The sequence below is a fragment of the Aquimonas voraii genome, assembly GCF_900101825.1.
Classification (GTDB): domain Bacteria; phylum Pseudomonadota; class Gammaproteobacteria; order Xanthomonadales; family Xanthomonadaceae; genus Aquimonas; species Aquimonas voraii.
On sequence record NZ_FNAG01000001.1, the window covers coordinates 796294 to 853271 of the forward strand.

The 56978-nt window shown below is 68.4% G+C and carries 49 protein-coding genes and 1 tRNA gene (2 of these 50 only partly in view); 21 read left to right on the forward strand and 29 right to left on the reverse strand.

What is annotated here, in order from left to right; genetic code table 11:
- From BLP83_RS03365 to BLP83_RS03375, 3 genes are all read right to left on the reverse strand, one after another.
- A protein-coding gene (locus tag BLP83_RS03365) for an efflux RND transporter permease subunit (RefSeq protein WP_091238804.1) crosses the window boundary here: on the reverse strand, positions 1–3048 show its 5' portion. It extends 78 nt beyond the left edge of the window; 3048 of the gene's 3126 nt are visible here — the first part of the coding sequence; the start codon lies at positions 3046–3048; its stop codon lies beyond the left edge, outside the window.
- On the reverse strand, positions 3045–4100 hold the full coding sequence (locus BLP83_RS03370; RefSeq protein ID WP_091238807.1) for an efflux RND transporter periplasmic adaptor subunit: 1056 nt from the start codon (positions 4098–4100) through the stop codon (positions 3045–3047). Before BLP83_RS03370 ends, BLP83_RS03365 begins: the two co-directional genes overlap by 4 nt.
- Before the next feature lie 199 nt (positions 4101–4299).
- Positions 4300–5736 carry an aldehyde dehydrogenase family protein gene (locus BLP83_RS03375; RefSeq protein WP_091239453.1) on the reverse strand — a complete coding sequence of 479 codons (1437 nt, stop codon included), beginning with the start codon at positions 5734–5736 and terminating at the stop codon, positions 4300–4302.
- Between the two features lie 371 nt (positions 5737–6107).
- Here BLP83_RS03375 and BLP83_RS03380 point away from each other — a divergent pair, with 371 nt between their 5' ends.
- Complete coding sequence (locus BLP83_RS03380) at positions 6108–7001, forward strand: lysophospholipid acyltransferase family protein (protein WP_091238810.1); 894 nt, start codon at positions 6108–6110, stop codon at positions 6999–7001.
- Positions 7002–7019: 18 nt separating this feature from the next.
- On the opposite strand, the gene lnt is transcribed toward BLP83_RS03380, so the two are convergent.
- The 3 genes from lnt to BLP83_RS03395 form a co-directional block, all read right to left on the reverse strand.
- Positions 7020–9560: an apolipoprotein N-acyltransferase gene (gene lnt, locus BLP83_RS03385; protein ID WP_091238812.1), complete on the reverse strand. Its 2541-nt coding sequence runs from the start codon at positions 9558–9560 to the stop codon at positions 7020–7022.
- A gap of 132 nt (positions 9561–9692) precedes the next feature.
- On the reverse strand, positions 9693–10415 hold the full coding sequence (locus tag BLP83_RS03390; RefSeq protein WP_091238815.1) for a hypothetical protein: 723 nt from the start codon (positions 10413–10415) through the stop codon (positions 9693–9695).
- Between the two features lie 26 nt (positions 10416–10441).
- Positions 10442–11530: an SGNH/GDSL hydrolase family protein gene (locus BLP83_RS03395; protein WP_091238818.1), complete on the reverse strand. Its 1089-nt coding sequence runs from the start codon at positions 11528–11530 to the stop codon at positions 10442–10444.
- Between the two features lie 417 nt (positions 11531–11947).
- On the opposite strand from BLP83_RS03395, the gene BLP83_RS03400 reads away from it, so the two are divergent.
- Positions 11948–12403, forward strand: coding sequence for a GNAT family N-acetyltransferase (locus BLP83_RS03400; RefSeq protein WP_176763991.1), 456 nt, complete (start codon positions 11948–11950; stop codon positions 12401–12403).
- A 289-nt stretch (positions 12404–12692) separates the two neighbouring features.
- Here BLP83_RS03400 and BLP83_RS03405 read toward each other — a convergent pair whose 3' ends face one another.
- From BLP83_RS03405 to rpsB, 14 genes are all read right to left on the reverse strand, one after another.
- Complete coding sequence (locus tag BLP83_RS03405) at positions 12693–13286, reverse strand: LOG family protein (RefSeq protein ID WP_091238824.1); 594 nt, start codon at positions 13284–13286, stop codon at positions 12693–12695.
- A 508-nt stretch (positions 13287–13794) separates the two neighbouring features.
- Positions 13795–15228, reverse strand: a complete 1434-nt coding sequence (gene lpdA / locus BLP83_RS03410; protein ID WP_091238826.1) for a dihydrolipoyl dehydrogenase — start codon at positions 15226–15228, stop codon at positions 13795–13797.
- Between the two features lie 169 nt (positions 15229–15397).
- On the reverse strand, positions 15398–16588 hold the full coding sequence (gene sucB / locus BLP83_RS03415; RefSeq protein WP_091238829.1) for a dihydrolipoyllysine-residue succinyltransferase: 1191 nt from the start codon (positions 16586–16588) through the stop codon (positions 15398–15400).
- A 66-nt stretch (positions 16589–16654) separates the two neighbouring features.
- Positions 16655–19489: a 2-oxoglutarate dehydrogenase E1 component gene (locus tag BLP83_RS03420; RefSeq protein ID WP_091238832.1), complete on the reverse strand. Its 2835-nt coding sequence runs from the start codon at positions 19487–19489 to the stop codon at positions 16655–16657.
- Between the two features lie 186 nt (positions 19490–19675).
- Positions 19676–20473 carry an enoyl-CoA hydratase-related protein gene (locus BLP83_RS03425; protein ID WP_091238835.1) on the reverse strand — a complete coding sequence of 266 codons (798 nt, stop codon included), beginning with the start codon at positions 20471–20473 and terminating at the stop codon, positions 19676–19678.
- 45 nt (positions 20474–20518) lie between these two features.
- Positions 20519–22126 (reverse strand): carboxyl transferase domain-containing protein, encoded by a 1608-nt coding sequence (locus BLP83_RS03430; RefSeq protein WP_091238839.1) that lies wholly within the window; start codon positions 22124–22126, stop codon positions 20519–20521.
- Between the two features lie 115 nt (positions 22127–22241).
- Positions 22242–23420: an acetyl-CoA C-acyltransferase gene (locus tag BLP83_RS03435; RefSeq protein WP_091238842.1), complete on the reverse strand. Its 1179-nt coding sequence runs from the start codon at positions 23418–23420 to the stop codon at positions 22242–22244.
- A gap of 122 nt (positions 23421–23542) precedes the next feature.
- Entirely contained in the window at positions 23543–24037 is a 495-nt protein-coding gene (locus BLP83_RS03440) for a hypothetical protein (protein WP_091239454.1), read from the reverse strand.
- Between the two features lie 13 nt (positions 24038–24050).
- Positions 24051–24323 (reverse strand): cell division topological specificity factor MinE, encoded by a 273-nt coding sequence (gene minE / locus BLP83_RS03445; RefSeq protein WP_091238845.1) that lies wholly within the window; start codon positions 24321–24323, stop codon positions 24051–24053.
- An 8-nt stretch (positions 24324–24331) separates the two neighbouring features.
- On the reverse strand, positions 24332–25141 hold the full coding sequence (minD, locus tag BLP83_RS03450; RefSeq protein WP_091238848.1) for a septum site-determining protein MinD: 810 nt from the start codon (positions 25139–25141) through the stop codon (positions 24332–24334).
- Between the two features lie 55 nt (positions 25142–25196).
- On the reverse strand, positions 25197–25982 hold the full coding sequence (minC, locus tag BLP83_RS03455; protein ID WP_091238851.1) for a septum site-determining protein MinC: 786 nt from the start codon (positions 25980–25982) through the stop codon (positions 25197–25199).
- Positions 25983–25988: 6 nt separating this feature from the next.
- The gene (locus BLP83_RS03460; protein ID WP_091238853.1) at positions 25989–26591 is read right to left on the reverse strand and encodes a GNAT family N-acetyltransferase; all 603 of its coding nucleotides are present in this window, start codon (positions 26589–26591) and stop codon (positions 25989–25991) included.
- Between the two features lie 156 nt (positions 26592–26747).
- Positions 26748–27626 carry a translation elongation factor Ts gene (gene tsf / locus BLP83_RS03465; protein WP_091238856.1) on the reverse strand — a complete coding sequence of 293 codons (879 nt, stop codon included), beginning with the start codon at positions 27624–27626 and terminating at the stop codon, positions 26748–26750.
- 142 nt (positions 27627–27768) lie between these two features.
- Positions 27769–28596 (reverse strand): 30S ribosomal protein S2, encoded by an 828-nt coding sequence (rpsB, locus tag BLP83_RS03470; protein WP_091238858.1) that lies wholly within the window; start codon positions 28594–28596, stop codon positions 27769–27771.
- Positions 28597–28926: 330 nt separating this feature from the next.
- On the opposite strand from rpsB, the gene map reads away from it, so the two are divergent.
- From map to dapE, 5 genes are all read left to right on the forward strand, one after another.
- The gene (gene map / locus BLP83_RS03475; protein WP_091238862.1) at positions 28927–29703 is read left to right on the forward strand and encodes a type I methionyl aminopeptidase; all 777 of its coding nucleotides are present in this window, start codon (positions 28927–28929) and stop codon (positions 29701–29703) included.
- Complete coding sequence (gene glnD, locus BLP83_RS03480; protein ID WP_091238865.1) at positions 29700–32381, forward strand: [protein-PII] uridylyltransferase; 2682 nt, start codon at positions 29700–29702, stop codon at positions 32379–32381. The genes map and glnD overlap by 4 nt, the downstream gene beginning before the upstream one ends.
- Positions 32347–33222, forward strand: coding sequence for a 2,3,4,5-tetrahydropyridine-2,6-dicarboxylate N-succinyltransferase (gene dapD, locus BLP83_RS03485; RefSeq protein WP_342670432.1), 876 nt, complete (start codon positions 32347–32349; stop codon positions 33220–33222). The genes glnD and dapD overlap by 35 nt, the downstream gene beginning before the upstream one ends.
- A 177-nt stretch (positions 33223–33399) precedes the next feature.
- The gene (locus BLP83_RS03490) at positions 33400–33747 is read left to right on the forward strand and encodes a Spx/MgsR family RNA polymerase-binding regulatory protein (RefSeq protein ID WP_091238867.1); all 348 of its coding nucleotides are present in this window, start codon (positions 33400–33402) and stop codon (positions 33745–33747) included.
- A 9-nt stretch (positions 33748–33756) separates the two neighbouring features.
- Positions 33757–34887, forward strand: a complete 1131-nt coding sequence (dapE, locus tag BLP83_RS03495; RefSeq protein WP_091238870.1) for a succinyl-diaminopimelate desuccinylase — start codon at positions 33757–33759, stop codon at positions 34885–34887.
- Between the two features lie 75 nt (positions 34888–34962).
- Here dapE and BLP83_RS03500 read toward each other — a convergent pair whose 3' ends face one another.
- Together BLP83_RS03500 and BLP83_RS03505 are read right to left on the reverse strand one after the other, a co-directional pair.
- Positions 34963–35391 (reverse strand): hypothetical protein, encoded by a 429-nt coding sequence (locus BLP83_RS03500; protein ID WP_091238873.1) that lies wholly within the window; start codon positions 35389–35391, stop codon positions 34963–34965.
- 176 nt (positions 35392–35567) lie between these two features.
- Positions 35568–38003 carry a penicillin acylase family protein gene (locus BLP83_RS03505; RefSeq protein ID WP_091238875.1) on the reverse strand — a complete coding sequence of 812 codons (2436 nt, stop codon included), beginning with the start codon at positions 38001–38003 and terminating at the stop codon, positions 35568–35570.
- 313 nt (positions 38004–38316) lie between these two features.
- Here BLP83_RS03505 and BLP83_RS03510 point away from each other — a divergent pair, with 313 nt between their 5' ends.
- From BLP83_RS03510 to hisIE, 9 genes are all read left to right on the forward strand, one after another.
- Positions 38317–38634, forward strand: a complete 318-nt coding sequence (locus BLP83_RS03510; RefSeq protein ID WP_091238877.1) for a YerC/YecD family TrpR-related protein — start codon at positions 38317–38319, stop codon at positions 38632–38634.
- Between the two features lie 39 nt (positions 38635–38673).
- Entirely contained in the window at positions 38674–39573 is a 900-nt protein-coding gene (hisG, locus tag BLP83_RS03515) for an ATP phosphoribosyltransferase (protein ID WP_091238879.1), read from the forward strand.
- Positions 39574–39644: 71 nt separating this feature from the next.
- Positions 39645–40955 carry a histidinol dehydrogenase gene (gene hisD, locus BLP83_RS03520; protein ID WP_091239457.1) on the forward strand — a complete coding sequence of 437 codons (1311 nt, stop codon included), beginning with the start codon at positions 39645–39647 and terminating at the stop codon, positions 40953–40955.
- Complete coding sequence (hisC, locus tag BLP83_RS03525) at positions 40952–42049, forward strand: histidinol-phosphate transaminase (RefSeq protein ID WP_091238882.1); 1098 nt, start codon at positions 40952–40954, stop codon at positions 42047–42049. Before hisD ends, hisC begins: the two co-directional genes overlap by 4 nt.
- Positions 42046–43194 carry a bifunctional histidinol-phosphatase/imidazoleglycerol-phosphate dehydratase HisB gene (gene hisB, locus BLP83_RS03530; protein WP_091238885.1) on the forward strand — a complete coding sequence of 383 codons (1149 nt, stop codon included), beginning with the start codon at positions 42046–42048 and terminating at the stop codon, positions 43192–43194. The genes hisC and hisB overlap by 4 nt, the downstream gene beginning before the upstream one ends.
- Positions 43194–43793: an imidazole glycerol phosphate synthase subunit HisH gene (gene hisH, locus BLP83_RS03535; RefSeq protein ID WP_091238888.1), complete on the forward strand. Its 600-nt coding sequence runs from the start codon at positions 43194–43196 to the stop codon at positions 43791–43793. Before hisB ends, hisH begins: the two co-directional genes overlap by 1 nt.
- Positions 43790–44527 (forward strand): 1-(5-phosphoribosyl)-5-[(5-phosphoribosylamino)methylideneamino]imidazole-4-carboxamide isomerase, encoded by a 738-nt coding sequence (gene hisA, locus BLP83_RS03540; RefSeq protein ID WP_091238890.1) that lies wholly within the window; start codon positions 43790–43792, stop codon positions 44525–44527. Before hisH ends, hisA begins: the two co-directional genes overlap by 4 nt.
- Complete coding sequence (gene hisF, locus BLP83_RS03545) at positions 44521–45294, forward strand: imidazole glycerol phosphate synthase subunit HisF (protein WP_091238893.1); 774 nt, start codon at positions 44521–44523, stop codon at positions 45292–45294. The genes hisA and hisF overlap by 7 nt, the downstream gene beginning before the upstream one ends.
- Positions 45287–45928, forward strand: coding sequence for a bifunctional phosphoribosyl-AMP cyclohydrolase/phosphoribosyl-ATP diphosphatase HisIE (gene hisIE / locus BLP83_RS03550; protein ID WP_091238896.1), 642 nt, complete (start codon positions 45287–45289; stop codon positions 45926–45928). The genes hisF and hisIE overlap by 8 nt, the downstream gene beginning before the upstream one ends.
- A gap of 192 nt (positions 45929–46120) precedes the next feature.
- Here the strand turns inward: hisIE and BLP83_RS03555 are convergent, their stop codons facing one another.
- Both BLP83_RS03555 and BLP83_RS03560 read right to left on the reverse strand, forming a co-directional pair.
- A complete protein-coding gene (locus BLP83_RS03555) occupies positions 46121–46882 on the reverse strand; it encodes a 2OG-Fe dioxygenase family protein (protein WP_091238897.1) in 762 nt (253 codons plus the stop codon).
- 110 nt (positions 46883–46992) lie between these two features.
- Positions 46993–47535 (reverse strand): outer membrane beta-barrel protein, encoded by a 543-nt coding sequence (locus tag BLP83_RS03560; protein ID WP_091238900.1) that lies wholly within the window; start codon positions 47533–47535, stop codon positions 46993–46995.
- Between the two features lie 284 nt (positions 47536–47819).
- Here BLP83_RS03560 and BLP83_RS03565 point away from each other — a divergent pair, with 284 nt between their 5' ends.
- Positions 47820–48059, forward strand: a complete 240-nt coding sequence (locus BLP83_RS03565; RefSeq protein WP_091238901.1) for a hypothetical protein — start codon at positions 47820–47822, stop codon at positions 48057–48059.
- Positions 48060–48389: 330 nt separating this feature from the next.
- Here the strand turns inward: BLP83_RS03565 and cysC are convergent, their stop codons facing one another.
- Both cysC and cysD read right to left on the reverse strand, forming a co-directional pair.
- A complete protein-coding gene (gene cysC / locus BLP83_RS03570; protein WP_091238904.1) occupies positions 48390–50324 on the reverse strand; it encodes an adenylyl-sulfate kinase in 1935 nt (644 codons plus the stop codon).
- Positions 50324–51223, reverse strand: coding sequence for a sulfate adenylyltransferase subunit CysD (gene cysD / locus BLP83_RS03575; protein WP_091238907.1), 900 nt, complete (start codon positions 51221–51223; stop codon positions 50324–50326). Before cysD ends, cysC begins: the two co-directional genes overlap by 1 nt.
- A 127-nt stretch (positions 51224–51350) precedes the next feature.
- On the opposite strand from cysD, the gene BLP83_RS03580 reads away from it, so the two are divergent.
- From BLP83_RS03580 to BLP83_RS03595, 4 genes are all read left to right on the forward strand, one after another.
- Positions 51351–51437: transfer RNA gene (locus tag BLP83_RS03580), tRNA-Leu, on the forward strand.
- Between the two features lie 273 nt (positions 51438–51710).
- Positions 51711–51935 (forward strand): hypothetical protein, encoded by a 225-nt coding sequence (locus BLP83_RS03585; protein ID WP_091238909.1) that lies wholly within the window; start codon positions 51711–51713, stop codon positions 51933–51935.
- Between the two features lie 51 nt (positions 51936–51986).
- Positions 51987–53615, forward strand: a complete 1629-nt coding sequence (locus tag BLP83_RS03590) for an FMN-binding glutamate synthase family protein (RefSeq protein ID WP_091238911.1) — start codon at positions 51987–51989, stop codon at positions 53613–53615.
- Between the two features lie 62 nt (positions 53616–53677).
- On the forward strand, positions 53678–54574 hold the full coding sequence (locus BLP83_RS03595; protein WP_091238914.1) for an adenylate/guanylate cyclase domain-containing protein: 897 nt from the start codon (positions 53678–53680) through the stop codon (positions 54572–54574).
- Between the two features lie 82 nt (positions 54575–54656).
- Here BLP83_RS03595 and BLP83_RS03600 read toward each other — a convergent pair whose 3' ends face one another.
- From BLP83_RS03600 to BLP83_RS03610, 3 genes are all read right to left on the reverse strand, one after another.
- Entirely contained in the window at positions 54657–55895 is a 1239-nt protein-coding gene (locus BLP83_RS03600) for a TIGR03862 family flavoprotein (protein WP_091238916.1), read from the reverse strand.
- Positions 55892–56701 (reverse strand): ion transporter, encoded by an 810-nt coding sequence (locus BLP83_RS03605; protein WP_091238919.1) that lies wholly within the window; start codon positions 56699–56701, stop codon positions 55892–55894. Before BLP83_RS03605 ends, BLP83_RS03600 begins: the two co-directional genes overlap by 4 nt.
- Positions 56702–56974: 273 nt before the next feature.
- Positions 56975–56978, reverse strand: the end of a protein-coding gene (locus tag BLP83_RS03610) for an MBL fold metallo-hydrolase RNA specificity domain-containing protein (RefSeq protein ID WP_091238921.1). 1388 nt of this gene lie beyond the right edge of the window; only the last 4 of its 1392 coding nucleotides appear in the window; the start codon falls outside the window, past its right edge; its stop codon occupies positions 56975–56977.

Genomic DNA, 56978 nt, shown 5'->3' on the forward strand with positions numbered 1-56978 from the left:
GAACAGGGTCAGCACGCTGGAGAAGGCCAGACCCCAGACGATGGCCGAGGCCACGGGACCCCACAGCAGGCTTTCACCGGCGAAGCCCATGGCCAGCGAAAACAGGCCGGCGATGGTGGTGCCGGTGGTCATGGCGATCGCCACCACGCGCCGACGCGCGGCATAGATGGCCGCGTGCAAGGTGCGCATGCCGGCGGCGCGGCGCTGGTTGGCGGCGTCGATCAGCACGATGGCGCCGTTCACCGAGATACCGATCAGGGCGATCGCGCCGTACATGGTGTACAGCGAGACCGGATTGCCCGAGACGACCACGCCGAGCGTCACCCCGACCAGGGCCAGCGGCACGGTGACCAGGATCAGGAAGGGCTGCCAGTAGCTGCGGAACTGCGCGGCCAGGATCAGATAGATGAGGCCGATGCCCAGCAGGCTCAGCGGCCCCATGGCCGCCAGCGATTCGTTGATGTCGTCCAGCTGGCCGGAGAAGTCGAGGTCGGCGTTCGGATAGGCCGCGCGCACCGTCTCCCACTGCTCGCGCAGGGTCTGCGCCGCCGCTACCGCATTGTTCACCGACAGATCCAGATCGGCCTCCACGGTGATCGCGCGGCGGAAGTTCCAGTGCTTGGTCAGGTCGGCGCTGATGCGCGTCTCATGCATCACCAGAGTGCCCAGTACCGTCGTGCCACCGCCGGGCAGGGCGACCGGCTGCGCCAGCAGGGCTTCGATGCGGTCGAGTCGCTGCGGCCGGGCCTGGACGCGCAGCTCGACCTTCTCGCCGCGGTCGCGCAGATCGGCGACCACCTCGCCGTCGACGTGCAGGCGCACCAGTCGCGCGACTGCGGAGGGATCCAGCCCCGCCTCGCGCGCGGCCGCCACGTCCACTTCCAGCTTGAGCTCGCTGCGGCCGGGGCTGGAGTCGTCGCTGATGTCGCGGGCGCCTTCAATGCCGCCGATGATCCGCTTGACCGCCTCGGCGGCGGCTGCGAGTTCGGCGGGATCGTCCGCGCGCACCTTGACGCTGATCGCCTTGCCGGTGGGCGGGCCGCCGCTCAGCTTGAAGAAGGACATTTGCGCCGGCACCGGCGCGTTCTCGATGTCGCTGCGCATGCCCTCGATGATCTCGTCGATCAGGCGCGAGTCGTCGGTGGCGGGGTTCAGCGAGACCGCGATCTGGCCGTAGCGATCGCCGTAGACGGGCTCCACGTCGGTGAACTTGATGCCGGCCATCGACACCACCGAGCGCGCCTCGCCCTCGCGCAGATGGCGGCGCACGATCTGCTCCACGGTCAGGGTGTGGGCGATGCTCTCCTCGATCGGTGTGGTCGGCGGCAGGTCGACGTTGACATAGAACAGCCGGATCGGATCGAAGGCGAAGAAGTTGAAGCGCACCGGGCCCATGTTGAAGGCCGCCCCGAGCACGATCAGGCCCAGGGTGGCGAGGAACAGGGCGAAGGCGCCGCTCAAGTACCGCGCCGGGCGGCGCATGACGTGGATCAGTGCGCGCGTGTACTTGACCCGCAGCGCATGCGTCCAGCGCTCGCGCCAGGCCTGGCTGCGCGAACGGCTCAGCGCCTTGCTGCCCATCGCGGTGACGTGCGCGGGCAGCATCCAGAAGGCCTCGATCAAGCTCACCGCCAAGCCTACGGTGACCACGAAGGGAATGACGAACATGAACTTGCCGAGGATGCCCGGCAGCAGCATCAGCGGCAGGAAGGCGGCCATGGTGGTCGACACCGCCGCCAGCACCGGCAGGCCGACCTCGCGCAGGCTTTCCACCGCCGCCTGCACGGCCTCGGTGCCGCGCTGCATGCGGTAGTACATGGCCTCGACCACCACCACCGCATCGTCGACCAGCATGCCCAGCACGATCACGATGCCGAGCAGCACCGACACATTGAGCGAGTTGCCGGTGATGTCCAGCAGGATGAAGGTGCCGGCGATGGAGAACACCACGCCCAGCGCCACCATGGTCGAGATGCGCGAGCCGAGGAACAGCCAGCACACGCCGAGCACCAGGATCAGGCCGACCAGGGCGTTGTCCTGCATGATCGCCAGCGCGTCGCGGGTCGGGATGGACTGGTCGTCGCTCAGCACCAGCGACAGGCCGGTGCCGGCGAGCACCGCGTTCTTGCGCTCGACGTAGTCGCGCAGGCGGTCGACCAGCTCCAGCGTATTGCTGCCGCCGATCTTGGTGACCGACAGCAGCACGGCCGGCTGGCCCTCGGTGCCGACCAGCTGGCGTGGCCGCTGGCTGATCCGCCGCACTTCGGCGAGTGTGTCCAGCCGCACCGCGGCGCCGTTCGCCAGCGGCAGCTCGAAGCCGGCGAGACGCTCGACGTCGGGCACCGCACCGGCCACGCGCACCAGCCACTCGGCGTCGCTGGCATCCTGCTTGCCGGCGAAGACGTCGCGGAACCAGCCGCGCAGCGCATCCGACAGCTGTACCGCGTGGATTCCGCGCGCGGCCAGCTGCTGCGGGTCGAACTCGACGCGCAGCTCGGGGTCGCGAAAGCCCAGCGCCAGCACGCGGTCGACGCCGCTGATGCGCTCGATGTCCTCGCGCACGCTGCGCGCGGCGAAGCGCAGGTGCTCGTCGTCGGCCTGGCCGCGCAGCACCACCATCGCGGTGGGAAAGCCATTGGCCGTGGTGATCTCGAGGATGTCGGGGTCCAGCGCCTCCACCGGCAGCTCGGCATTGGCCTTGTTCTGGATCTCGCGGCGCACGTCGTTGACCCGCTTGTCGAAAGTGCGCTCGTCGATCTCGCGGAAGCGCACCAGGATGTTGCTGACGCCCTCGCGCGAGGAGCTGATCACCCAGCGCACGTCCTGGACGTTGCGCAGGGCGTCTTCCAGCGGATTGGTGATCTTGGCTTCGACGTCCTCGGCCGACGCGCCGGGCAGGGCGGTGCTGACGTTCAGCCAGTTGAAGTTGATCTCCGGGTCCTGCTCGCGCGGCATCGTCGCGTAGGCGATCGCGCCCATGACCAGCACCACCGCAAACGCGATGTTGGCCAGTGGATGGTGGGTGATGAAGCGTTCCAGCAGCCTCATGGCGCGGACACCGGCAGCGCGTCACCTTCGTTCAGGCCCTGCTGGCCCTGGCTGACGACGCGGGTGCCGGCCGGCACCTCAAGGCGGAACGGCCGACCTTCCTGGGCATCCGGGGCCGGCACGAAGCGGGCGGCCCCCGCCTGGTCGATGAAGGCACCGAGCCGTCCGCCGCGCTTGACCATCAGCTCGGCCGGCAGCAGCAGGGCGGCCGTCGTCCACTCGATCTGTCCGGTGCTGCCGGCAGGGGCGGCCTCGCCGGTGAAGGCGAAGCGCGCGAGCCGGGTGCGGGCACTGCGCTCCAGCAGGGGCGACAGCGCTTCCAGCCGCAGCGGATAGCGTCGGCCTGTCGACACGAAGGCGAAGTCGCGCCCTTCTTCGAGCCGGTTCGCGGCCTCGGGTGCAAGCTGGGCCTCGACCTCGGGTGCCGCGGTGGAGACCAGACGCAGCAGCGGCGTGCCCGGCGCTGCCAGCGCACCCACCTGGGCCTGGCGCTCCAGCACCACGCCGGCAAAGGGCGCGCGGACGCGGCATTTCTCCAGCTGTCTCGCCGCCGCATCGCGGGCGGCGCGCGCCAGATCGACATCGGCCTTTGCGGCATCGAGGCCCGTCTCCAGCGCCAGCAGTTCGTCCTCGCTGATGTGGCGCTCGGCCCGCAGGCTGCGCCCGCGCTCGGCGCGCTGGGTCGCCAGCGTCAGTCGCGCCTGCGCCGCCTTGAGCTGGGCTTCGGCCTGCTGCAGCCCCAGCCGCGCATCGCGCTCATCGAGACTGATCAGCAGCGCGCCGGTTTCGACCTCGCGACCGGCCTCGACGTGCACCGTGGCCACGGCGGCCGCGACCTCGGCGGCGATCAGCGCATCGTTCGGCGCCAGCACGGTGGCGCTGGCGCTCTGGCGATCCGGCAGGGTAAGGGCTTCGATCGGCTGCAGTTCGATGCGGTTGGGGGCGGGGGTTGCCGAGGGCGCGGCATGGGGCTGCGCGTGGGCGGCGCGCAGGATCAGCAGGACACACAGCACGCAGGCGAGCGCGGCTGCGAATCGGAGTGGAATACGCATGGGGACATCCTGTCAGGAGAGGGCGCAGCTGCGGCGGCAAGGCGAGCGCGGACCTCGCATTTCAGCACAGCAGCCCGTTGCGGGCGCGGCGTCGACTGTCGCGGATTCGTAACCCGTGCGAGTCACGCGCCGCGCGGCCGTGCTCGCCCGCGGCGGTTGCAGTTGTGGGCTGGCCGGGATGTGGATGGGGCTCTGGGCTTCAGCCGTTCCAGTCCTTCAGCACGAGCAGCCGGGTTTCGCTCATGTCTTCGATGGCCCAACGCACGCCTTCGCGACCAAGGCCGCTGGCCTTGATGCCGCCGTAGGGCATGTTGTCCATGCGGAAGCTGGGCACGTCGCCGGCGATTACGCCGCCGGCCTCCAGCTGCTCCCAGGCGCGCAAGGCGCGCTGGATGTCGCGGGTGAAGACCCCCGCCTGCAGGCCGTAGCGCGAGCTGTTGACGCGGGCGATGGCGGCGTCGAAGTCGCTGAAGGGCTCAAGGTAGGCCACCGGGCCGAAGGCTTCTTCGCGGGCCAGGCGGCAGTCGGCCGGCACGTTCTGCAGCAGGGTTGCCGCGTGCAGATTGCCGCGGCGCTCGCCGCCGGCGAGAACGCGCGCGCCGCCGGCCTTGGCTTCGCGGATCCACTCTTCAATGCGCTCGGCCGCAGCGTGATCGATCAGCGGGCCGATGAAGGTGTCTTCTTCGCGCGGATCGCCCATCTTCAGCCGCTCGACGCGGGTGATCAGCTTCTCGCGCAGGGCGGCATACAGGCTGTCGTGCACCAGGATGCGCTGCACGCTGATGCAGCTCTGGCCACTCTGGTAGTAGGCGCCGAAGACGAGGCGATCGACCACGTGCTCGAGCGCCACGCCGGGTTCGGCATCGACGATGCAGGCGGCATCGCCGCCGAGTTCCAGCGTGACCTTCTTGCGCCCGGCGCGCAGCTTGAAGTCCCAGCCGACCGCGCCGCCGGTGAACGACAGCAGCTTGAAGCGCTCGTCCTCGATCAACGGCGCGGCGTCGTCGTTGCTGCAGTTGAGGATCGAGAACGCACCCCGCGGCAGATCGGTCTCTGCGAGGATCTCGCCGATGATCAGCGCACCGATCGGCGTACGCGGCGCGGGCTTCAGCACGAAAGGGCAGCCGGCGGCGATGGCCGGCGCGACCTTGTGCGCTACCAGGTTGAGCGGAAAGTTGAAGGGCGTGATGAAGCTGCAGGGGCCGATCGGGGCATGACGGGTGAAGCCGCGGTAGCCGTTGCCGCGCGCGGAGATCTCGAGGTTCAGCGTTTCGCCGCCGATGCGCACCGATTCCTCGGCGGCGATGCGGAAGGTGTCGATCAGGCGAGTGACTTCGCCGCGGGCGTCCTTGATCGGCTTGCCGGCCTCGATGCACAGGGCCAGCGCCAGTTCGTCGGCGCGCTCGCGGAAGCGGCGCACGCAGTGTTCCAGCGCGGCCTGCCGCTGCCAGGGTTTGAAGGCGGCCATGGCCGGCGCCGCCGCATGGGCCGCGGCGATGGCGCGCTCCACGTCCTGCGCCGAAGCCAGCGGAACCCGCGCGGCCACCTCGCCGCTGAACTTGTCGAGCACCTCCAGCTGCGCGTTCGGTGCTTCCGCACGACTGCCGATGTAGTGCGGATAGTTCGGCTGCAGCATGGCCATCCTCCGTTCGCAAGAGGCCCGAGTGTAGGCCAGCGCACGGCACTGGCGCGAGGTGGTGCCTGCAGGCAGGACGTCTGCGCTGACTGGCATCGGCGCACCCCGCGTACGCAGAGTGAGCGCAGACCCCTGCTGACGGTTGCCTGCCAGCGACGGGTGCCTCGTGCGTCCAAACGGGGGGGGCTACCGGACACCGGCGCCGCAGCCGTGCACCGACAGGCGCGGGGCCGCCCCGCAGCCGCGATGCGCGCACAAGGACGGCCCTTCGGGTTCCGCTACCCTTCGGGGATGAACCGACTCCACACGCCTACCCGGGGGGCTGGTGCCGACCCGCTGCGGGGCGCAGCGATGCCCCGCGGACGATCGCGATGAAGCCCGCCCTGAAAGTGCGCCTGCTGCGCTGGCTGGCAGCTGGCGTGGCGCGCAGGACACCGCTGCAGCGCCTTGCCATGGCGCGCCGGTTGGCGCCGCTGGCGACCCTGCTCGCGTCCAAGCGCTGCGGCATCGCCCGCCGCAATCTCGGCCTGTGCTTCCCCGAGCTTCCAGAACGGGAGCGGGAGGCATTGCTGCGGGACAACCTGGCCGCCAACCTCAAGGGCCTGCTCGACGCCTGCGTGGCCTGGTATGCCGACGAGCTGCGCCTGGCCGAGAACTACGAGTTGGAGGGGCTGGAGCATCTGCGCCAGGCGCTGGCACAGGAGCGCGGGGTGGTGATCCTCGGCGCGCACTTCCACGGCAGCGAACTGCACATGCGCGCGATCCGCGAACTTGCGGGCGTGCCGGTGCGGCCGATCGTGCGCGCGTTCCGTGCGGCAGCCGTGGACGCCGAGATCAATGCTCGGCGGGGCCAGCACCTCGGCGGCGTGCTCGCGCGCAGCGACCTGCATGGCTTCTGCGCCGCCGTGCGTCGCGGTGAGGCGGTGGTCTACACGCCGGATGTCAATGTGCGCACCCGCAACACCTTCGCCCCGTTCTTTGGCGTAGCGGCCTCCACGCTGGATTCGATGCCGGCGCTGCTGCGCCGCGCCGGTGGCGTCATTGTCCCGACCTGGGCGCGGCCGTTGGCCGACGGGCGCTACGCGCTCCGCTTCGAGCCTCCGCTGTTGGACTTTCCCGGTCGCGACGGCTTGCGGGCGGCCCAGCGCTACACGGCCTGGGTCGAAGCCCGCGTGCGCACGGCGCCCGAAGCCTACGACTGGGGCGTCAAGCGCTTCAAGACGCGGCCGCCGGGCGAGGCCGACCTGTACGCGCCCCGCTCCTGAGCACGGCAACAGCTGGCCTCACAGCACGCGCAGCAGCAGCCAGAGCGGGACGCCGAGGTAATGGATCGCCCGCAGGCTCCACTCGATCCCGCGACGCAGCGCTGGCGCTGCGCTGTCCCTGCCCGATCCGCGGCCGGGCGAGGCAGGCGTGCCCGCCGCAGGGCCGGCAACGAGGCCCTGCAGCAGCAGCGAGGCCAGCGCCACCGCTTCGGCCAGCAGGCGCAAGGCTGCCGCGAACAGGCAGAGGCCCAGCACCCATGAAGCCCACCACAGCAGCAGCGCCTTGAACCAGGCGCCGAAGCCGAAGGTGAGCCACTCGCCGAAGGGGCCGCCGAAGGCGATCACCTGGTGCAGGTGGAAAGCCACCAGCGCGGGCAGCAGCGGGAACAGGCCGAGCTTGAGCCAGGCCGCGTCGAGCCAGCGGTGGCGGCCGCGCTGGCGCTGCTCGGCCCAGGCCTGCAGCAGGCTCGGGGGACCACTCTGCTGTGGCAGCGGCGCGCCCTCGCGGGCGAGCGCGGCGATGAAACCCGAGGGCGAGGGCAGGGCGAGATGGAGACTCTCGCCCGCGTGCGTGCGCAGCCTGAGGCCGGGGCCGGGCATCGGCAGGCGCCAAGTCTGGGCTGCGGCAAGTGCAGCCAGCGGCAGCTCGATGTGGCGCGTACCTGCATCGATGCTGAGCCGCCCCTCATGCAGGAAGGCGCGGCCGGAAAAGGCACGCTGCAGCGCCCCAAGTGCGAAGGCGGGCGCTGCGACCGTGAATGCGAAATGCAGCAGCGGCCTCAGCGATGCCACCTGCAGATCGTCGATCGCCAGCATCCTGAAGGCCATCCAGGCGAGCCCGAGCGCGAGCAGGCACTGAGCCTGCCACATCAAGGCGCGGGCAAAGCGGCCCAGCACGAGTACGGGCAGGCCATGAGTGGCGAGCTGCTGTTCGATCGAGGCATCGGCCGCGCGCGGACAGCGCGCCGCCAGCGTGTGCCACAGCGCATGTCCGGCAAGCAGGGCGAGGAACAGCAGGCCCGCAGGTCCCACCCAGTCGCCGAGGCGCAGCATCAGGGTCGGCGGCGGATCGTGGGCCGCGAGCTCGCCGACCAGCACCGCGGCCTCGCCCATCGCGGTGCGCGCCACGATCTCGCCGCGTGCATCGATCACCGCGCTGATGCCGTTGGTGGTGACGCGCAGCTGTGGCAGCCGGGTCTCGATGCTGCGGAAGCTGGCGACCGCGAGGTGCAGCGCGGCGCCCTGCGGCCACTGGGTGAACCAGGCGTCGTTCGACAGGCCGACGATGGCCTGCGCGCCCAGGCGTGCGCCATCGATGCCGAGCTGTGGATGCACCGCATCCAGGCAGATCAGCGGCAGCACGTTGACCTCGCGGCCGTCGGAGGTGCGCAGCGGCATCACGCGCGGGCCGTGGCCTGCCTGCCAGGTGCCGGCCCAGGGCAGGGCGCGACGCAGGGCCTCGCCGTCGAGCCAGCCCGGCACGTGTTCGGTGAGCGGGAAGGGATGCGTCTTGCGGTAGTAGCCCAGCAGGCCGCGTTCGGGGTCGAGGAAGGCGGCGGCGTTGTACTCGCCGGCGCCGTCGATGTCGTAGGTGCCGAAGACCAGCGGCACGCCTCGGCTGCGCGCATAGGCCTCGATCTCGCGATCCAGTTCGGCGCCGTCGGCGCTGCGCGGATGCCCGAAGGGCGTGGGATAAACGGTCTCCGACCACAGCAGGGCATCCGCACGCTGTTCGGCGATGGCCCGGTCCGACAGCGCGTAGTGGGTGTCGAGCACCCTGCGCACCACCGCATAGGCGCCAATCTCGCGGCGCAGCTCCTCATAGCGGGTGAGGTTCGACTGCACCATCGCCACCCGCAGACGAGCGGCTTCGGCCGGCGGATCGAGCGCAAGGTCGTGGCTGCGCCAGAGGCCGTACAGCGCGAGAGCAAGGGGCAGCGCGAGGGCCAGGATCAGCGGCTTGCGCCACGCGCGCGCCGGCCCTGTGTCGCGCGTGCGGCGCAGCGCCTCGAAGGCGGCCGCATTGACCAGCAGCAGCACGAAGCTGAGCCCGGCGGCACCCCAGAGATCGGCCGACTGGCGCAACAGCGACGAGGGCTGCAGGCCATGGCCAAGGGTGTCGCCCAGCAGCTTCGGCAGCAGTGCTTCGCTGGCGACCCAGGCGGAGGCCGCCGCAAGGGCTGTCACCACCGGACCGTGACGGCGGGCGGCAAGACTCCCCACCAGCGCATAGGCGATGCACTGCGGCTGCAGCAGCGGCGCGGCCAGCGCCAGTGCCGCCAGCGCCACCGGCAGCGGCCATCCGGTGTAGCTGGCGACAGCGGGCGCGAACCAGTACAGCGCCGCCAGCACGTAGCCGACCGACAACGCCGCGCCCAGCAGCAGTGCCTGCGCGTGGTTCCGCACGCGTTGCAGGGCCCACAGCCAGGGCACCAGCAGCACGAAGCCCAAAGGCCATGCGAGGCCGCCGCGGGCGTAGAGGCCGAGCAGCAGCGCGCTGAGTGCGATCGCCGCCAGCGCCGAAAGGGCGCCTCCAAGGCGGGTCGTGGTCGTCTTCATCGAGTGTCTGTCACGGCAGCTGGTCTGCGCTGCCAAGGTTCTCGCCCGGCGTGGCAAGCGCGTGAGGAACGGGCTGCAGGAGACGGAGCAGGCGTTCGCCGCAGGCTGCGGCGCGCGGGACGGTCCACGCGTTCAACCCTGCGGCGGCTCGGGCAGGGGCAATGGCTCGATCGGCATGCCGGGCGGTGCCATTTCCGGCGGCACCAGACGATCGTCCGGCAGCGGTTGGCCGCTGCCATCGCGCCAGTCGTGGTCGGGCGAGAACATCAGCACCGGCGGCAGCATCTCGCCCTCGTCCGTGACCTGGTAGTGGCGCACATAGCCGGGCGGCAGCACGAAGTCGTCGGGCACGACGATGCCCGGCATCAGCGGCACCGTCCCCGGAGGATTGAAGGCGCCCAGGCCCTCGTGGATACCGGCCTCGTGCAGGGCGCGGATCACCTCGGCTCCGGTGGGCACGGGGTCGCCCGGGCGGTAGTGCGCGGCGAGGTCATTGGGGTCGAGGCTGGGCAAGTCGGTGTCGTCCACGACGGGCAGGGCGGGCGGTGCTGGTGCGCGTGGCGCCGGGGCGGGCATCGCGGCGCTTGGCTTGCCAGCGGGCTCCGCCTCTGCGGTCGCGCCGGCGGGCAAAGGTGCGCTCGCCGGTGCTGGCGCGGTGCTGCCGGTTGTCGTGCCACTCGACTCAGCGCCCGGCTTGAACAGCAGCCACAGCGGCCCGGCGAGGATCGCCGCAAGCGCCAGCAGCAGCCACGCGCCTCGCTGGTAGCGTCCGCGCCGAGCCTCGATGGCGGACACGCGCAGCCCGCCCTCGCGGGCGGACTGCGGTGTGCTCGAAGGCGGCTGCGGGGACTGCATGGGCCTCGGGTTTCGCGATCGCAGGCTCAGGGTGCGACCGGGTTGTAGACCGACAGGCCCCAGCCCATGCGCTCATGACCCAGCTGGTTCCAGATCGGGCTGCGGCCGCTCGGGAAGCTGGTATAGCGCGCCGCGCCGCTGCCGGTGCTGCCGCCAAGCAGACCCGCTCTCACCGTGCCGCCGGTGAAGGTCGGATGCACATCGTCGGACTGGATGTAGTCATAGCTGGTGCTGGCCGAGACGAAGTGCGTGTTGGCATCGCGCAGGGTCGGACGCAATGCGCCCGTGATGCGGCCGACATAGCTGGCCTCGCTCTCGCCCGGCACGTAGCGCAACGCTTCCGAATCGACACGGCCGTCGCCATTGCTGTCGTAGTCCGCGCCCATGTACTGGGCGAAGCTGTCGTTGCACTGGAAGCCCTTCTGGCGCGCGTACTCGCACATCCAGTAGTTCATCGTCACCAGCGCTGGCAGGAAGCGATCGCGCAGGTTGACGGTGGCGCCGGTGTTGGGGTCGCGGCAACTGCTCTGCACGTTGTCGGCGTTGAAGCCCGGGTAGTACAGGTTGCTGATGACCTTGAGCCGGGTGTTCGGATGTGCGTTGGCATTGATGTAGTCCATTGCCGCGGCCACGTAAGTCTTGCACTGGTTCACCGCATTGGTCAGCCCGCTGTAGTTGCAGGTGCCGGTCTGCGACTTGAAGGCCGAGCGTGCCTGCAGGCCGTCGTTGCCGCACATCTCGAAGGTCACCACCCGGGTCGAGGCCGCCTGCATGTAGCTGCGCTCGGCCACGATCTTGTTCTGGTAGACGTCGGAGGCGATTGCCCCGGATTTGGCCCGACGGATGTTCTCGATGTCCGCGTTCCACTGTGCCGCCAGGTACTCGGACTGCACGGTGGGCGCCGAGTAGCGCGCAGCGTTCGTCACCGAGCCGTTGTAGCCCGCATAGATCGAGTCGCCGTAGGCGACGACCCGGTACTTGGTGCTGGTGCCGGCGCGATCGACGGTCCAGCTGACGTTTTGGTTCAGGGTGCTTCCGAAGGCGCTGGCGCTGAGCGCCAGCAGCCCGAGCGCGGGCAGGCCGCTGCGGACAAGTCCGCGGAGTCGCGTGTGCATGGTGTTCCCCTCGATGTGTGGTGTGCGACGCAGGGCTGTTCGCCCCGCTTGTGTTCACTCGACCAACGCGGCCCGGCGCCCATTGCAGGCGTTCCCCCCGAGGCCGCGCCGTACGCTAGCGTCGGGTTGCGAACAACGTCAATGAATAGACATGACGCGCTGCACGAGCCCTCGCCGAGCCCTGAGACTGCTGCACTGCCGCACGTTCTGCGACGCCGCAAACCGCTCTGCTGCCAAACCGTAGCCGCTGCGTGTTGCAGCTGAATGGCGACGCGTGACGGCCTTTGCAGCGCAGCACGTGAGCTCATGGAATGCTGCGGCTGTCGAGCCGTCTGCATACGCGACATTCCGCCGGATGGGGTGCAGCGCCGGCTCGATTGCGCGAACCTGACCCACCGGCACGGCCAAGAATCACCCATGACAGCCCCGAAGCGTCCGCATTTCACGCTACGACCGATCGACTGGGAGGAGCGCGAGCAGGCCTACGTCCTGACCCGTGAAGCCATGCGCGCCTACATCGAGCAGACGTGGGGCCCGTGGAGCGAGGCGGAGCAGCGTGAACGGCACGCACGGACCTTCAACCCCAGCGAGCAGGACTTCATCGTCCGGGGGAATGAAGTGCTGGGCCTGCGCGCCTTGCGTTGGCGCCCTACCGATTTGTTCCTCGCCCGCCTTTACCTGCGTCCGCAGGCGCAGGGGCAAGGCCTCGGCAGCGCCGTCCTCACGGATCTCCTTGCTCAGGCTCGCGCCATGGGCCGCAGCGTCGAACTTCAGGTGTTGAAAGTGAACGCCGGTGCGCAGCGCTTTTACACCCGGCACGGTTTCGAGCGGGTGGGTGAGCGCGATGAGTACTGGTTGATGCGGTCGTATTGAGTCTGGCCGCAGGGCGCGGCGCGCTGTCGCGCTTGTTCGCCTCGCCCATTCGCGCTCGGGCTTCCCGATGCGCAGAAGGGGTGTGGCTGCCTCGCCCACTGGCCTCGTGCGCTGGTTTCGTTGGGCGCGCGGACAGGGCAGGCGGCGTGGCGAGTTGCCCTGGGGGTGACCCTGCAGGATGGTGGCGAGGGTGCCGGCGCTGGCAGGCGCAAGCCGCGCCGCACAGAAGCGGCGGATTCCGATTTCGGCGATGGCGGGCCGCGCGGGGACTGACGCTGCTGTTCTGTTGTCAGCGCAGTTCCCGCCGGCGCTTCTCGTCCATCCACTTGTCGGCCTTGGCGGGCGTGTAGGCGCGCAGCCAGGCGAACAGAGCGTCGATGTCCTCGCCATGCCAGAGGTCGCGGCGCTGGTCGGGGTGCAGGAAGCGGGTCTCGACCATGCGGTCGATCATTTGCAGCAGCGGGCTATAGAAGCCGGCAACATCCAGAAAGGCGCAGGGCCGGTCGCCCAGACCGAGCTGACGCCAGGTGAGCATTTCGAACATCTCATCGAGCGTGCCGAAGCCGCCGGGCAGGGCGATGAATCCGTCTGAGAGGTCGAACATGCGCGCTTTGCGCTCGTGCATGGAGCCGACCACTTCGAGGCGAGTGAGGCCCTTGTGCGCAACTTCCCAGCGCATCAGGTGCTCGGGAATGACGCCGATGACCTCGCCACCCGCTTCGAGTACGGCGTCGGCGACGATGCCCATCAAGCCGACATTGCCGCCGCCATACACCAGGCCCATGCCTTCCGCGGCGATGCGCTTGCCGAGGCTGACGGCGGCGGCCGCGTAGCGGGGGTCGTTGCCGGCGTTGGAGCCGCAGTAGACGCAGAGGGTTTTCATTGGGAGCGGGGGTTCGGGATTGGGGATTCGGGATTCGCAGAGCGCCTGAGGGGCAGGGCGGGTGGGTGCTCGCGCGGCTACGGCGTTCGGGCGGCAGCGGAGAGATTCGGCGCTCCCTCTCCCCTTGAGAGAAGCGAAGGGGGCGCGTGTCACCTGTCCGTGGCAGTCGGCGCCCGCCTGCGCCCCAGCGGAGCGGAGGCTTCCAAGGAGAAAATTAGGAGTGTTTGCCGCGAGATTGTTCCCCCCTCTCCCTCCAGGGGAGAGGAACATCAGGAGCAGTACTGTCGTGAGTCTGGCGCGCTGCGCTCCGCCCGGACGCTCTCCCCCAAGCACACCTTCGCTATGTTCGGGCTCCCAGCAGGGTCGGCTGCCACCGGCAGCCGACACGCAGTGTTGAGCCGCTCCATGGTGAGAGGGGCTCAGGCGCGGGAGCATAGGGCGAGATTCGGGGCTTGCGCGGCCTCAACAACGAATCCCCCAATCCCCAATCCCGAATCCCAGGCGAACCTTAGTTCGCCTTGTGAATCGCCCGCTTGTCCACCGCCAGCGCGGCTTCGTGCACCGCTTCGGACAGGGTGGGGTGGGCGTGGCAGATGCGGGCCAGGTCTTCGGCGCTGCCCTTGAACTCCATGGCGACCACGCCTTCGTGCACCAGCTCGCTGACGTTGGCGCCGCAGAGGTGCATGCCAAGAATGCGGTCGGTTTCCGCGTGGGCGATCACCTTGACCATGCCGGCGGTCTCGTTCATCGCCACGGCGCGGCCGATGGCGGCGAAGGGGAAGGTGCCGACCTTGTAGGGCACGCCGGCGTCCTTGAGTTCCTTCTCGGTCTTGCCGACCCAGGCGATCTCCGGCTCGGTGTAGATCACCCAGGGCACGGTATTGAAGTCCACGTGGCCGGGCAGGCCGGCGATCATTTCAGCCACGGCGATGCCTTCCTCGCTGGCCTTGTGGGCGAGCATGGGGCCGCGCACGCAGTCGCCGATCGCCCAGACGCCGTCGACGCCGGTGTGGCAGTGGTCGTCGACCTGCACCATGCCACGCTCGGTCAGCTTGACGCCGCAGTCCTCGGACAGAAGACCTGCGGTGGCGGCACGACGGCCGACCGCGACCAGCAGCTTGTCGACGACCAGCTGGTGGTCTTCCTTGCCGTCGTTGTAGGTCAGGTGCACTTCGCCCTTCTTGACCTCGGCCTTCGAGACCTTGCAGCCCAGCTTGATGTCGAGGCCCTGCTTCTTGAACTCGCGTTGCGCGGCCTTGGCGATGTCGGCATCGGCCGCGGCCAGGAAGTCGGGCAGAGCTTCGAGGATGGTGACCTCGGCGCCGAGGCGCTTCCACACGCTGCCCATTTCGAGACCGATCACGCCGGCGCCGATCACGCCGAGGCGCTTCGGGGTTTCCTCGAAATCGAGCACGCCGACGTTGTCGACGATGTGCTTGCCATCGAACTTGGCAAACGGCAGTTCGATCGAGGTCGAGCCGGAGGCGAGGATGACGTTGGTGGCCTTCAGCTCGACGTCGTTGCCGTCGTGCGCCTTGACCTTGACCACGTTGCCGGCATGCAGGGTGCCGAAGCCGTGGAAGGCGGTGACCTTGTTGGCCTTGAACAGGCTGGCGACGCCGCCGTTGAACTGTTTGACGATCTTGTCCTTGCGGCCGACCATCGTCTTGACGTCGATCTTCGCGTTGTCGGCGCTGATGCCGTGGTCCGCGAACATGTGGGTCAGGTTGTGGAACTGGCGCGAGGAATCGAGCATCGCCTTCGACGGGATGCAGCCCACGTTCAAGCAGGTGCCGCCGAGCGCGAGCTTGCCGTCGGCCTTGCCCTTGGTGGCATCGACGCAGGCGACCTTCATGCCCAGCTGCGCGGCGCGGATCGCGGCCACGTAGCCGCCGGGGCCACCGCCGATGACGACGACATCGAATTGCTGCTGCTCGCTCATTTCATTTGCTCACAAGGGATTCGGGATTGGGGATTCGGGATTCGCTACAAGCAGGTTGGCGCAAGGTTGAAGCCTGCAGGTTCTGCCTTCATTGCGATTCGGTTGGGGAACGCGAGTTTTTGCGAATCCCGAATCCCGAATCCCGAATCCCGTCGGATGCTGCTGGGCCTTACAGGCCGAGCAGCATCCGATGCGGATTCTCCAGCTGGTTCTTGATGTCGACCAGGAACAGCACCGCGTCCTTGCCGTCGATGATGCGGTGGTCGTAGCTGAGCGCGATGTACATCATCGGTGCGATCACCACCTGGCCGTTCTCGGCGATCGGGCGCTCCTTGATGGCGTGCATGCCGAGGATGGCCGACTGCGGCGGGTTGACGATCGGCGTCGACATCAGCGAGCCGAAGGTGCCGCCGTTGGTGATGGTGAAGGTGCCGCCCTGCAGGTCTTCCAGGCCCAGCTTGCCGTCGCGCGCCTTCTTGGCGTAGCCGGCGATGGCGGCCTCGACGTCAGCGAAGCCCATCGACTCGACATTGCGCAGCACCGGGGTGACCAGGCCCTTGTCGGTGGCGACCGCCACCGAGATGTCGGCGTAGCCGTGATAGATGATGTCGTTGCCGTCGACCGAGGCATTGATGATCGGGTGGCGCTGCAGCGCATTCGCCGCGGCCTTGGCGAAGAAGCTCATGAAGCCGAGCTTGATGCCGTGGGTCTTCTCGAAGCTCTCGCCCATGGCCTTGCGCATCTTCATGACCTCGCCGAGGTTGACCTCGTTGAACGAGGTCAGCATGGCGATCGAGTTCTTCGACTGCATCAGGCGCTCGGCGATGCGGGTGCGGATGCGGGTCATCGGCACGCGCTGTTCGGGGCGGGCGCCGCCGGCCGCAGTGACGCCGGCCTTGTTCAGATGGTTGACCAGGTCTTCCTTGGTCACGCGGCCGCCGCGGCCGCTGCCCTCGACGTCCTTCGGGTCGATGCCTTCCTGCGTGGCCACGCGGCGGCCGGCGGGCGACAGATCGCTGACGTCGGCGCTCTTGGCGGCCGGCTTGGCTTCGGCCTTCTCGGCCTTCGGCGCCTCAGCCTTGGCTTCGGTCTTTTTCTCTTCGGTCTTGGCCGGCGCGGCCGCGCCTTCCTCGATGATCGCGATGACCTGCTGGCTGGTGACAGTGTCACCAGCCTGGAACTTGATTTCCTTGATCACGCCGTCGGCGGTGGCCGGCACTTCCAGCACGACCTTGTCGGTTTCCAGGTCCACCAGGTTCTCGTCGCGCTTGACCGCGTCACCGGCCTTCTTGTGCCAGGTGGCGATGACGGCGTCGCTGACCGATTCGGGCAGCACAGGAACTTTGACTTCGATGCTCATGGCGGATCCTTGAGGCGAATGCGTTGGATGTGGCGTATCGGATGTCGCGAAGAAGGCTGCAGCAGATTATTCGGGCAGATGCTCGTCGCCGCCCAGCTTGCCGACGAGCGCGTCCTCGACCAGCTTGGCCTGCTCCTTGGCGTGGGTGGCGTAGTGGCCGCAGGCGGGGGCCGCCGAGCGTGCACGGCCGGCATAGCTCAGGTGCTGACCGGACTGCAGGCAGAAGCGCAGGTGGTGCTGGATCTGGTACCAGGCGCCCTGGTTCTGCGGCTCTTCCTGGCACCAGACCACGTCCTTGGCCTTGGCGAAGCGCTTCAGCTCGTGGGTCAGCAGTTCGCGCGGGAAGGGATAGAGCTGCTCGACGCGAACGATGGCGACGTCCTTCAGGCCGCGCTTCTCGTGTTCTTCGAGCAGGTCGTAATAGACCTTGCCCGAGCACACCACCACGCGTGAGGCCTTCTTGGCGTCCTTGACGAGGCCGTCGGGGATCAGGTTCTGGAAGCCGCCGGAGGCCAGATCTTCCAGCGTCGATACCGACAGCTTGTGGCGCAGCATGGACTTCGGCGTCATCACCACCAGCGGCTTGCGCGCGCGGCGCTTCATCTGGCGGCGAATCATATGGAACATCTGCGCCGGGGTGGTCGGTGCGCAGACCTGGATGTTGTTCAGCGCGCACAGCTGCAGGAATCGCTCCAGGCGCGCCGAGCTGTGCTCCGGGCCCTGGCCTTCGTAGCCGTGCGGCAGGAACAGGGCCAGCCCGCAGAGGCGACCCCACTTGGCCTCGCCCGAGCTGATGAACTGGTCGATCACCACCTGCGCGCCGTTGGCGAAGTCGCCGAACTGGCCTTCCCAGATGGTCAGCGTGGTCGGGTCGGCGGTGGCGAAGCCGTATTCGAAGGCCATCACCGCTTCTTCGCTCAGCAGCGAGTCGATGATGGTGACGTGCTGCGGATTCTTCACCAGCTCGCGCAGCGGCAGGTAAGTCTCGCCAGTGTTCTGGTCGTGCAGGGCCGCGTGGCGATGGAAGAAGGTGCCACGGTTGGCATCTTGGCCGACCAGACGCAGCTTGTAGCCTTCCTCCAGCAGGGTGGCGTAGGCCAGGTTCTCGGCGAAGCCCCAGTCCATGGCCAGCTCGCCGGCTGCCATCTTCAGGCGATCCTCGTAGATCTTGGCGACGCGCGGATGCAGCTTGAGGCCCTCCGGCAGGGTGTTGATCTTCTTGGCCAGCTTGTCGAGCGACTTGCGCAGCACGCCGGTCTCAGCCGGGTCCGACAACTCGCCATTGATGTACGGCGTCCAGTCGGTGGCGAACTTGTCGACCACGCCGGCGGCCAGCTCGACGGCATTGCCGTTCTTGTCCAGCAGGTCGCGATAGTTGTCGACGAGCGCCTTGGCCTCGTCGGCGCTGATCACGCCGTCGGAGACCAGTGCATCGGCATACAGCTCGCGGGTCGACTTGCGGCTGCGGATGTTCTGGTACATGAGCGGCTGCGTCGCCGCCGGCTCGTCGGCTTCGTTGTGGCCGTGGCGGCGGTAGCAGATCAGGTCGATCACCACGTCCTTGTTGAAACGCTGGCGGAAGTCGAAGGCCAGCTGGGCGCAGAACACCACGGCTTCCGGATCGTCGCCGTTCACGTGCAGGATCGGCGCGCCCACCATCTTGGCGACGTCGGTGCAGTACAGGGTAGAACGCGCGTCATCGATGCGATGGGTGGTGAAGCCGACCTGGTTGTTGATCACCACGTGCACGGTGCCGCCGACCGCGAAGCCGCGGGCCTGCGACATCTGCAGCAGCTCCATCACCACGCCCTGGCCGGCAAACGCGGCATCGCCGTGGATCAGCACCGGAATCACCTGCTTGCGCTCGGCGTCCTCGCGGCGGGTCTGGCGGGCGCGCACGCTGCCGGCGATCACCGGGTCAATGATCTCCAGATGCGAGGGGTTGAAACCGAGCGTCAGGTGGATCGAGCCCTTCTCGGTGCGCACGTCCGAGGAGAAGCCCATGTGGTACTTCACGTCGCCGGAGCGGGTGGCGTCGACCGGGCCTTCGTGCTTGCCTTCGAATTCGGCGAACAACTGATGCGGGGGCTTGCCGAGCGTGTTGATCAGCACGTTGAGGCGGCCGCGATGGGCCATGCCGATGACCATTTCCTTGACGTCGGCGCCGCCGGCGCGGTGGACCAGGTCGTCCATCAGCGGGATCAGGCTTTCGCCGCCTTCCAGCGAGAAGCGCTTCTGGCCGACGTACTTGGTGTGCAGGTAGCGCTCCAGGCCTTCGGCCTGGGTCAGCTTGGCCAGCACGCGCTTGCGGCGATCCGGCGCGAACTGGAAGTGGTCGCCGACGGCTTCGAGGCGCTCGTACATCCAGCGGCGCTGCTCGGCTTCGGCGATGTGCATGAACTCGGCGCCGATCGAGCCGCAGTAGGTGGCTTTCAGATGCGCCATCAGGTCGGCCAGCTTCATCCGCGCCGGGCCGGACGGCATGCCGGTGTTGAATTCGGTGTTGAGGTCGTCTTTCGACAGGCCATGGAAGGCGAGGTCGAGATCCGGCGCGGCCTGCTTGGCGGCCATGCCCAGCGGATCGAGATTGGCGCCGAGGTGACCGCGCGAGCGGTAGGCGGTCACCATCTTCAGCACCGCCGCCTGCTTCTGCGAGTCGGTGTCGGCGGCGACAATCACGCCACGCCCCGCTTCGCGGGCGGCGCGCATGATGTCGGCCATCACCAGTGAATGCGGCACATCGCCGGACTCGCGCCCTTTCAACTCGCCGAAGTACTTGCGCCACTCCGGCGAGACCGCAGCGGGATCCGCCAGCCAGGTCTCGTACAGGTCTTCGACGAAGGCGGCGTTGCCGCCGGCGATATGGGACGACTGGCTGAACTGCTTGATCAGACTGCTCACGATGACCTGGCCGGTGTGCGCGAAGGGGAGGCGATGCGGACCTTGGGCGCGGGCAGGGAAAGGCCTGCCTGGGCGCTTTCAGGGACTCCAAAGTATAAACCGGGTTAAACGCCGCTCAGACGGATACCTTCGTCGGAGGGGCGATGCCGGCATGCGAGGTTCAGCTTTGCAGGACCCATGCCGCGCTCAGTGCTCCAGCCAGCCGGCTGGTCGGCGCTCGAAAAAGGCCTTGAGGCCTTCCTGACCTTCATCGGACACGCGCAGCGCGGCGATCAGGTCGGCGTTAGCCTCGTCGAGCGCGCGCCGGTGCTTGCCATCGGGGTGCTGGATGCGCTGGACCAGACGCTTGGCCTCGAGCACAGCGACCGGGCCGGCGGTCTTGAGGCGCTCGACTTCGGCGTCGACAGCCGCATCGAGTTCAGCCGCCGGCACCACGGCGTGTACCAGGCCGATACGCGCGGCTTCGGCAGCGTCGAACACCTGGGCGGTGAGGAAGAGGCGCCGGGCTTGGCGGGCGCCGATGGCATCGATCACATAGGGCGAGATCACCGCCGGCACCAGGCCGAGGCGGGTTTCAGTCAGCCCGAAACGCGCCTCAATCGAGGCAATCGCGATGTCGCAGCAGGCGACCAGGCCGACGCCACCGCCGAGCGCGGCGCCGTTGACGCGGGCAATCGTCGGCTTGTCCAGGTGGTTCAGCACCCGCATGAGCTTGGCCAGCTGGCGTGCGTCCTTGCGGTTCTCCTTTTCGGAAGCCTGCGCCATCCGCTTCATCCAGTTCAGATCGGCGCCGGCCGAGAACGAAGCGCCGGCGCCGGTCAGCACGACCACGCGGACAGCCTCGTCCTCTTCGATCGCGCGCAGGGCGTCGATGAGTTCGTCGATCAGCAGGTCATCGAAGGCGTTGTGGATTTTCGGGCGGTCGAGCGTGAGCGTGGCGACACCGGCCACGGTGCGCACGTTGAGAGGGGATTCGCTGGCCATGGGAGTTCCTGGTGAGGGCAGGGCAGGCACGCTGCCCCGGCCCGGTTACATGCGGAAGACGCCGTAGCGCGGCGGCTCGATCGGGGCGTTCAGGCTGGCGGCAAGGCCCAGGCCCAGCACGCGGCGGGTGTCGGCGGGGTCGATCACGCCGTCGTCCCACAGGCGTGCGGTGGCGTAGTAGGGGTGGCCCTGGCGCTCGTACTGCTCGCGGATCGGCGCCTTGAAGGCCTCTTCGTCCTCGGCACTCCACTGCTTGCCGGCGCCCTCGATGCCGTCACGGCGCACGGTGGCCAGCACGCTGGCGGCCTGCTCGCCACCCATGACTGAAATCCGCGCATTCGGCCAGGTCCAGAGAAAGCGCGCGCCGTAGGCGCGTCCGCACATCGCGTAGTTGCCCGCGCCGAAGCTGCCACCGATGACGATGGTGAACTTCGGCACCGACGAGCAGGCGACCGCCGTGACCATCTTGGCGCCGTCTTTGGCGATGCCGGCGTTCTCGTACTTCTTGCCGACCATGAAGCCGGTGATGTTCTGCAGGAACACCAGCGGGATGCCGCGCTGGTTGCAGAGCTCGATGAAGTGCGCGCCCTTCAGCGCCGACTCCGAGAACAGGATGCCGTTGTTGGCGACGATGCCGACCGGCATGCCATAGACGTGGGCGAAGCCGCAGACCAGGGTCTTGCCGTAGCGGGCCTTGAACTCCTGGAACTCCGAGCCGTCGACCAGGCGCGCGATCACTTCGCGGATGTCGAAGGGCCTGCGGGTGTCTCGCGGCACCACGCCGTAGAGTTCCTCGGTGGCGTACTTCGGCTCACGCGCGGGCTGCAGCGCGACGGGCGGCAGCTTGCTGCGGTTCAGGTGCTTCAGGATGTCTCGGGCGATCTGCAGGGCGTGGCGGTCGTTCTCGGCGAAGTGGTCGGCCACACCCGAGACGCTGGTATGCACTTCGGCGCCGCCGAGCGATTCGGCATCCACGACTTCGCCGGTCGCCGCCTTCACCAGCGGCGGGCCGCCCAGGAAAATCGTGCCCTGCTCCTTGACGATGATCGACTCGTCGCACATCGCCGGCACATAGGCACCACCGGCCGTGCAGCTGCCCATCACCACCGCGATCTGCGGGATGTTCTCGGCCGAGAGTCGGGCCTGGTTGTAGAAGATCCGGCCGAAGTGCTCCTTGTCGGGAAACACCTCGTCCTGCAGCGGCAGGAACGCGCCGCCCGAGTCGACCAGATAGACGCAGGGCAGGCGGTTCTCGCGGGCGATCTCCTGCGCGCGCAGGTGCTTCTTGACCGTCATCGGGAAGTAGGTGCCGCCCTTCACCGTGGCGTCGTTGGCCAGCACCATGACCTCGTCGCCGTGCACGCGACCGATGCCGGCGACAAGCCCGGCGCCGGGCGCCTGGTCCTCGTACATGCCGTGCGCGGCCTGGGGCGCGATCTCGAGAAAAGGCGAGCCCGGATCGAGCAGGGCATCGACCCGCTCGCGCGGCAGCAACTTGCCGCGGGCCACGTGCTTCTCGCGGGCCTTGTCGCCGCCGCCCAGCGCGACGCGATCAAGCTGGGCGCGCAGGTCGGCGACCAGGGCTTTCAGGTGGGCGGCATTGTCCGCGAATTCGGGCGAGCGCGGATCGATCTGTGAGTGCAGAACAGGCATCGGGGGCGAAGGTCCTGGGCGTTCCGCTGGCTGGCGCGGACGCGTTGCGGGTACTGCGGCGTGGGCGGTCGCGAAATCAGGACGCCCGGCGTCGAGCCGGGCGTCCGGGGCGGCCTCAGACCAGTTCGATGGCCAGCGCGGTGGCCTCACCGCCGCCGATGCACAGGCTGGCGATGCCGCGCTTCTTGCCGCGCGCCTGCAGCGCGTGGATCAGGGTGACCACGACGCGCGCGCCGGAGGCGCCGATCGGGTGGCCGAGTGCGCAGGCGCCGCCGTTGACGTTGACCTTTTCGTGCGGGATGGACAGATCCGCCATGGCCGCCATGGTCACCACAGCGAAAGCCTCGTTGATCTCGAACAGATCGACGTCGGCGACGGTCCAGCCGAGTTGCTTCATGAGCTTGTCCATCGCGCCCACCGGCGCGGTGGTGAACCACTCCGGCGCCTGCGAATGGGTGGCGTGGCCGACGATGCGCGCGATCGGCGCGGCACCGGCGGCCTTGGCGGCGTCCTCGCCCATCAGCACCAGCGCGGCCGCGCCGTCGCTGATCTTCGAGGCGCTGGCGGCAGTAATCGTGCCGTTCTCCTTGCGGAAGGCCGCGCGCAGACCGGGGATCTTGGTCACATCGCAGCGTGCGGGTTCTTCATCGCTGTCGATCTGCACGTCGCCCTTGCGGCCGGCCACGGTGACCGGCGCGATCTCGGCCTTGAAGGCGCCCGAGCTCTGGGCTGCCATGGCGCGGTTGACCGACTCGATGGCGAAGGCATCCTGGGCTTCGCGGGTGAACGTGTACTTGTCGGCGCAGGCCTCGCCGAACACGCCCATGGCCTGGCCCTTGTAAGGGTCGGTCAGGCCGTCCCAGGCCATGTGGTCGACCAGCTTGCCGTCGCCGTAGCGGATGCCGGCGCGGGCCGCGACCATGTGCGGGGCATTGGTCATCGACTCCATGCCGCCCGAGACCACGACCGAGGCCGAGCCGGCCTTGATCAGATCGTGGCCCAGCATGATCGCCTTCATGCCCGATCCGCAGACCTTGTTGATCGTGGTCGCGCCGGCCGACAGCGGCAGGCCAGCCGCGATCGAAGCCTGGCGGGCGGGTGCCTGGCCGAGATTGGCTGGCAGCACGCAGCCCATGATCACTTCGGAGACGGCGTCACCGGCGACACCGGCCTGGGCCAGCGCGGCCGAGATCGCGGCGGCGCCCAATGTCGGCGTGGGTACGCCGGTGAACTGGCCCTGGAACGAACCGATGGCCGTGCGCTTGGCGCCGACGATCACGACGGAATTCGACATGGGGGATCTCCTGGGGATGCGCCGCGGCCGGATGCCGCGGCAGAGCCCCCGGATTATCAACCGCTGGGGCGCGCAGGCCAACCGGGACTTTCGATACGCCGGCGCAGGGAAAGCGCTCGGGCTCAGGCGGCGCAGGGCTCGCCCTGGATGGGCGGTGCGGGAAGCAGGCCGCGCGCTTCGAGCCAGAGCCGCGCGTTGTCGGCATCCTGCTCGAACCAGGCCTGCGTCGAACCGAGCCTGAAGCTGTAGCCCCAGGCGTCCATGTCGCGCATCAGTCGATCACGACCGACGCCTGGCAAGCGGTCCGCGAGCACGATCTGCAGGTAGCAGGTCGCGTCTTCTTCATCGATTGAATCGGTGGCATCGGTATGCACCTGGGCGCGGCGCTCGGGCGGCAGCACGATCAGATGGCAGGCCTCGTGCAGCAGCGAGTGCACGGGCGTGTCCGCGCGCGCAAAGACGCGGCTGCCGATGACGCCGGCCTCGCATTCGCCCCAGTAGCTGCCTGGGATGGCCTCATCCGCGGCAACGAGCACGAGCTCCAGCCCGAACTCCGAGAGCAGACGGGCAGGGGCTTCAACGCCCAGGGCGCCCAATCGCAGGACGTCCTGCTCCATGGCGCTCACGTGCCTAGTCTCCGCGCGGGCGACCCTCGCCTTCGGGCAGGGCGACGGAGATGTCCAGCACGTCGTGCTCGCCGTCCTTCTGCAGGTCAACCTTGACCGCATCAGCGTCAACGTTGACGTACTTGCGGATCACCTCCAGCAGCTCGCGGCGGAGCAGGGGCAGGTAGTCGGGTCCGCCGCGGTTGCTGCGCTCCTGGGCGACGATGATGCGCAGGCGTTCCTTGGCGATGTTCGCCGTCGCCTTGGGCTTGGATTTCAGGAAGTCGAAGATGCCCATGGCCTGGCTCAGCCCCCGAACAGTTTCTGCAGCAGGCCCTTCTTCTCGACCTGGGTGAAGCGCATGGGGCGAGAGTCGCCGAGGATTCGGGCGACGGCATCGCTATAGGCCTGGCCCGCCGGTGAGGCCTCGTCAAGGATCACCGGTTCGCCCTTGTTGGACGAAGACAGAACATCCGGGCTCTCCGGGATCACGCCGATCGCCTTGATGCCCAGCACTTCCTCGACGTCGGCGATGCTCATCATCTCGCCGGCTTCGACGCGCTTCGGGTTGTAGCGGGTCAGCAGGAGATGCTCGGCGACGCGCTCACCGCGCTCGGCCCGACGCGTCTTGCTGGCAAGCAGGCCGAGGATGCGATCGGAATCACGCACCGAGCTGACTTCCGGGTTGACCACCACGATCGCGCGGTCGGCGAAATACATGGCGAGGAACGCGCCTTTCTCGATGCCAGCCGGGCTGTCGCACAGGATGATGTCGAAACCGTCCTCGGCCAGCTCGTTCAGGACCTTCTCGACGCCTTCTTTGTTGAGGGCGTCCTTGTCGCGGGTCTGCGATGCCGCAAGCACGTGCAGGTTGTCGTAGCGCTTGTCCTTGATGAGCGCCTGCTTGAGCGTGGCCTCGCCGTGGATGACGTTGACGAAGTCGTACACCACGCGGCGCTCGCAGCCCATGATCAGGTCGAGGTTGCGCAGGCCGACATCGAAGTCGATCACTGCGACCTTCTTGCCCTGCTTGGCGAGGCCGACCGCGATGCTGGCGCTGCTGGTGGTCTTGCCCACTCCACCCTTGCCCGAGGTGACGACGATGATCTCTGCCAAGGCACGTTCTCCGTAATTCGCTGCGCTGTTGCTTCAGGAAGGGGGCAAGTGGCGTTCAGGCCATCGCCGCGATCTGCAGTTTGTCGTTTTCAAGCCAGACCTGCACGGGTTTGCCGCGCAGCTCGGCGGGGATGGATTCAAGCACGCGGTACTGGCCGGCGATCGCCACCAGTTCGGCATTGAATTCGCGGCAGAAGATGCGCGCGTTGACGTCGCCCCGGGCACCGGCCAAGGCGCGTCCGCGCAGGCTGCCGTAGATGTGGATGCTGCCGTCGGCGATGACTTCGGCGCCGTTGCCGACCATGGCGCAGACGGTGAGATCGCGGCCCTGGGCATAGACCTGCTGGCCGGAGCGCACGGGCTGGATCTGCATCTGCCCGGTGCTGGCCGGCGGGGGCGACGCGGCCGCGACTGGAGCGGGCGCCGGCTCCGGAGCGCGCTCGCTGCGGCGACGACCCGGTGCAGGCTCCGGTTCGAGGGCAGGTTCAGCGCCCCCGAGAGGCTCGTACTGGGCGCGGAACTTGGCCAGCAGCGGTAGGCCCAAGCGCTCGGCCAGGGCATCGATCTCGCGGGTGCCGAAGGCCAGGCCCACGGGCAGGACGCCGGCCCCGCGCAGGCCCTCGATAAGGCGGCCGGCTTCGTCCTCGCCAGGGCAGCGACTGAGTGAGCCGAAGTCGACGATCACAGCGGCGCGCCCGAACAGCTTGGGTGCGCGCTCGACGCGTTCGCGCATCTCGGCAACCAGCTTGGCGACATCGAGTTCGCGAACGCGCAGGTTGGCGATGCCGACCTGGCCAATCTTGAGTTCGCCGGCCTGTTCGAAACTGGGGATTTGGCTCATCGGGGCTCAGGTGCCGGTGGCGCGTGCGGGCGGGTTCTGCGGCTGCAGCCGGCTGTGCAGCCAGTCGACGTCGGGCAGGCCGCCCTGCGCGAGATAGGCGGTCTGCACGTACTCGAAGCTTGGCAGGTCCTTGACCAGCAGGCTGACTTGGCGGCCGGCCTCTTCCATGCGGTGCTGGCCGACCTCGCGGAAGCCATAGGTGCCGTGGAAGATCAGGGCGGCATCGTTGCGCGGCTCCAGAAACACTTCGCAGGCCAGGACTGGCACGCGCACCTCGGCATAGCTGGTGACGTCGGCATAGAAGATCTTGCCGAGACCCGAGCCGCGGCGAGAGCCGGCGACCACGATGCGGTCGATGTAGAGGAAGTCCGGGTAATGTTCGCAGAACCAGCGGTAGTTCGAGCTCGCGTAGGGCGTGCCGGGGCGCAGGGCGATGAGGAAGCCAGCCACTTGGCCGTCCACCTCGGCAACCCGGAAATAATCTGCGTGATTCATGAAGAAGCGGACGCGCTCGGCATCCAGCGGGAGGATCGCCTGGCCGGCGCTGTTGTTGAGCGCCAGCACGGAATCAAGATCGTGCTCGCCGACGTCGCGGATAGCGATCGACATCGCGGACTCCAGGGGAACGGACGGACGCCCAGGCCAAGCCCGAGGCGCGTGAATTATGCCACGCGATGGCGCGACGGGCCCGGAGCCGGGCCGCAAACGCAGCGGGGCGCGGCTCGCGCCGCGCCCCGCTGCGTGCAGAACGCTCTGCAGCTAGGCTCAGCCGCCGCCAGCGATCTTCGCGACTTCCGCCGCATAGTCCTCGGCGACCTTCTCGATGCCTTCGCCCACGACCAGGCGCTGGAAGCGCACGACGTCGGCGCCGGCAGCCTTGACTGCGGCCTCGACCGACTGGTCGGTGTTGATCACGAAGGGCTGACCGTACAGGGTCACTTCGTTGATGATGCGGTTGACCTTGCCGCTGATGATCTTCTCGAGGATCTCGGCCGGCTTTGCGCGGTCCTTGTCGGACATCTTGGCCAGCTCGATTTCCTTTTCCTTGGCCAGGAAGTCGGCCGGCACGTCCGCCGCCTTGTTGTAGGGCGGGTTCATCGCCGCCACGTGCATGGCGATGCCGCGGGCCAGCTCGGCGTCGCCGCCCTTCAGCTCGACCAGCACGCCGATGCGGCCACCGTGGATGTAGGCAGCGACGTTGTTGTCGGTGTCGAAGCGCACCAGACGACGCACCTGCACGTTCTCGCCGACCTTGGCGATCAGCGCGGCGCGGGCTTCTTCGACGGTTTCGCCGGAAGCCAGCTTGGCGGTCTTCAGGGCTTCGGCGTCGGCGGCACCTGCGGCCAGCGCGGCCTGGGCGACGGCGTCGACGAACTTCAGGAAGTTCTCGTCCTTGCCAACGAAATCGGTTTCGCAGTTGACTTCGACGAGCACGGCCTTGCCGCCGTCCTGGGCGAAGCCGATGCGGCCTTCAGCAGCGACGCGGTCGGCCTTCTTGTCGGCCTTCGCAAGGCCGGTCTTGCGCAGGTGCTCCATGGCCGCTTCGATGTCGCCACCGTTCTCGGCCAGGGCCTTCTTGCACTCCATCATGCCGGCGCCGGAGCGCTCGCGCAGTTCCTTCACCAGGCTGGCAGTGATTTCCATGGGCATTCCTTGAAGAGGGAGAAAGGGCGGCAGCGCGCTGCGCGCCGCCTTGGGATTCGATTCACGCCGAAGCGGGCAGGGTGACACCGCCGCATGGCTGGCGCATGAACCCCGCGCCGGGCGCGGGGTTCATGGCGAAGACTTACTCGCCGCGACGGCCGCCGGGGCGCTTGTTGCCCGGAGCCGGGCGACGCGGGGCCGGCTTGCGCTCGCCGTCTTCCTTGGCGACCGGATTGCCCTCGGCGTCCAGCTCAACAAACTCGTCGTCCATGCGGGCGGACTGCGGGGCGGCTGCGCGGCCTTCCAGCACGGCGTCGGCAGCGGCGCGGGCGTACAGCTGCACCGCACGGATGGCGTCGTCATTGCCCGGAATCGGGTAGTCGACCAGGCTCGGGTCGTAGTTGGTATCGACCACGGCAACGACCGGGATGCCCAGCTTCTTCGCTTCCTGCACGGCGATGTTCTCGTGACCGATGTCGATCACGAACAGGGCGTCCGGCAGGCCGTTCATGTTCTTGATGCCGCCCAGCGAGGCCTCGAGCTTCTCGGCTTCGCGCTGCAGCTGCAGCACTTCGTGCTTGACCAGCTTCTCGAAGGTGCCGTCGGTGGCAGCGGCTTCCAGCTCCTTCAGGCGGGCGATCGAGCCCTTGACGGTGCGGAAGTTGGTCAACATGCCGCCCAGCCAGCGCTGGGCGACGAAGGGCTGACCGCAGCGGCTGGCTTCCTCACGGACCGCCTCGCGCGCGGAGCGCTTGGTGCCGACGAACAGGATGGTGCCGCGCTTCTGCGCCAGGCCGGAGAGGAAGTTCATCGCGTCGGTGAACAGCGGAACCGTCTTCTCGAGGTTGATGATGTGGATCTTGCCGCGGGCGCCGAAGATGTACGGACCCATCTTGGGGTTCCAGTAACGGGTCTGGTGGCCGAAATGGACGCCGGCTTCCAGCATCTGACGCATGGTGACCTGGGGCATGGGATGCTCCTGAGAAAGAAATGAGCTCGAGCGCGGGTCAAGGCGCAGGCTCCGGGGTTGGTCCTCCACAGGGCTCGCATCCAGCGCCTGCCAGGCTTTTCGAGCCTTGCAGGACCCCGCTGGACGGGGTGCGACCTGTGTGTGAATTCGCCGGTGACGCCCGGCGTGGGCGTGTCCATGGACGCGCGCGGCGTCCACAAAGCCGCGGAAGCATAGCCCGGCTGGGCTCCATGCGCAAATCCGCGCGCGCAGGCCGCGCAGGCAGGGATCGGCGGCTGCAGTCCGAATGGCGGTTTCCCCGGCAGGCCGCGCTGGCCGATAATCGTGCGCATGGCCATCACCCTGAAAACCCCTGATCAGATCGAGTGCATGCGCGAGGCCGGACGGCTGGCCGCGGAAGTGCTCGACATCATCACCCCGCACGTCAAGCCCGGCGTCAGCACCGAGGAGCTCGACCGCATCTGCAACGAGCACATCGTGAAGGTCCAGGGGACCATCCCCGCCAACGTCGGCTACCGCGGCTTCCCCAAGACCATCTGCACCTCGGTCAACAACGTCATCTGCCACGGCATCCCCAGCCCGTCCAAGGTGCTGAAGGACGGGGACATCATCAATATCGACGTCACCGTCATCAAGGACGGCTGGCACGGCGACACCAGTCGCATGTACTTCGTCGGCGAGCCGTCCGTACTGGCGAAGCGCCTGGTTGACGTGACCTTCGAGGCCATGTGGCGCGGCATCCGTGCGGTGCGCCCCGGCGCCACGCTGGGCGACATCGGCCATGCCATCCAGAGCTACGTCGAATCCGAGCGTTTCTCGGTGGTGCGCGAGTACTGCGGCCACGGCATCGGTCAGGTCTATCACGAGGATCCGCAGGTGCTGCACTACGGCGTGCCCGGCACGGGTGTGGTGCTGAAGCCCGGCATGACCTTCACCATCGAGCCCATGGTCAATGCCGGTGCCCGCCACACCCGACTGATGCCGGACGGCTGGACCGTGGTCACCAAGGATCGCTCGCTGTCCGCGCAGTGGGAGCACATGATCGCGGTGACCGAGACCGGTTTCGACGTCCTGACCCTGGGTGACAAGGGGCGCGTGCCGAAGTGAGCGTGCCTGGCGCCCTGGCCGGACTCGATGCGCGACTTGCGGCAGCGATCGAAGATGCCGCCTGGCAGGCCTTGGTCAAGGCCGAAGTCGCCGCGGGTGATGCCCGCCGCGCCGAGGCGTTCGACAGAGGCGCCGACATCGACGGCCTGCTGGCCGACCGCAGCCAGCAGGTCGATGCGGTTCTGCGCGATGCCTTCCGCCGCGATTTCGGGGACGCGCAGGGTCTGGCCCTGCTGGCGACGGGCGGATTCGGCCGCGCCGAACTCTTCCCGCACTCGGACGTCGACATCCTGTTGCTCTGCGAAGTGCCTATCGACGATGTTCGGCAGCCGTGCATCGAACGCTTCCTGACCCGCCTCTGGGACGCAGGACTTGCCCCCGGCCATGCGGTGCGCTCGGTGGACGAGTGCATCGAGGAAGACCGCAAGGACGCCACCATCGCCACCGCCTTGCTGGAGCTCCGGCCGATCTGCGGTGACCCCAAGCCTGGCCAGCGGCTGGCCCGCAGCGTGCGCAGCGAGGGCTTCTGGACGCCGGACGCGTTCTTCGAAGCCAAGCGCGCCGAACAGCGCGCGCGTCATGCCCGCTACAACGATACCGCCTACAACCTCGAGCCCAATCTCAAGGAGGGCCCCGGCGGCCTGCGTGACCTGCACACGCTGTCGTGGATGGCGCAGCGCATCTACGGCGTGCGCGAGGTCTCCGAGCTGAAGCCGCTCGGCGCGATCGGCGGCGATGAACTCATCGCCTTCGAGCGCGAGCGTCGCGCGCTCTCGCATCTGCGCTTCGGTCTGCATCTGGTCGCCGGGCGGCGCGAGGAGCGCCTGCTGTTCGACTTCCAGCGGCCGCTGGCGGCGCGTCTCGGCTTCAAGGACCAGGCTGCCGACAATCTCGCGGTCGAGCAGCTGATGCAGGGCTATTTCCGCAGCGCTGCCGTCGTGTTGAGGTTGAACGGCCGGCTGCTGCAGCGCTTCGAGGAATCGCTGACCGGCGAGCCGGGTATCGAGCCGCTGGACGAGGACTTCGCGGTTGGCGCCGGCTACCTGCGCCTCCTCGATGCCAAGGCTTTCCAGCGCGAGCCACTGAAGGTGCTGGAGCTTTTCCGCGTCTGGGCGGGCAATCCCTCGATCCGCGGCCTGCATTCCAGCACGGCGCGGGCGCTGGGCGAGGCCCTGCCGCTGATCGACGAGGGCTTCCGCGAGCGCGCCGAGTCTCGCGCTGCCTTCATGCGCCTGCTGCGCGGGCCGCAGCCGGTGATGACGCTGACCCGGATGTGGCAGCTGGGCGTACTGGCCCGCTACCTGCCGGCCTTCGGCAACGTTTCGGGGCGCATGCAGTACGACCTCTTCCATGTCTACACGGTCGACCAGCACACGCTGACCGTACTGAAGAACATCGAGAGCTTCGCTTCCGAGGACTCCAAGCAGCGCTTCGCCCTGGCGCACGACCTGTGGCCTCGTCTGCGCAAGCCCGAGCTGCTGCTGCTCGGCGCGCTGTTCCACGACATCGCCAAGGGCCGAGGCGGCGACCACTCCAAGCTGGGCGCCGAGGATGCCATCGAGTTCTGCCTGGCTCATGGCCTGTCCACCGCGGACGCCGATCTCGTGGCCTGGCTGGTGCGCGAGCACCTGACCATGTCGGTCACCGCCCAGCGCCAGGACATCTCCGACCCCGAGGTCATTGCCCGATTCGCCGGCATCGTCGGCGAGCGCGAGCGCCTCGACTATCTCTACCTGTTGACCGTCGCCGACATCGCCGGCACCAGCCCGAAGCTGTGGAATGCCTGGAAGGATCGCCTGCTGGCCGACCTGCATGGCGCCACGCGCTTCGCCCTGCGACGCGGGCTGGAGAACCGTGTCTATGCCGACGAGCGCATTCAGGAAACGCGCGCGGTCGCACGTGAGCGCCTGCTGGACGCCGGCATCGAAGCGGCCGACATCGATCGCGTCTGGGCGGGCTTTCCCCACGAGAGCTTCCTTCGCTATAGCCCCGAGCAGATCGCCTGGCAGACCCGCGGCATCGCCCAGGCGGGCGAGCCGGACCTGCCGCTGGTGTTGGTGCGCCCTCATTCGCGCTCGGGTGCGCTCGAAGTTTTTGTCTATTCGCCCGACCGTGACGGCCTGTTCGCGGTAGCTGCGACGACCCTGGACCGCCTGGGTTTGTCAGTGGCCGAAGCGCGAATCGTCACTTCGACCACCGGCTTCAGCCTCGACACTTTCCAGGTGCTGGACGCGGGCATGGATTTCGTCTCGCCGGAGCGTCGAGCTGCCACGGTAGCGACGACGCTGCGCGAGGCGCTGGCGCAGATGCCCGAGGAGATCTCGCCACCAAACCGGATGATCCCGCGCCAGCTGCGGCATTTCCGCATCCCGGTGCAGATCGAGTTCAGCCAGGACGCGACGCACGACCGCACCCGCATGATGCTGGTGTGCACCGACCGTCCAGGCCTGCTCGCGAGAGCGGCCGCGGTGCTGCGTGCGCACCGCATCCGCCTGCACGACGCGCGCATCGCCACCTTCGGCGAGCGCGCCGAGGACTTCTTTCAGATCAGTGACGAGGCCAATCGCGCCATCGTCGACGACGCTCGGCTGGAGGCGCTGCGCGCTGCCTTGGTCGAGGCACTCACGGACAGCACCGACAAGGATTTGCCGAATGCACGACAGCCTGCCCATGCTTGAACTGAGGCCCCTCATTGAAAGCGCCTTCGAGCGCCGCGCCAGCCTCACCGTGGAGGAGATCGATGGCAGCACGCGCCCTGCCGTCGAACGCGTGCTGGCCGAACTCGAAGCGGGTCGCCTGCGCGTGGCGGAGCCGGTCGGTGGCGGCTGGCAGGTCAACGAGTGGATCAAGAAAGCCGTACTGCTGTCCTTCCGCTGCAGCGGCAACCGGCTGATGCCCGAGCCGGCCCACGACCCGGCCGGCAGCCTGCTGCAGGCCTGGGACAAGGTGCCCCTGCGCAGCATCGAGACCGGCGAGAGCAACTGGGCGGCCGAACAGGGCGTGCGCGTGGTGCCCGGTGCGGTGGTGCGCCGAGGTGCCTACCTCGGGCGCGACGTGGTGCTGATGCCGAGCTTCGTCAACATCGGCGCCCACGTGGGCGATGGCTGCATGATCGACACCTGGGCGACGGTCGGCAGCTGCGCGCAGATCGGACGCGGCGTGCACATCAGCGGCGGTGCCGGCATCGGCGGCGTGCTGGAGCCCCTGCAGGCTTCGCCGACGATCATCGAGGACGACTGCTTTATCGGCGCGCGTTCGGAAGTCGTCGAAGGCGTGATCGTCGAGCGCGGCTCGGTGATCGGCATGGGCGTGTTCATCGGCCAGAGCACCCGAATCTACAACCGCGCCACCGGCGAGATCAGCTACGGTCGCGTGCCCGCCGGCAGTGTCGTGGTTTCCGGTTCGCTGCCGGCAAAGGACGGCAGCCACTCGCTGTACTGCGCGGTGATCGTCAAACAGGTCGACGAGAAGACGCGGGCGAAGACGAGTATCAATGAGTTGTTGAGGTCCGGCGAGTAGCTTTCGATCGGGATTCGTGATTGGGGATTCGGGATTCGCCGAAGGTCGACCCTGACTCGAGTTCCCCTGCCTCATGCTGCGTCGCGCCACATCGAAACGGTCAATCGCAATCTCGCGACGTGCTCGCTGGTGAACTTGCGAATCCCGAATCCCCAATCACGAATCCCGGCCCAAGACATGCCCACCCTCTACGGTCTCGACAAGTGCAGCACCTGCGACAAGGCCCGCGCCTGGCTGGATGCCCGCGGCATCGCGCACACCTTCGTGGACTACCGCGAGCATCCCATCGAACCCAAGCTGCTCAAGGCCTGGGCAAAGACGCTGACGTGGGAGAAGCTCGTCAATCGCGCGAGCTACACCTGGCGCGACCTGCCCGCCGAGCGCAAGCAGCCGGCCAGCGACGCCGAGTGGCTGGCGCTCATCAAGGAGTTCCCGGCGCTGGTCAAGCGCCCGGTCGTGGTCGGCGACGATGGCGTGTCGGTGGGCTTCACCGAGAAGCAGTTCGGTCAGCGCTTCGGCGGCTGAAGCTCGCGCATGGACGTCGTCGAGCTCAGCTGTGAACTGATCCGCCGCCCCTCGGTGACGCCGGCCGATGCCGGCTGCCAGGCGCTGATCGCGCAGCGACTCGGCGCCGCAGGCTTCCAAGTCGAGCATCTGCGCTTCGGCGAGGTCGACAACCTGTGGGCCACGCTGGGCGATGAAGGCCCCACGCTGGTCTTTCTCGGCCATACCGACGTCGTTCCGCCGGGACCGGCGGAGCAATGGACCAGCCCGCCCTTCGAGCCGACCCTCACTGCCGACGGCCTGCTGCGCGGTCGCGGGGCGGCCGACATGAAGGGCAGCGTGGCGGCCTTCGTGCTGGCGCTGGAAGACCTCGCCGCCCTCCGTGACTGGCAGGGAAGGGTGGGACTGCTGCTGACCTCCGATGAAGAGGGCGATGCGATTGACGGCGTGCGCCGGGTGGCTGAACTGTTCGCGGTGCGTGGCGAGCGCATTGACTACTGCCTCGTCGGCGAGCCTTCGTCTTCCCAGCGCCTCGGGGATGTCGTGCGCATTGGTCGGCGCGGTTCGCTCACCTGCACCGCCACCGTGCTCGGCGTGCAGGGCCACGTGGCCTATCCCGAGAAGGCGGTCAACCCGATCCACCGCGCCCTGCCGGTGCTGGCCGAGCTGTGCGCGCGCGACTGGGACGGAGATCCGTGGCCGGACTTTCCACCGACCAGTTTCCAGATCGCCAACTTCAAGGCTGGCACCGGCGCCAGCAATGTCATTCCGGGTACGGCCGAGGTGCAGTTCAACCTGCGCTACTCGCCGCGCTGGACGGCCGATGCGCTGATCCACGAGATCCAGTCCGCTTTCGCGGCCCATCAGGTGCGCGCGGGCTTCCGCTGGCATCGGTCCGGTGAGCCCTTCCACACCGGCGAGGGCCGGCTGCGCGCGGCGGTGCGGGAGACGCTGGCGCGCGAACTCGGCATCCAGCCGGACGAGAACACCGGGGGCGGCACCTCCGATGGCCGCTTCATCGCCCCGCTCGGCGCCGAAGTCGTCGAGCTCGGCCCCTTGAACGCCAGCATCCACAAGATCGACGAGGCTGTGCGCTTGGAGGATCTACACACGTTGCCGACCGTGTATGCAGGCATCGCGAGGCGTTGTCTGCGACCTTGAGTCGGCGTCACCGCCGATCGAAACGAAAACGGGGCCGCGAGGCCCCGTTGTTCGTTGCAGCGTGCGGCTCAGCCCTCAGATGCCTTCAAGGCCCATCTTGGAGGCGGCCGCGCCGGCGTAGGTCCCCTTCAGATGCCCCAGCATGCCGAGAATTTCTCGGTGGATCTCGGCGAGCCCGGCGTGCGGCATGTCGCGGGTCTCGTGGTAGACAACCGCAAGCCACAGTGCGATGCCGCGCAGCTTGAGCTGGGCGACGCTGCTGCGTGCCTTCCCAAAGGCTTGGGTGGCGGCATCACTCCAAGGCTGGTAGCGATGCACTTCCTGCGCACCGTACAGATGCGGCACGGGCGCGCGCGCCGCATTCTGGATCTCGCCCATGGTCAGGGTGGCGACGGCCGACCGGGTGCTGGGGGACAGCGACTCCACGATCGTCCGCATTTCGCGCAGTTGGCGTCGCAGGGTCATGTAGCGGAGCGTGGACAGCAGGCGGATCAGGTACGTCATGGCGACTCCAGCGGTGACGGCAGGGCGGGCATCGGGTCCGAGGTCGGACTTGCGGTCATTATGGCCTGCAAGTCAGGGCAAGACCGACAGGGTGCGTCACAAAATGACCGTCTGGGGGCGAAGGATGTCAGGCAGTGCCTGATTTCGATCGGTCGGCCGCGTCGGACTGTGATCCCTCACGGCTGCAATGTCAGCAAGTGTATCGCGGCGCCGGGGAGGAAGTCGCTGGGTCGGCCGGCAGACCAGTCGTCGTGGCCCGCGCGCCAGAACGGTGAGAGCGGGTGGCCGCTCTGACCGGCGGGCATGTGGAAGATCCCTTCGGCCTCCCGACCGGGCGAGACCACCATGCGCTGACTTGCGCCAAAGGACGGGCCCTGCACTCGCGGCATGTGGTTGTCGCCGGGCAGGGGCTCGCCGGGCATGCACAGCAGATTGCGGGCGGGCCCGAGTGCCCCGGCCAGGGGATGGCAAATCGCGCTGGTATTGCGCTCGCCCCAGGTGCGCTCACCCAAATCCCCGCCTTGCGATGCCCATTCGCCTGCGAGCTCGAGCGCGGCATCGCGCTGAAGCTGGGCGGGTGTTGGCCAGTCGGGCGGCAGGGCGTCGGCGGGCAGGGCGAGATAGGCTTGCAGCACTGCTTCGAGCTGCGACAGCTTGGGCTCGGCGAAATCTTCGCCCAGTGCGTCCCGTGCGGGTGCGAACAGACGTTCGCTGAAAGCCTCCACCAGCAGGGTTCGGAAGCTTCGCGAGGCGCGGTAGCTGACCGAAGTGATGCTGGCGCGCTCGGGGCGCTCTCGCGTTGCTGCCTCCAGCGCTGCCAGTTCTGGCGCGCTCGGGGCCGCTTCCAGCTGAACCCGCAGCCGCTGCCACCAGCCCTGGAGGAACAGGGCGCGGTCGTCGAGCTGGACCGCCAGCAGGTCCTCCTCGGTGAAATGCTGCTTGGACATCAGCTGATCGCGGATCTGTGCCGGACGCGCGCCAAGGTCATAGCCGCCGTCGCCGACGGTGCGCAGCGTAGCCAGGTCTACCACTCGGGAGTTGGCGGTCCACAGGCGGTGCGTGTCGGGGTCGAGCAGCCGTGGCGCCGCCTCAGGCGACAACCAGTCTTCCGCCCAGTCGCAGCCGTCCAGTGGGCGCAGTGGGCGCAGCGGATCGCAGTCGCCCAAGCGCTGCGGAATGCGCCCCATCAGGGTCCAGCCGATTCGGCCGCTGCGATCACCAGCCACGAAATTCTGTACCGGGGTACCGCTGCGCTGGGCGACGGCGAGCGCCTGTTCCAAGTCGGCGGCGCGCAGCAGGTCGGCCATGCCAAGGTCGATGGCGCCCGGACGGTGCGCCGTCCAGCGCAGGGCCAGCTCGGTGCCGTCCGGCGCGGTGGCGAGCAGGGGCCCCCAGCGGGTTTCGCGGGTCTCCAAAGTTTCCGGCTCGCCTCCGCGCACCGCCAGCACCTCGCGATGCAGGGTCAGTGTTTCCTCGCCCTCCGGCGTGCGGTAGCGGGTGCGACTGGTGTCGGTGAAGTCAACCTGCACCCAGTCGTGCCAGTCGCCATAGCTGTTGGTGAAGCCCCAGGCGACGTGGCCAGTGCTGCCGACCACCAGGGCGGGCACGCCCGGCAGGCTGACGCCGGTAGCGTCAACCTGGCCGCCCGGCGCCTCCGGGTCCGGGTAGACCAGACGTACCCGAAACCACACGCCGGGTGCGCGCAGCCCGAGGTGCATGTCGTCTGCCACCAGGGCGCGGCCGTCGGCCGTGAGTGCGCCGGCAACGGCGAAGTTGTTGCTGCCGGGGCTTGGTGGCTCGGGGTCGGTGGGGCTCGATGCTTCGTCGCTGGCTGCCGCCTCCTGATCGGACTCAGTGGCTTGGGGAGCGGTGGCCCCGCTCCACAGCGCTGCCAGCAGGGCTGTGGGCGAGATCGACGGAAGGGCTTCTCCGAAGAGTGGCGCGTCATGCGCGCTGCCGGGTGCGGCCACGAGATCCACCAATGCGTCCGGCTGATGCGCGCGTAGCTGCAGCAGCCCCAGTTCGCGACGGTTCTGCGAGTCCTGCAGGTCGAAGAACATGGCGAGGCCTGCGAGCAGGCTGTCCTCCTCGCGCCAGGGTTCGGGCTGGACGCGCAGCAGCCAATACGCCCAAGGTCGGCTGCCGAGCGCAGCGAGCCCGGCGTTGACGCCCTCGACGTAGGCCTGCAGCTGTTCGCGCTGATCCGCTGGCGCGCGTTCGATCTCCGCCCGTACGCGGGCGCGCAGCCGGTGCGTCCGATGGGCCCGGTCGCGCGGCAATGCAACCGCTCCGACGAGAGCCGCCAGTTCGCCGGCTGCGCTGCGCCGCGCCAGATCCATCTCGAAGTAGCGTTCCTGGGCGTGGACGAATCCGAGCGCGCGCAGCGCATCGCTGCGGCTCTCCGCGCGCAACGTCACCACGCCGAGGGCGTCACGTTCGACCTGCACGGGGGCGGATAGACCTGCGATGCGGCCTTCGCCCGCCAGCTGCGGCAGGCTCGCGCGCAGCAGCAACCAGGCGCCGATCAGGGCGAGCGCCAGCAGCAGGCCGAACGCGGCCAGGGTTCGCACGGTGTAGCGCAGCAATCGGGGGCGGCGGGAGCGGGAGGGCATTGCGTGCGCGGTCCGTAGAGGTCGAAGCGGCGATGGTAGCGGCTGCAGCGTGGCTCGGATCCGCGGCGTCGGGCAGCGGCGGCAATTCCGCAGGCGCGCAGCGCTCGCGAGCCGCCACGCCTCGCGGATCGGCGCCGGCTGCGAAGGTATCCCGTGTGGGAGACCGGGCGGTCTTCACGGTCTGTTGCTTGTCGGCAGCACAATATCCGTTTAATGTATCAACACGCTATTACAAGAGTCCGCCGTGAAGCGACGTATCGCCAGCCCCGAAGCGCCTGCTGTCAGCAGCCCCCGTGAGCGCAAGCCCGCGCCGGTGGTCCAGCCTGCAGCCGATCCGGTGTTCGCGCTGTGCGAGGCGCTGGCCAAGCTGCGGGATCCTGCCGAGATCGCGGCTTTCCTCGATGACCTGTGTACGCCGGCGGAGCTCGAGGCTCTGGCGGATCGCTGGCGCGTAGTGCCCCTTCTTCTGGCCGGGCGTACGTATCGCGACATCCACGACTTGACCGGCGTGAGTGTGACCACGGTCGGGCGGGTGGCGCGCTGCCTTACCCACGGCGCTGGCGGCTACCGTGCCGCCGCGCGACATTTGAAGCTGCACGATCCCTCCGGCATCGCTGCCGCCAAACGCTGAACCCGCTGCATACCCTCTCCCTGTTTCGAGCATTCCCCCGTGAAGAATCGTGATCGTCTGCGCATCGCCGCGCAGAAGAATGGACGCCTGTCCGACCCCGCCCGCGAGCTGATGGCACGCTCCGGCCTCACCTTCCGCGAAAGCCGTGACCGCCTGTTCTGCTTCGGCGAATCGCAGCCCGTCGACCTGCTGCTGGTGCGTGATGACGACATCCCCGGACTGATCGCGGAAGGCACCTGCGACTACGGCATCGTCGGCCGCAATGTGCTCGACGAGCAGGCCCTGGATCGCGCCGCTCGCGGCCTGCCGCCGGCCTTCAAGGAAGTGCGCGCGCTCGGTTTTGGCCGCTGCCGGCTGTCGATCGCGCTGCCGCAGGACATGGCCTGGAACGGGCCGCAAAGCTTGGCTGGCCTGCGCATTGCGACGAGCTATCCGGCCCTGCTCGAGGACTGGCTGAAGCGCAACAACGTGCGGGCGGAGATCGTGATTCTGTCCGGCTCGGTCGAGATCGCGCCCCGTCTCGGCAAGGCCGAGGCGATCTGCGACCTGGTCTCGACCGGCGGTACGCTGGCGGCCAACCAGCTGCGCGAGGCCGTGGTGATCCACGAGAGCGAGGCCGTGCTGGCCGGTCCGGCCGATCCGCTGATGGACGAGCGCGGCGACATCGCCACCCAGCTGCTGCGTCGCCTGGACGGCGTGCTGCAGGTCCGCGATGCGCGCTTGCTGATGCTGGAAACCGAGCGCGCCATGCTCGACGACGTGCTGCGCCTGCTGCCCAGCGAGGAGCGGCCGACGATCCTGAGCCTGGACGGCCAGCCCAATGGCGTCGGCGTGCAGGCGATCTGCCAGGGCAGCTTGTCCTGGCAGCAACTTGAAGATCTGAAGAAGGCCGGCGCGCGCCGACTGCTGGTGCTGCCGGTGGAGCAGATGCTGACATGAGCACCACGACCGAAAAGACCGCTGCCGAACGCACAACCGGCGAGCGCCCCGTCCCCTTCGCTGCCCGCGAGCTGCGCGTGCTGGACTGGAACCGCATCGACGACGCCCAGCGCCGCATGGCCCTGCGCCGACCCGCTCAGGGTGCGCGCGCCGTCCTGGCCGAGAACGTCGAGCGCATCCTCACCCAGGTGCGCGCGGACGGCGACAGCACCCTGCGCGCCTTGACCCGCCGCTTCGATGGCTGCGAGCTCGGCAGCTTCCGCGTCACCGAAGACGAGTTCGCGACCGCAGAAGCGCAGGTTTCGCCCGCGCTCAAGCAGGCCATCACCCATGCCATCGAGCGCCTGGTCAAATTCCACGAGGCCGGCGCGCCGCGCGGCTATGCGCTGGAGACCGCGCCGGGCTTGAACTGCGAGCGGGTGATCCGCCCGATCGAGCGCGTTGGACTCTACGTGCCTGCCGGCAGCGCACCGCTGCCCTCGACCGCGATCATGCTTGGTGTGCCTGCGCGCATCGCGGGCTGCAGCGAGATTGTTCTGTGTACGCCGCCCAAGCCAGACGGCAGCGTCGATCCGACTGTGCTGGTGGCTGCCCGCCTGTGCGGGATCAGCACCGTGTTCAAGCTTGGAGGCGCGCAGGCCGTTGCCGCCATGGCCTATGGCACCGAGTCGGTGCCGAAGTGCGACAAGATCTTCGGCCCCGGCAATGCCTGGGTCACCGAGGCCAAACTGCAGGTGGCGAACGATCCGGACGGTGCGGCCATCGACATGCCGGCCGGCCCTTCCGAGGTGCTGGTCATCGCCGATGCCACCGCCTCGCCGGAATTCATCGCCTCTGATCTCTTGAGCCAGGCCGAGCACGGCCCGGACTCGCAGGTGCTGCTGATCTCCGACTCGCAGGCGCTGCTCGAATCCGTGGCGGTCGAACTTGAGAAGCAGACCGCCGAGCTGCCGCGCCGCGAGATCCTCGCCAAGGCCCTGACCCACGCTCGTCTGATCCTGAGCCGCGATATTCCGCAGGCCATCGAGATCAGCAATCGCTACGCGCCCGAACACCTGATCCTGCAGGTCGAACAACCGCGCCAGTGGCTGGACCGCGTGCGCAGCGCCGGCTCGATCTTCCTTGGCGCGCTGGCGCCCGAAGCCTTGGGCGACTACTGCAGCGGCACCAACCACGTGCTGCCGACCTATGGCGCCGCGCGCGCCTACAGCGGCGTGTCGGTGGCGAGCTTCGTCAAGCTGATCACGGTGCAGGAGGTGAGCGCCGAAGGTCTCAACATCGCCGGCCCCGACGCCGCCGAGATGGCGCGCGCCGAAGGCCTGATCGCGCACGAGCGCGCGGTCACGCGACGGCTCGCCGCAATCGCGGAGGGCAGGGCATGAGCGCGCTGCTGGATCTGGTTCGCCCGGACCTGAGCGGCTTCGGTGGCTATTCGTCCGCGCGCAAGGAGGCCAGCGGCGGCCGCGTTTTCCTCAATGCCAACGAGTCGCCCTGGGCGCCGGAAATCGCTGGCGGCGAAGGCCTGAACCGCTATCCGGAGCCACAGCCCGAGGCGCTGGTGCAGGCGCTGGCATCACTTTACGGCGTGAGCGCTGATGAGCTGCTGGTCGGCCGCGGCAGCGATGAGCCCATCGACCTGCTGGTGCGCGCGCTGTGCCGCGCCGGCGAGGATGCCGTGCTGATCTGCCCACCCACCTTCGGTATGTATGCCGTTGCCGCACGCGTGCAGAACGCGCGGCTGGTCGAGGTGTCGCTTGCAGCCACCGGCGACGCGGCGCGGCCCTTCGCGCTGGATGCCGACGCGGTGATTGCCTCGGCCCTGAGCAATCCGGTCAAGCTGGTCTTCCTGTGCTCGCCCAACAACCCGACCGGGCAGGCCTTGCCGGTCGAGACCATCGAGCGCATTGCCTCGGCACTCGAAGGCCGCGCCGTGGTGGTGGTCGACGAGGCCTACGGCGAGTTCATGCAGCAGGCCTCGGCGACCTCACTGCGCCAGCGCTTTCCGCAGCTGGCCGTGCTGCGCACGCTGTCGAAGGCGCATGCCCTGGCAGGCGCCCGCATCGGCAGCCTGATCGCCGCGCCCGAGCTGATCCGCGTGCTGCGTGCGATCATGGCGCCGTATCCGATCTCAGCGCCCTGCGCGCGGGCGGCGCTGGCGGCCCTGCAGCCTGAGGTGCTCGCAAAGACGCAGGTCCACGTCGCCGAGCTGATCGCCGGCCGCGAGGCCTTGGCCGCGCGGCTTGCGGCGACGCCCGGCGTCCTCGGCGTGTACCCGTCCGATGCCAATTTCCTGGTGGTGCGCTGTACGGATCCTGCAGCGATCTATCGGCGCGCGCTCGCCTCAGGCGTGGTGCTGCGCGACGTCAGCCGCTATCCGCTGCTGGGCGACTGCCTGCGCGTGTCGATCGGCACGCCGGAGGAGAACGCCGCGGCGCTGGCCGTGTTCGCCAACGCCACGCAGGAGGCCGCGGCATGAAGCGCATTCTGTTCGTCGACCGCGACGGCACCATGATCGAGGAGCCCGCGGACTACCAGATCGACAGCTACGCCAAGCTGCGTCTGGTCGAGGGCGTGATCCCGGCGATGCTGAAGTTGAAGGCCGCCGGCTTCGAGTTCGTGATCGTGTCGAACCAGGACGGCCTGGGCACCGAGGCCTACCCACGGGAGAGCTTCCAGGCCCCGCACGATCTGATGATGCAGATCTTCGAGTCGCAGGGCATCACCTTCCGCGAGGTGCTGATCGACACCAGCTTCCCGCAGGACAACGCGCCCACGCGCAAGCCGCGCCTCGGTCTGGTCATGCACTACCTGCGTGATCGCAGCATCGACCTCGCCGGCAGCGCCATGGTCGGTGACCGCGATACCGACATCGAGTTCGCCGACAACCTCGGCGTGCGCGGCTTTCGCTTGAAGGTGACCTCCGGCGCCAAGGCCACGGCCGGCAAGGGCCCGGAATACACCTGGGCCGAGATCGCCCATCTGCTGGCCGATGCGCCGCGTCAGGCCAGCGTCGAGCGCATCACCAAGGAAACCAAGATCGAAGTGCATGTCGATCTGGATCGCCCGGCCGAGCCGGTCGCGTTGACCGGTCTTGGCTACTTCGACCATATGCTGGAGCAGCTCGGCAAGCACGGCGGCTTTGCGCTCAAGCTGAAGTGCGCGGGCGACCTGCACATCGACGAGCACCACACGGTCGAGGACAGTGCGCTGGCGCTGGGACAGGCCCTGAAGCAGGCGCTCGGCGACAAGCGCGGCATCGGCCGCTACGCCTGGGCCGCGGAAGGCGAAGAGGGTGCCGCTGAAGCGAAGCCCGCGGCGCTGGATCTGGTGATCCCGATGGACGAGACGCTCGTGCGCGCCTCGCTGGATCTCAGCGGCCGTCCCTACTTCGTGTTCGACGGGAGCTTCCCGCGCGAGCGCGTGGGCGAACTGCCGACCGAGCTGGTGCCGCATTTCTTCCGCTCGCTGTGCGAGACCGCCGGCCTGAACCTGCACCTGTCGGTGCGCGGCGACAACGCCCATCACATGGTCGAGGCCAGCTTCAAGGCGGTCGCGCGCGCCCTGCGCGCGGCGATCAAGCGCGAGGGCTTCGACCTGCCCAGCACCAAGGGGACGCTCTGATGCGGCTGGCGGTCATTGATTCCGGCGTCGCCAACATCGGCTCGGTCTGCTATGCGCTGGAGCGGCTTGGCGTGCAGGCGACTCTGGTGCGCAGCGCCGACGAACTTGCCCAGGCCGAACGCGCCCTGCTGCCCGGCGTCGGTGCCGCCGGTGCAGCGATGGCACGGCTGCGCGAGCTGCAGCTGGTGGATGCGATCCGCGCGTTTCCGCGGCCGCTGTTCGGCATCTGCCTCGGCATGCAGCTGCTGTTCGAGCGCAGCGCCGAGGGCGATGTCGAAGGCTTGGGTCTCATTCCTGCCCAGGTGCAGAAGCTGAAGGAGTTCCCCGGTGTGCGCGTGCCGCACATGGGCTGGAACCGCCTGCATCGCGAGCGCGACTCGGCGCTGCTGAACGACATCGCCGAAGGCGCGCAAGCCTACTTCGTGCACAGCTATGCCGCGCCGGTGGGCGACTACACGCTGGCGTCCAGCACGCACGGCGAGGCCTTCAGCGCCATCGTCCGCCGCGGCAACGTCGCTGGCGCGCAGTTCCATCCCGAGCGCTCGGCGGCGGTGGGCGCGCAGCTGCTCAAGAACTTCATGGAGTGGGACGGCCAATGACCGGCTTTGTCGCAATTCCCGCCATCGACGTCCGCGACGGACGCGTGGTGCGGCTCAAGCAGGGCGACTACGCCCAGGAAACCCGCTACGCAGCCGACCCGCTGCAGCTGGCGCTGGACTACGCCAGCGCGGGCGCCGAATGGCTGCATCTGGTGGATCTGGATGCCGCCAAGGCCGGCGGCTACACGCTGGCGCCGCTGGTGAAAGCGCTGCGCGCGCAGAGCGGCCTGCGCATCCAGAGCGGCGGCGGCGTGCGCAGTATCGAGGACGTGAACGCGCTGCTGGCGGCCGGCGTCGATCGCGTGGTGATCGGCTCGGTGGCGGTGAAGTCGCCAGACGTGGTGCTGCGCTGGCTGGACCAGTTCGGCGCCAGCCAGCTCTGCGTGGCGCTCGACACGCGCCGCGATGCCGACGGCGTGTGGCGGCTGCCGGTGCACGGCTGGACCGAGAGCGCCGGTGAGGAGCTGTTCGTGCTGCTGGAGCGCTACCGTGCAGCCGGTTTGCGCCACGTGCTGTGCACGGACATCGCCCGCGACGGCATGCTGAGCGGGCCCAATCTCGAGCTCTACCGGGACGTGGTCCGGCGAGCGCCGGAGATCGCGCTGATCGCTTCGGGCGGGGTGTCTTCGCTGGAGGACATTCGCGGTGCGCGCGCCGCGGGCGCCGCCGGCGTGGTGCTCGGCAAGGCACTGTTGGATGGCCGCTTCACCGTCGAGGAGGCGCTGGCATGCTGAGCCGCCGATTGATCCCGTGTCTTGATGTACGCGATGGCCAAGTGGTGAAGGGCGTGCGCTTCCGCGATCACGTGGTGATGGGTGCGATCGAGGAACTGGCCGCACGTTACCGCGACGCCGGCGCGGATGAGCTGGTGTTCTACGACATCACCGCGAGCCCCGAGGGCCGCAGCGTCGATCGCGGCTGGGTGGAGCGAGTCGCTCGGCTCATCGACATTCCCTTCTGCGTGGCTGGCGGCATCCGCTCGGTCGAGGATGCGCGCGCCATTCTTTTTGCCGGCGCCGACAAGGTCTCGGTGAATTCGCCGGCGCTGGAGCGGCCGGAATTGATCAACGAGCTGGCGGATGCCTTCGGCGTGCAGTGCGTCGTCGTTGGCATCGACAGCCTGCGCGACGAGGACGGCGAGTGGCGCGTGCGCCAGTACACGGGCGACCCCAGCAAGACCCGCGCGCTCAGTCGCCGCACCCTCGACTGGGTGGTCGAGGTGCAGCAACGCGGGGCCGGCGAAATCGTGCTCAACTGCATGGGCACCGACGGCGTGCGCGCCGGCTATGACATCGAGCAGCTGCGCGCTGTGCGCGAACTTTGTCACGTGCCACTGGTGGCCAGCGGCGGCGCCGGCACGCCCGAGCACTTCGCCGAGGTGTTCGAGCAGGCCGACGCGGATGCGGCGCTCGCCGCCAGCGTCTTCCATTCCGGCGCGATCGCCATTCCTGAACTCAAGACCTCGCTCAAACAGCGCGGCATCGAGGTGCGTGATGTCTGACGACGTGGTGGTCGGCCCCGAAACGCTGGATCGGCTGGCCTGGGACAAGCAGGACGGCCTGCTGCCGGCGGTGGTGCAGGATGCCGGGACCCTGCGCGTGCTGATGCTGGGCTACATGAATCGGGAAGCCCTGGAGATGACGCTCGCCTGCCGTCACGTCACCTTCTTCAGCCGCAGCAAAGGGCGCTTGTGGACCAAGGGCGAGCGCAGCGGCCATGTGCTGAAACTGGTTCGCGTCGAGACCGATTGCGATGCCGACACGCTGTTGATCCAGGCGCATCCGCAGGGCCCGACCTGCCACCTGCAGCGCACCAGCTGTTTTCCCGATGCTCCGGGCAGCTTCCTCGGTGATCTGGATGCGCTGATCGCCCAGCGCGAGCGCGAGCGCCCCGTCGGCAGCTACACCACCAAGCTGTTCGAAGGCGGCATCCGCCGCATCGCCCAGAAGGTGGGCGAGGAGGGCGTGGAAACCGCGCTGGCCGCGGTGGCGCAGGAGGACGCGGACCTCCTCGGCGAAAGCGCCGACCTGATCTACCACTTGCTGGTGCTGCTGCGCGCGCGCGGGCTGTCGCTGGGCGATGTCGAGACGCTGCTGCGGCAGCGGCATGCGACGGCGCCGAAGTCCATGGGGTGATGCAGTACGCGGGCTCTCGCCCCGTTTGTCCCGCTCCAAGCGTGCACTTCCGCCGACCGGGCTGACGTCGTCTGCCAACGCGCGTCTCCCGTCGGCCGCCCCGTGCCCGGATGAAACACCCCGCGCCCGACGCGAACGTAGGCACGAGAGCGTGTTGGGAACAACACTCGCCTGGGTGGGACGGGGCCTCGCCTATGAGGCTGACGCAGCGCTCAGCACCGCTTCGGCACGCCTGAAGGTCAACACCAGCACATCACGCCAGGCCGGCGCATCCGGATCCATCGGCTCGACGGCGGTGACGCCGTGCCAGACGCGCTGGTCATCGACGAGGGCGATGTCCAGCGGTTCGGTCAGGGTAAAGGCGCCGAGCTGGGTGCTGTCGGCGGCATGGATGGTGGTGGTGCCTTCGCGGATGTTGTGGCGATCGATCAGGGCGACGAGCACGTAGTCCACGCCATCGCGATGCACGCCTTCCGGCGTCGGTTGGCCGGGTTGGCCCGGCAGGGCTTCGATGCGGAACTGGTGCGCCTCGACCTGCCAGCGCTCGACCTCCGGCGCCCGTTGCGAGAACAGCGCGTGCGCGAATGCACTGAGCGCGCGAAAGGCCGCGCTGTCGGCAATCTCGGGCAGGATCGGCTGGAACCAGCGTTCGATACCGCCGTTCAGGCGGTTGTAGTGCAGGGCCTGGTAGTGCGGCGCATCAGGCAGGCGCTCGATGCCGCGTGCGTGGCTCGCAGCAAGGACCGCGTGCCGCCGCCGCCGATAGCGTCCGCCGTCGGCCATGTGCTCATCGAGCCCCAGCTCGTTCCAGCTGCCGGCGAACTCCTCCCAGTCCACGTCGGCCTGTGCTGGCAGCAGAGCCAGCGCCTGCGCACGCGGCAGGAAGCAGAAGCCTTCCCTGTCGAGCCCAAGGAGGGGGTGATCGAATTCATCGACTGCAGCTGTGGCGTTCATGACGCAAGCCTAGACGCGTTGCCGCCGAGCCGCCGTGCAGGAATCGCGCATGGGAGCGAACGGAATGCGTGGGAAGTGGGGAGCGGGCGGCAGCGCCCGCTCCGTCGTGATCACTGGAAATGCAGCTCCGCGATCATCTGCACGCTGCCGTCGCTACCGCGGTCGAAATCGTAGTGCGCGTAGCCTGCGCGCAGCGCGAACAGGTCGCTGATGTGCCAGCGCGCACCGGCTTCGGCCATCCAGCCACTGTCGTTGTCGGAGACCCGGCGCGGACCAGCGATGGTCAGCGCGCTGCCTTCCTCTTCGCGCTGGAACAGTCCGGCCTTGGCGTAGGGCCGCAGCGCGCCGCTCTGCGTGGTCCAGGTCAGGCCAAACGACCACAGATCGCCGTCGGTCTGGTAGCCGCCATCGGCGATACCGCTGCGCTCGAGCTCGCCGAGGTCGGCCCAGGCCGCTTCGATGCCGAAGCCGCGGCCGAATTGCAGGCCGGCTATCGCGGTGACCGCGGTTTCGCCCCGGGCGCCGTCGCGCGGTTCGAACAGGGAGCGATCCTCGAGCGCATCGAACGCGCCGACGCCGACGTGCCAGTCGACAGCCTGGGCGGGCGAGAGCGCGGCAAGGCCGAGAAGGGTGATGAGGCTGCGTTGAAGCATGTCTGAGTCCTTTCAGAACCGCGGGGGATCCCGCGGCGCCGAGTCTCACGAGATCTTCACTGCTCGCGCCAGTCCCTGCCGTCGAGATGCCGGATCGTGATTCAGCTGCCGTTTCCTCGCTCCCGCCGGTCGTGAGGACCACCGCCGAGGCGAAAAGATGGGGCGCACTCAGGGGGTGCCCTGCGGCATGAGCGATCGCGCGGGCAAAGGGCTTGTCTCGATACTGACCTCTATGCACAGTGACGGCGCCGCGCCTTGCGGCGACGAACAACGGATCCACGCCCATGCGCGCACTGCTGCTCTCCCTCGGACTGCTGTTGGATATCGCCGGCGGCGTGCTGGTGTCGGGATTGGTCCAGATCGAAGGCAAGAACGAAGTGCTGCGGGTGGGCGACAAGGCGTTGGAGGTCGGCGATGGCGGCATCCGCGTGGCCGATCGCGGCGAGCAGGGCAAGACCCTGGGCTTCGTTCTGCTGGGCGTTGGCACGGTCCTGCTGCTGGCGGGCGCGCTGCGCAAGCGCTGAGTTGTCGGCCAGGCGCAGCCTGAAGCCGCAAGGCCGCCGCGCCTCATTGCGGCGAGCCCGGCAAACACACTGATCTGGTTGGGCGCGCCCTGCCATTCGAATCCATCGGGTGGGCCCTGGCCCACCATTGGCTCCATGCCGGCTCCGGTCATCCACGGCTGAACGCTTCAGCACACTCGGTCTCGATTCGGTGAGGCGCTGCAGCGGGGCGAGCCCTGATGGCCTGGTGGGCCAGGGCCCACCCTATGTGGGCTCGCTCTGCGTCAAGTGCGCGTTCCACCTCAGGGCTGGAAGCGATCGGTCAGGTGTAGGCCCCGGCTTAGGCGCTGTTCAGAGCTCGCCTTCGAGCACCCCCGCGCGCCGCAAACCCTCGATCACCGCCTCGGCTGCCGCTTCCGGCGACAGCTGGTCCGCCTGCAGGTGCAGCTCGGGCGACTGCGGTCGTTCGTAGGCCGAATCAATGCCGGTGAAATTGCGCAGCTCGCCGCGCCGCGCCTTGGCGTACAGGCCCTTGACGTCACGCGCCTCGGCGACTTCGAGCGGGGTATCGACGAACACCTCGAAGAACTCGCCCGGCGGCAGAAGTCCGCGGGCGAAGTCGCGCTCGCTGCGGAAAGGCGAGATGAAGGAGACTAGGCAGATCAGGCCGGCATCGGCCATCAGCCTGGCCACTTCGGCGACGCGGCGGATATTCTCGACACGATCGGCATCGGTGAAGCCGAGGTCCTTGTTGAGGCCGTGACGCACATTGTCGCCGTCGAGCAGATAGGTGTGCTTGCCCAGCGCGTGCAGCTGTTTCTCGACGAGGTTCGCGATGGTCGATTTGCCGGCGCCGGACAGCCCGGTGAACCACAGCACCGCCGGCTTCTGGCCTTTCTGGCCGGCGCGCTTGGCGCGATTGATGTCCAGCGCCTGCCAGTGCAGGTTGGAGGCCCGGCGCAGGGCGTGGCGCACCATCACCGCGCCGACGGTCTGGTGGCTGAGCGTGTCGATCAGGATGCCGCCGCCGAGGCCCGGGTTGTCGGCATAAGCCTCGAAAGGCAGGGCGCGATCGAGCGCCAGATTCACGCGGCCGATCTCGTTCACCGCCAGCGTGCGGGCGGCCAGGTGCTCCAGCGTCTCAACGTTGAGCCTGTACTTTGGCGTGGCCGGCGTGGCCAGTGCGCTGGCGGTGCCGAGCTGCAGGCGATACGGGCGGCCAGGCAGCATGGGCTGCTCGCCCAGCCAGACGATGTCGACCTCGAACTGGTCGCTGGCCTCGACCGGATCCGAGGCCGCGCACAGCACATCGCCGCGGCTGGAGTCGATTTCGTCCTCCAGCGCCAACACGATGGACTGACCCGGATGGGCGACGTCCAGCGTCTGTTCGCCGAGCCACAGCCCGCGCACTTTCGAGGTCTGGCCGGAGGGCACGCTGCGCAGGCTGTCGCCAACCCGCAGCGCGCCCGCCTGAAGCTGACCGGCGAAGCCGCGGAAATCGGCATCCGGCCGCACCACCCAGCTGACCGGCAGGCGCGGCGCATGGCGCGGGCGCGGCGGGGCGGAGGCCAATTCGGCGGCCATCGCCTCCAGGTGCTCCAGCAGGGCGGGGCCGGCATACCAGGGCATGCGCGCGCTGCGCTGCACCAGATTGTCGCCATCGATCGCGCACAGCGGGATCGGCTGTACGTGCTCAAGACCGACCCGTGCGGCGAAGTCGGCGAAGCGTTCGACGATGCGCTCGAAGGCCTCGGCGTCGAAGCCGATGCGGTCCATCTTGTTCACCGCCAGCACCACCCGCTCAATGCCCAGCAAGGCCGCGATGCAGGCATGACGCAGGGTCTGCGGCAGCAGGCCCTGGCGGGCATCCACCAGCAGCACCGCGAGATCGCAGTGACTGGCGGCGGTGACCATGTTGCGGGTGTATTCGGCGTGGCCGGGTGAATCGGCGACGATGAAGGCCGTGCGCGTCGTGCCGAAGTAGCGCCAGGCCACATCGATGGTGATGCCCTGTTCGCGCTCGGCCGAGAGGCCATCGAGCAGCAGTGCGTAGTCGACCTGCTCGCCGCGGGTGCCGTGACGGCGCGACAGCAGCTCGAGGTTGGCGAGCTGGTCATCCGGCACGCTGTCGGTTTCGAACAGCAGGCGGCCGATGAGCGTGCTCTTGCCGTCATCGACGCTGCCGCAGGTGAGCAGGCGCAGATGCGGCCGGTGTTCGGGCGCGGGCAGGGCGATGGCAGCGGTCTCGTTCAAGGCGGAATCCTGGCTCCGGGGCAGGGCGTTCATCAGAAGTAGCCCTCCTGCTTCTTGCGCTCCATCGAGGCCGCCCCGTCGCCGTCGATCAGGCGGCCCTGTCGTTCCGATGCGCGAGACGCCGCCATTTCGGCCAGCACGGCCGGCAGATCCGCGGCCTCGCTTTCGATCGCACCGGTCAGCGGGTAGCAGCCCAGGGTGCGGAAGCGCACGCTCAACAGCTGCGGCTGCTCGCCAGCCTCCAGCGGCAGGCGCTCATCGTCCACCATGATCCAGGTCCCCGAACGCCGCACCACCGGACGCGGCTTGGCGAAGTACAGCGGCACCACCTCGATGTTCTCGCGCTCGATGTAGCGCCAGATATCGGCCTCGGTCCAGTTCGACATGGGAAACACGCGAAAGGTCTCACCCGGCGCGTGGCGCAGATTGAACTGCTGCCAGAGTTCCGGCCGCTGGCGCTTGGGTTCCCAGCGATGCCCGGGGCTGCGATGGCTGGCGATACGCTCCTTGGCGCGCGAGGCCTCCTCGTCTCGACGGGCGCCGCCGAAAGCGACATCAAAGCCGTGGGCGTCCAAGGCCTGGCGCAGGGCCTGCGTCTTCATGACGTCGGTATGCACGGCGCTGCCATGCGTGATCGGATTGACGCCGGCCGCTTTGCCCTCGGGGTTGGTGTGGACGATCAGGTCAAGCCCGAGGCGCGCGGCCAGCGCATCGCGGAACGCGATCATTTCGCGGAACTTCCAGCCGGTATCGATATGCAGCAGCGGAAACGGCAGGCGACCCGGCGCGAAGGCCTTGCGCGCCAGATGCAGCAGCACGCTGCTGTCCTTGCCGATGGAGTAGAGCAGCACCGGCTTGCGCGCGGCCGCTGCGGCCTCGCGGAAGATGTGCAGGCTTTCGGCTTCCAGCCGGTCTAGATGGGTGAGCGACATGGGGGGGACTTTGGTGAACCGGCGCGCAGGTTAGCCGAGCCTCGGGTTGCCCACGCAGCCCGATTGGTGGCAGGCATAGTCGCAAATCCTCCCAAGCGCGCACGGCACCGCTACACTGCGCGCCGCCGCCCGGATGGCGAAACCGGTAGACGCAGCGGACTTAAAATCCGCTACCTGCAAGGGTGTGCGGGTTCGAGTCCCGCTCCGGGCACCACGTATCGCTCTGGTTCGTTACCGCTCGCCGGATACGCGAGAGGTTGGGCCCTTGCCCACTCTGGCCGATTTCCTGTCGCGACTGGCGCCTCACACCGAGGTTGCGGTCTGCCGGTGCTGTTCCGGGCGCGCGGAGATGCGCGTTCGGGCCGCAGTTGCGGTGCGCCACGGATGGGGCTCGGGGTGAACGTGGAGCTCATGGTGGGCGAGGGCCCACCCAATGATCCTTCGCGTGTTGTTGAACCCTGCCGCACGAAACGCTGCCGAGGTGCCGATGTCTTCCCATCCCGTTCGCCTTGAGTTCGAACCCGTGGCCTCGTTGGGCGCCGTGCCCGAGGGCAGCTTTGCGTTGAGCGCGGGCGACGGTTTCGAGGGCGATGTCTACGCCCACTTCCATGGGCTCACGTCGATGGAGTTCGAGGAAGAGAGCCTTTCCGAGCTTGAGCACGCCGCGGCCAACCTGCGGCCGGGTCAGGTGCTGGCGATCCGCCACCGCTGAGTCCTGAGCGGGCATCATGGGGGCCACTGCCTCTTGAGGAGTCCGCTCGCGATGCTCATCCGCTATCTGGCTTGGCTGGCCTGCATCGTTCTGGTTCCGGTGGGCGCCACGCTCGCGCTGACGCATGGGAATGGCTGGTGGTCGTTGTTTGCGACGGCGCTGTTGCTCAGCCTGCTGGGCCTGCGCGACGTGCTGCAAACGCCGCGGGCGCTACTGCGCAATTACCCGCTGCTGGCGCATGTGCGCTTTCTCGTGGAGGCGATCCGGCCGGAGATCCGCCAGTACCTGCTGGAAGGCGACGAGGAGCAGACCCCGTTCTCGCGGGCGCAGCGCTCGATCGTCTACCAACGCGCCAAAAACACGCTGGACAAGCGGCCCTTCGGCACCCAGCTCGATGTTTACCGACCGCAGTACGAGTGGATCAACCACAGCCTGCAGCCGGTTGAGCTGCCCGATCACGACTTTCGCATCCGCATCGGCGGGCCGGACTGCAGTCAGCCCTACTCGGCCAGCGTCTTCAACATCTCGGCGATGAGCTTCGGCTCGCTGTCGGCCGCTGCCATCCGCGCGCTGAACTCCGGCGCCAAGCGCGGCGGCTTCTACCACGACACCGGCGAGGGCTCGATTTCGCGCTACCACCGAGAGCACGGTGGCGATCTGGTCTGGGAGATCGGTTCGGGCTACTTCGGCTGCCGAAATTCCGACGGCAGCTTCAGCGAGGAGCGCTTCATCGAGAACGCCCGCGACCCGCAAGTACGGATGATCGAACTGAAGCTGAGCCAGGGCGCCAAGCCGGGGCAGGGCGGTATTCTGCCGGGCGCGAAAGTGACGCCGGAGATTGCCGAGGCGCGTGGCGTGCCGGTGGGCCAGGACTGCCTCTCGCCGGCGCCCCATAGCGCTTTCGATTCTCCGATCGGGCTGCTCAAGTTCATCGCTCGTCTACGCGAGCTGTCGGGCGGCAAGCCGACCGGCTTCAAGCTGGCCATTGGCCACCCTTGGGAATGGTTCGCCATCGCTCGCGCGATGCTTGAAACCGGCATCACGCCGGATTTCATCGTGGTCGACGGCGGCGAGGGCGGCACCGGCGCAGCGCCACTGGAGTTCACCAACCACGTCGGCGCACCCCTGACCGAAGCCTTGATCCTGGTGCACAACACCCTGGTCGGCCTCAACCTGCGTCCTCGGGTCAAGATCGGCGCGGCCGGCAAGATCGTCACCGCCTTCGACATGGCGCGCACGCTTGCAATCGGCGCCGACTGGTGCAATTCGGCGCGCGGCTTCATGTTCGCGCTGGGCTGCATCCAGTCGCAGAGCTGCCACACCGACAAGTGCCCGACCGGGGTGGCCACCCAGGACCCGTCTCGTCAGCGCGCCCTGGTGGTGCCGGACAAAGCCGAGCGGGTCTACCACTTCCATCGCAACACGCTGAAGGCCCTGCGCGATCTGCTGGCGGCGGCAGGCCTGCAGCATCCTGATCAGTTGGGACCGGAGCACATCATCCGCCGCGTTTCGGGCAACGAGATCCGCTCGCTCGCCAACCTGCATTTCTTCGTCAAGCCAGGTGAGCTGCTGGAGGGCGTGCCGAGGCATCCGGTGTTCGAGCTGTTCTGGCCGTTGGCCTGTGCCGACAGCTTTGTGGCACCCGCCGCCGTCAAGGCCTACGAGAAGCCTGCTGCCTGAGGTGTGGTCGTGGGTGGGGCGCGCCATGACGGCGGCGCCACCAATGCCTATGATGCGGGTCCATGAGCGCGACCCAGCCCCTCTCGATCCTGTTTGCCGATGTGAGCGGCAGCACCCGGCTGTTCGAGACCCTGGGCGATGTCGAGGCCCGGCGAATCATCGCCAACGTGCTGGACGCTCTGACCCGTATTGCAGGCACGCATGGCGGACGCCTGGTCAAGACCATTGGCGATGAGATCATGTGCACCTTCCCGGCCGCAGTGCAGGCCGCGCTGGCGGCCTGCGACATGCAGCGCCGGGTCAGCACTGATCCAGAGTTCGTCGCCGAGAAGATGGGCATCCGCATCGGCTTCCATCACGGTGAAGCCCTGCTGGAAAACGGCGACGTCTACGGCGATGCGGTCAACGTGGCGGCGCGCATGGCAGCACTGGCCAAACGCGAGCAGATCGTCACCACTGCCGGCACGGTCAAGGACCTCACCATCGTTGGCGGCATCCGCTCACGGGCCCTCGGCCGTGCGCGGGTGGCCGGCAAGCTGCTGCCGATCGAGATCGTCGACCTCATCTGGCAGGACGATACCTCCAACCTGACTGCCGTCCAGCACGTCATCAAGGTGGACGACACCACCCAGGGCGGCGCACGGCTGACCCTGCGCCACCGCGGTCGGGTGATCGAGCTGCGCGAGGACGCACCGCCCTTCAGCATGGGCCGCGATCCTGGTTGCGGGCTGTCGATCGAAACCGAATGGGTCAGCCGCAACCACGCCAGCCTAGAATGCCGGCGCGGGCTGTGGGTGCTGACCGACCGCAGCACCAACGGCAGCTTCGTGCGGATCGGCGATGAGGACGAGCTGCGCGTGCACCGCAACGAACTGCCGCTGCGCCGCAGCGGGTGCATCAGCCTGGGCCAGAGTATCGCCGCGGCCACTGCGGATCTGCTGGTGTTCGAGGTCTGCTGAGCGGGCGGACGGGATCTGCAGGGCCGCGCGTTCACCGGACGGTATCGGCGTCTTGCGCGCGGTCCGGCGAGCGCAACGCGTGTCAGGCCCGCGCGGCGAGCCAGTCCAGCGCGCCTTCCGCCGCGCGCAGGCCGCTGGCGAAGCAGGCCGTCAGCAGGTAGCCGCCGGTTGGCGCTTCCCAATCGAGCATTTCGCCGGCGCAGAACACGCCCGGCAGGTCGCGCAGCATGAGGTGCGCATCCAGCGCCTCGCGACGCACGCCGCCCGCGCTGCTGATCGCTTCATCCAGCGGGCGCGTCGCGGCGAGCTGCAGGGGCAAGGCCTTCAGCGCGGGGAGCAGAACCTCCGCATCGGCCATCGCCGATTTCGGCAGGCGTTCGTATACCAGCGCCAGGCGGGCGCCATCCAGACAAAGGCGCTTGCGCAGCTTCGAGCCGGTGCTTTCGCCGCTGCGGGCCCGCTGCCAGGCGCTGCGCAGCTGTTCGAGCGAGCGCTCCGGGAACAGGTCGAGCCACAGCTCGGCGCGGCCGTCGCGCTCGATCTGGCTGCGCAAGTCCGCCGAGAGCGCATAGATCAGGCTGCCCTCGATGCCGTGTTCGGTCAGCACGAACTCGCCCTGCCTTCGCTGGCGCTGGCCCGCGGCGTCGATCCATGCGGCCGCCACGGGCTTCACCGGCAGCCCGGCGGAGCTTGACTTGAAGTTCGTCGACCAGTCGCATTCGAAGCCGCAGTTGCTCGGTGCGAGATCGCGCACCTCGACGCCACGCGTGCGCAGCAGATCCACCCAGGCGCCATCGCTGCCGAGCTTGGCCCAGGAGCCGCCGCCCAGCGCCAGCACCACGGCGTCGGCCATCACCTCGACCGACCCATCGGGCGTGTAGAAGCCCAGGCGCGTTCCCTCGATCGAGACCAGTCGATGCTGCACATGGAAGCGCACCCCCTGCTCGCGCAGCCGCCGCACCCAGCCGCGCAGCAGGGGCGCGGCCTTCAGGTCACTCGGGAACACCCGTCCCGAAGTGCCAACGAAGGTCTCGACGCCGAGCCCGCGCGCCCAGTCGCGCAGCGCACTCGCACCGAAGCACTCAAGCCAGGGCTGCACCCAAGGGGCCGCCTCGCGATAGCGCGCAACAAAGGGTGCGAAGGCCTCAGAGTGGGTGAGGTTCAGGCCGCCCTTGCCGGCGATCAGGATCTTGCGGCCGACCGAGCCCATGCGCTCGTACACATCGACCTCGGCACCGGCGGCGCGCAGGCGCTCGGCGGCGATCAGCCCGGCGGGGCCGCCACCGACCACCGCGACCCGGGCGGGCGTGGAACGACTCACGCCGGCCGGTCCGTGCCCTCGAATCGCTGCGAGAGGCGTGCGATTTCGGCACGCAGCGCGCGCACCTCCTCGACCAGAGGCTCTTCGCCCTTGGCCACGGCTTCTTCGACCACGCGCTCGCGGTCGGCGTCGATCTCGGCCTGCATGGCGGACACCACCACGCCGATGAACAGGTTCAAGGCGGTGAAGCTGGTGGCGAGGATGAAAGGGATGAAGAACAGCCAGGAGTAGGGGTAGACCTCCATTACCGGCCGCACGATGCCCATCGACCAGCTTTCCAGGGTCATCACCTGGAACAGGGTGTAGAAGGAGTCGGCCACGCTGCCGAACCACTCGGGGAAGGCCTCGCCGAACAGCTTGGTCGACATCACCGCGCCGACATAGAAGATCAGCACAAGCAGCATCACGATCGAGGCCATGCCGGGCAGGGCGCCCAACAGGGCACCGACCACGCGCTTCAGCGAGGGCACGATGGTGATGAGCCGCAGCACGCGCAGGATGCGCAGCGCGCGCAGCACCGACAGTGGCCCCGAGGCCGGCAGCAGGGCGATCGCGACGACCACGAAGTCGAACACATTCCAGGGGTCGCGGAAGAAGCGCAGCCCGCGCACGTAGAGCTTGGCGGCAAGCTCGATGCAGAAGATCACCAGCGCGGCCTTGTCCAGCACCAGCAGCCACTCTCCGAAGCGCGCCATCACCCGCGCATCGGTCTCCAGCCCCAGAGTGATGGCGTTGATCAGGATCACCGCCAGCACGAAGCGTTCGGTGAAGGGGTGGGCAAGCGCGCGTTCGAGCAGGGCCTTCATGGCGGGGGGCGGGGGCAGGGAGGGGAGCGCATTCTAGGGCTGCGCTGCGCGCTGCGCGCGCGGGATTGGGGATTCGGGATTCGGGATTCGTTTGAAGCCGGGATTGGGGATTGGGGATTGGGGATTGGGGATTCGTGGGGAGGTAGTCGCGAGCTTCCAAGCTGCCGCCCCCTTCAGCATGCAGAGAGGCGGCGAGTGTCCTCGTCCTAGATGCGTGCCCAGCCGCATCGACCTTCGGTCGAATCCCGAATCCCCAATCCCGAATCCCGGCTCTCAA

Bases quoted from the DNA above. Each gene is read 5' to 3' on its own strand.
- BLP83_RS03460 (WP_091238853.1), bottom strand. From the start codon at position 26,591: ATGTCGATCGCTATCCGCGACGTCGGCGAGCACGATCTTGATTCCGTG.
- cysD (WP_091238907.1), bottom strand. From the start codon at position 51,223: ATGTCGCTCACCCATCTAGACCGGCTGGAAGCCGAAAGCCTGCACATC.
- BLP83_RS03400 (WP_176763991.1), top strand. From the start codon at position 11,948: ATGACAGCCCCGAAGCGTCCGCATTTCACGCTACGACCGATCGACTGG.
- minC (WP_091238851.1), bottom strand. From the start codon at position 25,982: ATGAGCCAAATCCCCAGTTTCGAACAGGCCGGCGAACTCAAGATTGGC.
- cysC (WP_091238904.1), bottom strand. From the start codon at position 50,324: ATGAACGCCCTGCCCCGGAGCCAGGATTCCGCCTTGAACGAGACCGCT.
- BLP83_RS03585 (WP_091238909.1), top strand. From the start codon at position 51,711: ATGTCTTCCCATCCCGTTCGCCTTGAGTTCGAACCCGTGGCCTCGTTG.
- BLP83_RS03390 (WP_091238815.1), bottom strand. From the start codon at position 10,415: ATGCAGTCCCCGCAGCCGCCTTCGAGCACACCGCAGTCCGCCCGCGAG.
- BLP83_RS03435 (WP_091238842.1), bottom strand. From the start codon at position 23,420: ATGTCGAATTCCGTCGTGATCGTCGGCGCCAAGCGCACGGCCATCGGT.
- BLP83_RS03370 (WP_091238807.1), bottom strand. From the start codon at position 4,100: ATGCGTATTCCACTCCGATTCGCAGCCGCGCTCGCCTGCGTGCTGTGT.
- lnt (WP_091238812.1), bottom strand. From the start codon at position 9,560: ATGAAGACGACCACGACCCGCCTTGGAGGCGCCCTTTCGGCGCTGGCG.
- BLP83_RS03505 (WP_091238875.1), bottom strand. From the start codon at position 38,003: ATGCCCTCCCGCTCCCGCCGCCCCCGATTGCTGCGCTACACCGTGCGA.
- rpsB (WP_091238858.1), bottom strand. From the start codon at position 28,596: ATGCCCCAGGTCACCATGCGTCAGATGCTGGAAGCCGGCGTCCATTTC.
- lpdA (WP_091238826.1), bottom strand. From the start codon at position 15,228: ATGAGCGAGCAGCAGCAATTCGATGTCGTCGTCATCGGCGGTGGCCCC.
- hisC (WP_091238882.1), top strand. From the start codon at position 40,952: ATGAGCGCGCTGCTGGATCTGGTTCGCCCGGACCTGAGCGGCTTCGGT.
- hisF (WP_091238893.1), top strand. From the start codon at position 44,521: ATGCTGAGCCGCCGATTGATCCCGTGTCTTGATGTACGCGATGGCCAA.
- hisA (WP_091238890.1), top strand. From the start codon at position 43,790: ATGACCGGCTTTGTCGCAATTCCCGCCATCGACGTCCGCGACGGACGC.
- BLP83_RS03490 (WP_091238867.1), top strand. From the start codon at position 33,400: ATGCCCACCCTCTACGGTCTCGACAAGTGCAGCACCTGCGACAAGGCC.
- BLP83_RS03405 (WP_091238824.1), bottom strand. From the start codon at position 13,286: ATGAAAACCCTCTGCGTCTACTGCGGCTCCAACGCCGGCAACGACCCC.
- hisB (WP_091238885.1), top strand. From the start codon at position 42,046: ATGAAGCGCATTCTGTTCGTCGACCGCGACGGCACCATGATCGAGGAG.
- BLP83_RS03440 (WP_091239454.1), bottom strand. From the start codon at position 24,037: ATGGAGCAGGACGTCCTGCGATTGGGCGCCCTGGGCGTTGAAGCCCCT.
- BLP83_RS03430 (WP_091238839.1), bottom strand. From the start codon at position 22,126: ATGCCTGTTCTGCACTCACAGATCGATCCGCGCTCGCCCGAATTCGCG.
- sucB (WP_091238829.1), bottom strand. From the start codon at position 16,588: ATGAGCATCGAAGTCAAAGTTCCTGTGCTGCCCGAATCGGTCAGCGAC.
- BLP83_RS03555 (WP_091238897.1), bottom strand. From the start codon at position 46,882: ATGAACGCCACAGCTGCAGTCGATGAATTCGATCACCCCCTCCTTGGG.
- BLP83_RS03595 (WP_091238914.1), top strand. From the start codon at position 53,678: ATGAGCGCGACCCAGCCCCTCTCGATCCTGTTTGCCGATGTGAGCGGC.
- hisH (WP_091238888.1), top strand. From the start codon at position 43,194: ATGCGGCTGGCGGTCATTGATTCCGGCGTCGCCAACATCGGCTCGGTC.
- BLP83_RS03565 (WP_091238901.1), top strand. From the start codon at position 47,820: ATGCGCGCACTGCTGCTCTCCCTCGGACTGCTGTTGGATATCGCCGGC.
- map (WP_091238862.1), top strand. From the start codon at position 28,927: ATGGCCATCACCCTGAAAACCCCTGATCAGATCGAGTGCATGCGCGAG.
- tsf (WP_091238856.1), bottom strand. From the start codon at position 27,626: ATGGAAATCACTGCCAGCCTGGTGAAGGAACTGCGCGAGCGCTCCGGC.
- hisIE (WP_091238896.1), top strand. From the start codon at position 45,287: ATGTCTGACGACGTGGTGGTCGGCCCCGAAACGCTGGATCGGCTGGCC.
- BLP83_RS03560 (WP_091238900.1), bottom strand. From the start codon at position 47,535: ATGCTTCAACGCAGCCTCATCACCCTTCTCGGCCTTGCCGCGCTCTCG.
- BLP83_RS03590 (WP_091238911.1), top strand. From the start codon at position 51,987: ATGCTCATCCGCTATCTGGCTTGGCTGGCCTGCATCGTTCTGGTTCCG.
- dapE (WP_091238870.1), top strand. From the start codon at position 33,757: ATGGACGTCGTCGAGCTCAGCTGTGAACTGATCCGCCGCCCCTCGGTG.
- BLP83_RS03395 (WP_091238818.1), bottom strand. From the start codon at position 11,530: ATGCACACGCGACTCCGCGGACTTGTCCGCAGCGGCCTGCCCGCGCTC.
- BLP83_RS03425 (WP_091238835.1), bottom strand. From the start codon at position 20,473: ATGGCCAGCGAATCCCCTCTCAACGTGCGCACCGTGGCCGGTGTCGCC.
- BLP83_RS03375 (WP_091239453.1), bottom strand. From the start codon at position 5,736: ATGCTGCAGCCGAACTATCCGCACTACATCGGCAGTCGTGCGGAAGCA.
- BLP83_RS03380 (WP_091238810.1), top strand. From the start codon at position 6,108: ATGAAGCCCGCCCTGAAAGTGCGCCTGCTGCGCTGGCTGGCAGCTGGC.
- BLP83_RS03605 (WP_091238919.1), bottom strand. From the start codon at position 56,701: ATGAAGGCCCTGCTCGAACGCGCGCTTGCCCACCCCTTCACCGAACGC.
- BLP83_RS03500 (WP_091238873.1), bottom strand. From the start codon at position 35,391: ATGACGTACCTGATCCGCCTGCTGTCCACGCTCCGCTACATGACCCTG.
- minE (WP_091238845.1), bottom strand. From the start codon at position 24,323: ATGGGCATCTTCGACTTCCTGAAATCCAAGCCCAAGGCGACGGCGAAC.